Source organism: Tenacibaculum aquaeponti, assembly GCF_057221555.1.
This window is the reverse complement of sequence record NZ_CM170147.1, coordinates 2,093,599-2,151,269: the sequence shown is the minus strand read 5'-3', so window position 1 is coordinate 2,151,269 and position 57,671 is coordinate 2,093,599. Positions and strand designations below refer to the sequence as shown.

Sequence of the window (57,671 nt, the reverse complement as noted above, 5' to 3'; positions counted from 1 at the left end):
AAATACAGAAGAATAAAAATAAAAAAAAACAAATTATGAATATGTTTAGAGAAAACCCACAAATAGGAAAGGAAATACTTAATGTTCCTATGGGTGATATGATAGAAGGTATGGCAACTTCTATAGCAGAAGCTCAATTAAAATTAGATGCAAATTCGATTGAAGTCGCTGAGATGATGGGTGGTTTAAAAGCTATTACTAAAACTATTAAAGACGAAAATGGAAAAGAAAAAGAAATCATGACTTTCGAAGATAGTCGTGTATTTTTTGGAAGTGAAAAAATGAAAGTATCAGACGCTGTAATAGTGTATAATAATACGACAGATGAAGCAACCAAACATCAAATTTTTAATGAAGCAGGAGATGGAAAAAACAAAAATGTATTTGAAAAAGATCCTAACGACACAACTAAAATTAGATTAAAATCAGGAATCAATGAAACTGCTGAAGTTAGAGTGCCATCTCGAAAATCGATGTTAGAATTAGGTTTTTCACCAACATTCTATCAATTTGTAGATACATTAATGAGAGCTCAGGTTGCAATTTCTTTTACAAGAGAAGGGTCTTCAACAAGTGAGTATTCTAGAAAGAGTGAGCAAAAGGGAGGAAGTTTTGGTTTTGGATTTAGAAGAGGTTTCAGATCAAATAAAACGGTTACTACAACTCAGGTTAATGCGAGTTATTCTCAAAAATTTAGTTATTCTGCAGAAGCTTCAAGTTTATTACAAACGAAGTTAGTCCCAATTCCACCTCCAGCAATTTTAGAAGAACGTATTAGAAAATTAATGGAATTAAATGAATAATTCCAATGGGTAGGATCACTAGAGAAATACAAAACGCCCCTTTACCAGAAATGGTAAAAAGCTTAGGTCTTGGTATTGCAGAAGCACAGAGAGCTTTAGATAAAGTTTCTATGGATTTAGCAAAAGAGCTAGTAGATACCAAAATCGAAATGGGAGGACAAGAGTATAGCTTATTAGCATTAGGTTTTACTCCAACCTTTTATCAGTATGTAGATACGTTTTTCGAGTGTAAAATGTCTGTTTCTATGATGGAATCTAGAGAATTTGGAGCATCAGTTTCAGTTAGTGCTGGTTTTAATGTTGGATTTGTAGCTGTTACAGCTTCGGTTTCAGCAAGCTACTCCCAAAAATATCAATATTCAGCAGAAGCTAGTTCTTTAATAAGAACAAAATTGGTTACAGTTCCAAATCCTCCAGTATTTGAACAAAGATTACAAAGTTTAATTGCTACCGAATTGGAAGCAGAAAGGGATGCATTAAATACTAATAATACTAGTTTGTAATGGCTAAACATTGGAAAAACTTTGTAAAAAAAGAAAAAGCTTCAGAAGAAAAAGAAGAGTTTGATTTTAAAACTCTTCTTTCCTCTGGAGAGAATTCTGAAACAGGAAAATCGTTAGAAGATGTTGTCGAATTTAATTCGAGTTTAAAATCGTTACTAAATGAGCAAAAAGAGTTAGAAGCTCAAATGGCCGAATTAACAGGTAAAAAGGAAGAAGGAGATAGTAATAAGAAGTTTGATTATGAGATAAAAACAATTGATGAAAAAAGGAGGGAAGAAAAAAATGCTGAAAAGAAAAAGAGAAAAAGAAAAAAGGAAGATGATAAATGGAGAGTAGATGTTTCTAATAAGCTTAAAAATAAAGAAGTAATTGCTGGAAAACCTAGGTTAAAAAAGCAGCAACAAAAGAAAATAGAATCGTTGTCTTTACCTAAGTTAAAAAATGAATTAAAAAAAGGAATTAAAGAGGTTAAAAAAAATAAGGATCATTTTAATGGTTTTAAGAAGATTGAAAAAGAATCTTTTTCTGATGTATCTACTCAAAAACTTTCAAACTCATTTACAAAACTAGAGAAAGAAGAATTAAAAATATTACAAAGAAAAATTCAAGGTGTTTCAGAAAAAACGAACAAGGTAAATTCCTTGTTAAACAAGGCAAAAGAGGGTAGGGAAAAGTTATCTGATTTTTTAGATAAATCCTCAAAAAAGGGATCATCAGATTATCAAGATAAAACATCAGAAAATAAAGAAAACAACACTGTTAAAAGTATAGGGAAAACTGTGAATAAAGCTGTGCAGATAGTAAAAACAGCAAGTAAAATATCAGAAGTACATACTGGAATTCAAAAAACATCAGAGAAATTAAAGCCTACCGCTTCTAAATCTGTAGAAAAAAACTTTTCTAAAGGTTTAGAAATTATAGATAGAACAACAAAACAAATTAATAAAGTAGATCAACTTTTTAATACAGTAAATACATACTTAGATAAAACGGATAAAGTTTCTGATGTGCTTAATAAAAAGTTAGAATCGATAAGTTTTACTAGAAAAAAAGAAAAGAAAACGGATAACGATTTTAATCTAGATTTTTTAGAGAAATTAAGAACGAAGAATAAGGAAAATCAAGATTTTAAAGTAGAGGATAAAAAATTAGTTATCGATACAAATACTATAAAAAAGGTAAAATCAGGAATAGATACATTCAAAAAATTAAAAGATAAAAAAGATAGTTTTTCATTTTAAAAACATACCACAATGAGTTCAGTTAACAATGCATTAACTTTAAAACAGATATTATTAGGGATTTCCGATAGTTTGAATGAGGCACAAAATCATTTAAGAAATGTAAAGCCTTATGATGAATTTGGAAGACCAAATACATTATACACATTACCTTATTTAGATTTCAATCTTCAGGTAGAAGCAGAATTTGAAAAAGAAACAAGTTCAGAAACGCAACAATCTGAAGCTATAAGTCCTGTTTCTTATCCTTATGAAACACAGTATAAGAAAGGATATGCTAAATCAATAGCTTTTAAACCTGTGGTAAATACAACAAATACAAAAGAAACAAATAAAGTAACTAGCACTATTTCTGGGCGATTTGTAGCTGTTGTACCTAATGAAGGATTACCACAACTTATTATTAATGCCACACCAAAGAAAACAGGAGTTCATGTTTTTACTATTAATGTAGAAGTGATAAATGCAGCAGGAGAACAAATTTCCGATGCTTTAGTAGAATTTAATTATAATAAACAAAAAACAGACTTATTAAATTCGAACGAAACATTAAATCATACAACTTCATTTTTAAATACTAGCGAAGTAAGAACAGATATAAATGGAAAAGCAGCAGTACAAGTGCAAGTAGATGCTGTAGATTTTGCTAATGGGCATATTTTAATATTAGAAGTAAATGTGGGAAATGTAATTACTAAAATTTCAATACAAAAATAAGTTATGGATATAGAATTAGATTTTATACAGTTTCAAGGTCAATTATTTGATTCGAAAAATACACCAGTTTCTGAGTTTAAAATAGCTATTCAATTTTATAATGCTAACATTTATGATTGGATCACATTAACCACATCTGTAATTCAAGAAGGGAAGTTTAATCATAAAATAGAAATTCCTGATAGAATTTCTACAACAAATCAAACGATAAGAATTGTTAGAGAAGTTTTACAAGAAGGAGGAGTGCCGTCTTTTAGAATTATTAAAATAGATGAAGAACAAGAATTAACAGAAGTAATTGCTTCTAGTTTCAATATTGTTATTCAAAAGGAAAAAGCATTTATTTTAATTGATTTTGGTATAAATTGGTTGTTAGATGAAGTTTTAAAAACCAATGTGAAAACACATATAATTTCAGGAACACCTTTACCTATTTTTAATCTTATTTCTAAAATTTCTAACCTAGAGATTCATAATAAAACTCTTGGCAGAGAAATTATCGCTTTGCAAAAGAATGTTGATAATTACGAAGTTATACAAGAAGAATTTATAACTGAAATTACTGAGTTGAAAAAGCAAATAGAAGAAAAAGAAATTTTATTAAGAGAGTTAAATGTTAGCGTTAACGAATTGAATTCTAAATTACAAGAAGAAATTGAAAATAAGAAAACATTAATTGATGCAATTACAGCTTCGGAAGGACAAAATTTAGAATTTCAAAATAGAATTAAAGAGTTAGAATTGAAATCTGAAGAAAGCGAAATATTACAAAAAAAAATAGAAGAGTTAGAAAGTCAATTACAAATTCAACAAAAAGAAAATGAAGAATTAATAGCAGAGAGAGAAGCTTTTTTATTAAGTGTAAGTAAGCTTCATACTGATATTAGAGATTATAAGAATTTGTTAGTTGCTAAAGATACCGATATAGAAAGAAAACAAATTGTAATAACTAATTTAGAGGAAGAAATACAAAAGTTATCTAAAGAATTAGAAGAATTAAAGGCTTTTCATCAAACAGATCAACCTAATAAATTGTCGGCAAGTAAAGTTTATGGAAGTATTGTAAATGATGTAATTAAAGCAGATGAAGAGTTGATAAATTCAAAATTTAAATTGGCAAATGTGTCATTAAATTTAAAAACTACCGTAGAGAAAGGACCAGAAGGAACCGTGTTAGGGCTTTTAGATTTTGAAACGGCAAAAGTAATAAATGGTGCAGCTATTAGTGATATTAGTATAGATATAGTTCCTAATCAAAATTTAACAACAACTATAGGTGAAAAAATGCCAAATATTTTAGGGCTAACAGAAACAGCTACAAGAAAAAAATTATTAGAATATGGACTTAAACTAGATGTTATTTATCACCCAACTAACGATGAAAATTTAATAGAAGGTCAATCGTTTAAGCAATCACCTGCTCCTAATACAACTATTGTAGAGGGGCAAGAAGTAGTAGTCATTTTCGCAAAATCATTAAACTAATTAAATTATGTCGAATAATTCATACGATTATGTAAAAGATGCATTTGCAGCGCCTTTAGGAGATTTTATCGCTTCTATAGGAGAAGGTGTTGGAGAAGCACAAGCAGCTTTAGATGAAGGTTCATTACGTCAAACATTAGAGATTTATAATAACAATCCTGATGAATCTCATGAAACATTAAAAATGTTAAGAGAAATAGGATATCAACCGACATTTTATACGATACCTAAAACTACAGCTAAAGCAAAAATATCATTATCTATTTCGCAACAAAGTACAGGTATTATAGGTCAAAATCAACGTGCTTTCCGACCAAAAATGTATGCAACTCCAGTGAATGCATCGAATACAAATAAATATAATATGGGGTTAAATGCAACAGCTGAAATTCAATTTGATATTGTTCCAGTTCCGCCATCAGATGCACAAATAATTCGTTTTTTACCCAATGTAATTGAAAAAGAAACAAAAAGCGATGATAATGAGATTATTACTAAAAAAAGAACTTTTAGAGAAATAAAAGAATTATTATTAAACTATGGTTTGTCATATGTAATTCAAGGAGAGACAGAAATGAATCCTGTAAATAATGAAACTGTTTTTACAGCACAAATACCAGCATATGATAAGGATAAAAAGAAACTGCTAAAGGTTGATGATACAATTACTTTGGTTTTGTAATTATAGAAAATATAATGAAATTATAAAGGCAGATTATTTCTGTCTTTATAATTTTTAAAATTAGTTATTATTAAAAATAAGATGAAAATTTTAAAGATTACTATAATCAAATACTTTACGAATTATTAAAAAAAATATAATTTAATAGACCTTAGATGTGAAGAAAAGTAAAAGAGATTTAATAGAAATACTAAAAAACTAAACACGTTTAATCACATTCGTTACTATTCCCCAAATCACAAAGTTGTTTTCTTCGGTAATTTTAATAATTGGATAATCTGGATTTTCAGGCTGTAGCCAAACTTCATTTCCATCTACACGAAGTCTTTTCACAGTAAATTCGCCGTCTAAAAAACAAACAGCAATTTTATTATTTGTTGGAGGAATACTTCGATCGATAACTAATAAATCGTTATCATCTAAACCAGCACCAATCATAGATTGTCCGCTAACACGAGCAAAAAAAGTAGCTTCTTTATTACGAATTAATTCTTCATCTAAAGAAATTCGCGATTCCTTAAAGTCATCAGCAGGAGAAGGAAATCCAGCAGAAATTCCAGTATCAAAGAAAATAGCACCTTCACTATCTGTGCTTTTCGGACTAAAGAATGTTAATGTTACACTCATTTTACAACTATTATATCGTTAATGTTTGTTGTGTATTTAGGAGTTAATCTTTCTTGACGCATTTTCCAAGTTCTTTGCAGATCTTGGCTAGCTAATTTAACACTATTTGACTTATATTTTCGATTAATAAGATCAATAGCATTCATAAGAGGTTTGTGTTTAGGGTCTTCTTTGGTAAATAAGTCGAGTTGAAAGTTATCTTCTGGAACCAAACCTGTAACAATTACACCAGCTCGTTTATACTTTATGCCTGGTTTAAAAATGGTTTTAACAGCTTCAACAGCACATTTACTAATAATTAACGATGAGTTTGTTGGATTTGGGAGAATTACCGTTTTACTTACTCGATGTTGTTCTAAATGTTCTTTATGACGATCACTACGAAGTAAAACAATAATCATATGACAACTGTGTTTTTGCTTTCTTAATTTTTCTGCACAATTAGTCGCAAATGTAGAAACACGTTCTTTAATGTTTTCAATGTCAGAATATGTATATTCGAAACTACGTGTTGTTGCAATTGCTTTTTTATCCTTTTCTTCGTCTAATTGAATGGTTGATTTTCCCAGTAAGTCTTGTTGTAATCTCCAAACGACAATAGAATATTTTTTGCGAACCGTTTCACTATCCAATTGTGTAAAGTCATAAGCTTTTACACAACCAGCGGTTTTTAGTTTTTTCTGAAGTCCACGACCAATTCCCCAAACTTTTTCAATAGGCATCCATTTTAAAGCTTTAATTCTTTTTTCTTCAGAATCAATAACATAAACGCCTCCAGTTTCTTTAAGGAATTTTCGAGCAATTTTATTAGCTAATTTACTTAATGCTTTCGTTGGAGCTATACCAACACAAGTAGGAATTCCGGTCCACTGTAAAATGCGATTTCGAATTTGATTTCCGTAGTCATCTAAATCATAGTTTTCGAAACCTTTAAATTGAAGAAAAGCTTCATCAATAGAATAAATTTCAACATCGGGAGTAAATTGAGCTAGAATTTTCATCACTCGATCACTCATATCTCCGTACAGTGGATAATTAGAAGAAATTACTTTAATGTTGTGTTGTTTACAGTAGTTTTCCCATTTAAAAATTGGAGCTCCCATTGGTAAACCGATTGCTTTAGCTTCATCACTTCTAGAAATTACACACCCATCGTTATTGCTTAAAATAGCTACAGGTTTGTTTTGCAAGTTCGGATTAAAAACTCGCTCGCAAGAAGCATAAAAATTATTACAATCAACTAAAGCAAACATTGTTGCAAATTTAATCATTATATAATAGTTTTTTAAATTATACTATGATATTCATATGCTTTAAACTTTTCCTTATTTTTGTTTTTATGTCGAAAAAATTAAAAATTGATGGTATTGATAAAATTATCATCAAAAGGTTAGTAAAAGACGCAAGAACTCCTATTTTAAGTATAGCAAGAGAAGTTGGAATTTCCGGAGCTGCTATCCATCAAAGATTACGCAAATTAGACGAGTCTAATCTAATAGATGGATACAAAATGGTTTTAAACCCCGAAGCTTTAGGATATACAACAACAGCCTTTGTTGGAATTTTTTTGGAGTCTGCGAGTTTGTATTCCTCAGCAATTAAAAGATTGAAAGATATTCCTGAAGTTGTTGAGAGTCATTATACAACAGGGAATTATGCAGTGTTTATTAAAATTATGTGTAAAAATAATCAAGATTTAATGCATTTGTTAAATAAAGATATCCAGTCTATAAAAGGAGTCTCAAGAACAGAAACATTCATATCTTTGGATCAACAAATAGATCGACAAATAAAAATTTAAATCCCTATAATGAACGAATTTATCGAATACTTTAAACTAGGATTATTTCATGTTTTAGATATCAAAGCATATGACCATATTCTTTTTTTAATTGTTCTAGCAGTTGTTTATCAGTTTAAACAATGGAAAAAAGTATTATGGTTAATTACATTGTTTACCATTGGTCATTCTATAACTCTTGCTTTATCTGCTTTCGGGAAAATTAATGTAAGAGCAGATTTAGTTGAGTTTTTAATTCCGTTAACAATTTTCATTACAGGATTAATGAATGTGTTAACAGCTAGAAAAGCTTCAGTTGGAAAAGAAAATCAAAATTTATTTTTTGCTTTATTCTTTGGTTTAATTCACGGTTTAGGTTTTTCTAATTACTTTAAAATGATGGTGAGTAGAGGTGAGGATAAATTAGTTCCGTTACTAGAATTTGCATTAGGAGTAGAAGCTGCTCAAGTAATTATTGTGGCTTTAATTTTATTATTTGGAGCATTAATACAATCTATTTTTGGAGTAAATAGAAGAGACTGGATTTTAGTTGCATCATCAATAGTAATTGGTTTTGCTTTACAAATGATGGTAGATCGTGCTTTTTGGTAAAAATTAACGTAAAGAACTTAATTTTCTCCGTATTTTAGCTTTCCTATGTCTCTAACAAAAAAAGAATTAAAATACGCCAAAGCTTATTTAAAAATGGCTCATGAATGGGCTAAACTTTCGCACTGTGAAAGGAAGCAAGTAGGCGCTATTATCGTAAAAGATAGGATGATTATTTCTGACGGTTACAATGGTACTCCGACAGGATTTGAAAATATATGCGAAGACGAGGAAGGTTACACAAAATGGTATGTATTGCATGCAGAAGCTAATGCAATTTTAAAAGTAGCAGGTTCCACACAATCTTGTAAAGACGCTACTTTATATATTACATTATCACCTTGTCAACAATGCAGTAAATTAATTCATCAATCAGGAATTAAAAGAGTTATTTATTCTAATAGATATAAAGATATGTCAGGATTAGAATTTTTAGAGAAAGCAGGAGTAGAATTGATTTATTTACCTAATGAATAAAAATTACTTACCAATATATTTCGCAATAGCAGTAACCTTTGGAATTTTAATTGGTTACTTTTTTAATGGTAATTCTTCACGTTTCAGTAAAACATCCGCAAACGAACAAAAGGTAAAACGATTAATTAACTTTATTCAACAAGATTATGTTGATGATGTTGATACAGATCAGTTATTAGATGGAGCTATTGCTGAAATGCTAACAAAATTAGATCCACATTCTGTTTATATTCCTAAAGAAAACTTACAAGCAGTTACCGAAAGTATGCAAGGTAATTTTGTAGGAATAGGAGTTCAATTTCGTTTGATTAATGATTCTATTACTGTAATTCACCCTATGGAAGGTGGGCCAAGTATTAAAAAAGGAATTTTAGCAGGAGATAGAATCTTAATGGCAGACAAAGATACTTTGTATGGAAAACGATTAAGAAATAGGGAGATTTTAAAAAGATTGAAAGGCGCTCCAAATTCAGAAGTAAATTTACAAGTATATCGAAAATCAAACGATAGTTTATTTAATATTACTATTGGAAGAAGTAAAATAAATATTAAAAGTGTAGATGTAGCTTACATGCTAAACGATAGTATCGGTTACATTAAATTAGATCGTTTTGCACAAAATACTTACCGAGAGTTTAAAACCTCATTAGATGATTTATTAGCCAAAGGAATGACCGATTTGGTTTTAGATTTACGAGGAAATGGAGGAGGATTTATTCATATTGCAAATAAAATAGTGGATGAATTTTTAGAAGACGATAAACTAATTGTTTTTACTAAAAATAATGGAGGTGAAGTTGTAGAATCTTTCGCTACTGAAAAAGGGGACTTTGAAAAAGGAGGTTTATACGTTTTAATTGATGAAAACTCAGCTTCAGCTTCTGAAATTGTAGCCGGAGCATTACAAGATAATGACAAAGGAACCATTATTGGAAGAAGATCTTTCGGAAAAGGATTAGTACAAGAAGAAATGGATTTAGGTGATGGTTCTGCGGTACGATTAACTACTGCACGTTATTATACACCTACAGGAAGATCGATACAAAAGCCATATAATAAGAATGGATTAGAGTTAAAAGATCCAAATGCTTTACAGAACAGTGTCAATTATGGAGATGAAGTAGAAAGCCGTTATAGAAACGGAGAATTATTTAGTAAAGACAGTATCAAATTAATAGATAGTTTACAATACAAAACTCCTAAAGGGAAAATTGTTTACGGAGGTGGAGGTATTGTTCCAGATATTTTTGTAGCAATCGATACTACAGCATATTTACCAGCAATTTTCTTTACACCAATGAACGATTTTGCGTTTAATTATGTAGATAATCATAGAGATGAATTAAATAAACTATCTTTTGAGGAGTTTGTTAATGAATTTGATAAAGACAGAAAAATATCAGATCGCTTTTTCGACGAAGTAAAAGATATTAGAACATCTATGCAAACGAAAGAGAAATTAAGAAAACTATTAAAAATTAATATAGCCAGAGAATTATTTAATGATGAAGGTTGGTATCGACTCAATCATTTAGATGATAAAATGATAAAACAAGTTTTAGAACTTGAGAAAAAATAGTAGAACTCGCCTCAGGGCGAGTTTTTTTATGAAAAAAATGAAACTAAAATGTAACCTTTAAAAAAAGTATAGGTATTAATAATAGAAACTAATCAAAACTACCACAAAGTTGAAACATTTAACTGATGAGAAAATAATGATGGCTGTAGCCAATGGAGAGCTAAATAAGCTGTCTATATTATTCGACAGATACCATGTTCGAATTTATAATTTCTTTCAGAAAATGACACACAATAAAATGGTAAGCGAAGATTTAACTCAAGAAGTTTTTATTAAAATTCTAAAATACAGAACATCGTATAATAATGGAAACTTTGCATCTTGGTTATATACAGTAGCAAGAAATATATTTTCGAGTTATTATCAAAAACAAAAAAAAGAGCGAAGTAATATTATAGAAGATGATTTTTTAAACTCAGAAGAAAAACTTTTTATAGACTCAAATAAAGAAGACTTAGAGCACTTACAACGTTCGTTATTAAAGTTAAATGAGAAAGACAGAGAGTTAATAGTAATGCATAAACTTCAAGAAATACAATATGAACAAATTGCGCAAATTGTAGGAAGTTCAGAAAATGCAGTCAAAGTGAAAACGCATAGAGCGTTAAAAAAATTAAAGGAAATTTATTTTCAATCAATAAATACAGTAAGTAACAAAAATTAAAGTATGATGGAATGTAAAGATGTACAAGAACAATTAATGACGTATGTAATGAATGAAGTTGCTGAATCGGAAAGAATAGCGATTGAGAATCATATTCAAACTTGTGATGCTTGTAAAACAGAGTTAGCAAATGTTCAATCTTTTTTAGATGTTATGAATGCTGTTGAAGAAGAACAACCAAGTAATAATTTAAAGCAACGTTTTGAAACTGCTTTACAAGAAGATATCAATAAAGAAGAAACGAAAGTTGTTGCATTAACACCTCAAAAAGAATGGAAAAGTTATTTGCGAGTAGCAGCAAGTATAGTAATATTAATTAGTGGCTATTTCTTAGGAAAATTATCTAATAATGAATCTACGATAAAAACAAATAAAGAACAACAAGCTATATTTTCATTATTAGAAAATCAATCGGCAAGCAAACGAATTTTAGCGATTTCAAAAACGACAACGTATTCAGTAGAAGATACACGTATTATAGATGCTTTAATTAATAAAATGTTTGTAGATAAAAATACCAATGTACGTTTAGCAGCTGTAGAAGCTTTAGCCAAGTTTTCAAGTTTAGAGAAAGTTCGAAATGCTTTATTAAAAGCGTTAGAAACAGATAAAGAACCTTCGGTTCAAATAGAGTTAATCCAAGTTTTAGCAGAAATTCAGGAAAAAAGAGCGCTCGTTCCTATGAAAAAACTGTTAGATCATGAAGAAACTCCAGATTATGTCAAACAAGAGTTAGCGTATAATATACCAACTTTAATTTAATAAAATTATGAGAAAATTAATAACAATAGCAACATTGCTTTTAATGTCTGTAACATATGGACAAAAGAAAAGTTTTACTTACAAATTACAAGGAATTAAAACAGTAAAAATAGATACTGATACAAAAGTTAAAATTACAGCATCAAAAAATAATGAGTTAACTATAAAGGAAAAAAATAATGATCATGATAATCATTGCGGAGATTGCGAACATGACAATCATGATCATCATAAATCTTTAAAAGAAAAAACGAAAGGTTTAAAAGCGATTTATCCAGGAGGAGAAGATAATGCAGACGGTATGGGATTTTCTATTGAAAAATCTGGAGATGTTTTGAATGTAGTAGATTTATTATCTCATGTAAAACGTAATAATTTATTCATAACATTACCTAAAAACATAAATATCATTTTTGATACGCCAAACTTAGGAGCTGTAGAAGTAATAGGTTTTACATCTGAAGTTGAAGCAAAAACGAATGTAGGAGCTATTGTAATGAAAGATGTTACTGGCCCAATTACAGTGAATGCTAATGCAGCAAATGTGAACATAGAATTTTCTAAAGTAAATCAGAGTTCTCCAATTACAATCTTTTCTAATGTAGGTGAGATAGATGTAACAATACCAGAAAATACTAAAGCAAATTTAGACTTGAGAACTCGTGGAACTTTTTATACAAATTTTGATATTGAAATGCCTAAGAAAGACGGATTGAAAGCTGTTAGAGGAAGTCAGAAAATCTCAAGTGCTCTTAATAATGGAGGTGTTCAGATTAAATTAAAATCTACACTAGGGAATATTTATCTCCGTAAAAAATAATACTACCTTATTTAGCTTAGAAAGCTAATCCAAAAAACAATTAATTTTTTAAACTACTAAAAATGAAAAGAATACTTTTTTTCATAGGAATACTATTGACTTTTAGTAACCTATCAGCTCAGAAAAAAACAGAAATTAAAAACGCAACTTCAGGAATAGAAACTGTAGAAGTTAATGTGAAATTTGCTCAGAATATTCAGATTAAAAACTGGAATAAAAATGAAATTTTAGTAACAGCTTCAGCAAACTTAAACGATAATAAAGACAATAAATACTTTTCGCTAAAAGGTGAAAAATTAGGAGATGTTTATTTAATAAAATCAGATTATGGAAGCTTTTTTAAAAAGCATCAAGTAAATATAACAATGAAAGACAATGCTGGTTGTAATAGTTATAAATATTGTAACGCTCATAATAAAGTAATTGTAGATTACACGATTTATTTACCTAAGCATGTAGATTTAAAAGTGAAAAGTATTTCTGGCAATGTAACAGAAGTCACTTATAAAGGCAAACTAACGTTAGATTTAATTAGTGGGGATATTACTGTGAAAGAACATTCGAAAAACATGAAATTAAAAACAATTAGTGGGGATATTGACGTTTATGTTGCTGATGCGGAATTTAAGGCACAAACTTTAACAGGAACAGTGTACTCAGATTTAAAAATCGATTTTGATAAAAAAAGAAGACGTGATGCGCACCAAAAAATCTATGGAAAAGTAAAAAACGGAACAGCTTCTTTAGAGTTAAAAACTATTAGCGGAAATATTTTCTTAAGAAAAATCTAAAAAGGAAAATAATTAAAGATTTAACTTACTTTTAAGAATTTAAATAATCATTAATCTTGAGTTTTTTTAAATTGCATAACCAAATGAAACTAAAACAAATTTATATGAAAAAATTGCTCTTCGGATTAGTGAGTATTACTGTTATTTCTTGTGCTAAAGAAGCCAAAACATATAAAGGCCTACCAGTTTTAAAAACAAACAAAAAAACTGTAGATGTTCAGTTTAATAACAATTGGTACAAAAGTGCCTGGGGAATTAAAACTAACGAACAAAAAGATAGCTTACGAATAAGCTGTATTAATGCTAGTGAGCCTGTAGCTTTTGCATCAGAAATAGATAGTATTTCATTTTCAGTAGAAGGAAATAAAAATTATGAGTTTTACGCACAATATAAAGATTCTTTATATGCTCATATGCTAATTATCGGAGAAGCTTTCCCTAAAGAAACCATAACTTTTAATACTTCTGATACAGATAATTCTTTACAAATTAAATATTCAGAAAGTGAAGGTGTTCCTTATTTAAAAGATTTGAAAGAAAAATATCCGATACATGATGTGGTTGCTAATAAAACCTCTGATGTTGATAAAATTTTAAGCGTATTAAATTGGACAAACAGTAGATGGAAGCATAATGGAAACGTATCACCAAGTAAACCAGATGCAATTACTATTTTAAATGAAGCGAAAGAAGGAAAAAACTTTCCATGTTTTGCTTATGCTGTAGTGTTAAAATCTCAATTAGAAAATGCTGGTTTTAAATCACGTACGATTTACTTAAAAACAAAAGATGTTGAAACGAGAAAAGGATCGCCAGGTCATGTGGCAACAGAAGTATATTCTCCAGAATTAAACAAATGGATTTTTATTGATGGACAGTTCAATATTATGCCAGTTTTAAATGGAAATCCGTTAAATGCAGTTGAACTTCAAGATGCAATAACGAATAATTATGAAACTCTAATAATGAAAAGTCTTGCTGAAGTTTCTAAACGAGAATATGTAGAGTTTGTTTACGATTATTTATATCATTTCGATGTAAGTTTAGATCAACGTTATTTAGAAAACACAACTTTAAAAGCTCATAAAGTTTCAGGAAAAAGCAATTTAATGTTAGTGCCAACAGGAAGTAAAAACCCCACCAAGATAGACTTTTGGAAAATGACTTTAGATGATTATTTATACACCAATTCATTACAAGATTTTTATGCAAAACCAGTGTAAACAATTCAAATAAGCAAAAAAACAAACCACCGAAATTAAATACAATTTCGGTGGTTTGTTTTTTTGAAATATTTACTCCACTAAAAAGCCTTCTAAAACATCGGCTATTTTACGATTATCAGAAAGTTGAGGGATTTTATTTTGTCCACCGAATTTCCCAATGGATTTCATGTATTCATGAAAACCGCCTTTTTTAACTTTTCTAATCAGTAATGGACGTAATACTTTTCCTTCAATTAAATCTTGATAATAAATATTTTGTTGCTGCATAGAAGTATCAATTTTTGCAGCCATTTCATCTAAATTTTCAGGTTCATTTTCAAACTCAATAAACCACTCGTGATATGGTAATCCAGATTCTGGATTTACCTGTGGAGCTACAGTAAATTCACTTACATTTACATTGGTTCCAACAATGGCATCATTTAACGCCTTTTCTACTTCTTTACCAATAACATGTTCACCAAAAGCAGAAATAAAATGCTTAATTCTTCCAGTAACTTTTATTCGATACGGAGCTAGAGAAGTAAACTCAACAGTATCTCCAATATTGTATCCCCAAAGTCCGGCAGTAGTATTTAAGATGATAACGTAGTTTACACCCAATTGTACGTCTTTTAAGGAAATACGCGTTGGATTTTCATCAAAGAATTCAGTTGCAGGAATAAACTCATAAAAAATACCAGAATCAAGCTGTAATAGCATTCCTTTTTCTTTTTGAGAATCCTGAAATGCAATAAAACCTTCAGAAGCTGGATATAGTTCGATATAATCGATTTTTTTACCAATTAAAGCTTCAAATTTATTCTTGTAAGGTTCAAAGTTTACACCGCCGTAAATGAAGAAATTGAAGTTAGGGAAAATTTCAGAAATTGTTTTTCCTGTTTTGTCAATCAACTTTTCAAAATACATTTGAACCCAAGAAGGAATTCCACTAATTACACTCATGTTTTCAGGTAATGTTTCCTCAACTACCTTGTCTACTTTTGTGTCCCAATCTTCAATACAATTTGTTTCCCAACTTGGTAACCTATTTTTCAATAAATAATTAGGTACATAATGCGCTACAATTCCGCTTAAACGGCCTAATTTAATTCCATTCATATCATCTAAAACTGGACTTCCTTGTAAAAAGATCATTTTTCCATTTACAAAAGAAGCATCTTTAGTTTCATTAATGTAAAATAACAAAGCATTTCGTGCCGATTTAATATGTGTTGGCATCGATTCTTTAGTTATTGGAATATATTTTGCACCAGATGTTGTTCCAGATGTTTTAGCAAAATAGATTGGTTTTCCTTTCCATAAAATATTTTCTTCACCAGCTACCATTCTATCTACATAAGGGCGTAAACCTTCATAGTCGTTAACAGGAACACGTTTTTTAAAATCTTCATAAGAATTAATCGAAACAAAGTCATGATCTTTTCCAAAGGCAGTTTTACATCCTTCAGAAATTAAATATTGAAAAACTTTATCTTGAGTTTTAATTGGTTTAGAAGCCCATTTTCTTACTTGTTTTACCGCTCGTTTTGCGAAAGGAATAGCTAATAAAGATTTTAATGACATAGAGTTTTATTTTGCTTGAAGCTTGAAGATTTTACTGCTAATTATTACTGAAAGTTAATGTAGCTAGTTGGATTTACAGGATAACCATTGTTCCATAACTCAAAATGAAGATGAGGTCCGGTTGTTAATTCACCTGTAGAACCTACACTAGCAATAACTTCTCCAGATTTTACAAAGTCACCTTGTTGTTTTAGAAGTTGTCCGTTATGTTTATATACAGAAATATAATTATTGGTGTGTTGTATAGTAATAATATAACCAGTTTCTGCTGTCCATCCAGAAAGAATAACAGTTCCGTCTGCAATTGATTTTACAGGAGTTCCTGTTTCAGCCACAATATCTATAGCGAAGTGTTTATTGGCAGCATTAAAAGATTGTGTTACGTTTCCAGTTACAGGAGCAAAGAATACAATTTTAGCTTTGTTTGCTGTTCCAGCAGATAAAGCATAACGATCTTTACGTTCTATTTCTTCTCTAAACTGTAAATCTTGTTCTGTAGCTTCTAGTTTTTTGTAATCGATGGCAGCTTTGTCTGCTTCATTTCTAATAGAATCTATAGCTTCTGGTTCTATATCACCAGTTAAAACCGGACGAATAGCTTGGGTGAATTTTTCTAAAACAGCTAAACGAATGCGTAATGAATCTGCCTTATAGGTTAATCTACTGGCATCTTTTTTAAGTTTTGTCGAAGAATATCCAGGAATATATTCTTTTAAAGAAGTAAAAGCAATTAAAAACGTAGTAAGCGTGATTAATAGAATAGAAAAAATACCACCAAATACAAAAACATTTAAACGTGACAATTTTAATGAAAAACGTTCCTGAAATGTATCTTCATTTAAAACTACCAATCTGTATTTATCGGTGAGTTTTTGTTTTAATTTACTCGATTTTTTCTTGTTTTTAGCCACGAATACTAGGTTTGGAATCTCAAATATACAACGAAAAAATAGGACAACTATTTTTTATAAAAGTTCATCTCATCAATGTATTGCCAAACTTCAGCAGTTAGTAATGGTTTAATATTTTTATTTTCCTTTATGGCATTACGAATCATTGTAGAAGAAATCTCAACAATTGGAGCGTTCACGCGATGAATTTTCGGGTGATTATCAAATTGAGTTTCTACTTTTCCTTCAGAAATTCTCGGATATACATATACTTGATGTTCTTGCAAAATTACCTCGTAATTTTTCCATTTATGAAGACTTTTTAAATTGTCTTCACCCATAATTAAACTGAAGTTGTAATCAGGATATTTATCAGAAATATGAGCTAAAGTATGAACTGTGTAATTTGGTTGTGTTAATTTAAATTCTATATCTGAAGGGGAAATTTTATCGTAATCTTCAGTAGCTTTAAATACCATTTCTAAACGATGGTGATTATCAAGAAGAGAACTTTTTTTCTTGAAAGGATTGTGTGGTGTAACTACCATCCAAATTTCATCTAAATCAGAGTTTTCTACCATATGATTGGCAATAATTAAATGCCCAATATGAATAGGATTAAATGTTCCGAAGTATAATCCGATGTTTTTCATGAACTCTTTTGACTTCTAATTTTTATCTAAACCAATAAAGTCTGAAACTAGATCTTCTGCTTCTTGTAAAGCTGTACTTAAATCATAGTTTTTAATAATAGTATCAAACTGAGGCGCAGTAGCTAGTTCAACAGAAGCTTTTGCTATTCTCATGTTGATTTTATCTTCGCTTTCTGTTTTTCTTTCCTTTAAACGTCTTTTTAATTCATCAACACTTGGTGGTTTAACAAAAACAGCTAATGTTTCTTCTGGAAATTTCTTTTTAATTCGTAATCCTCCAGCAACATCGATATCAAAAATCACGTGTTTTCCTTCAGACCAAATACGTTCTACTTCCGTTTTTAAAGTTCCGTAGAAGTTTTCAGTATATACTTCTTCCCACTCTAAGAATTCTTCAGATTTTATTTTCTGAATAAATTCATCTCTTGAGATAAAGTAATAATCAATTCCGTCTTTTTCTTCTCCACGTGGAGCTCTAGAAGTAGCAGAAATTGAAAACTCTAAATTAAAGCGTTCTTGTGCTAATAAATGACGAACAATTGTTGTTTTACCAGATCCAGATGGTGCCGAAAACACAAATAATTTTCCTTGAAACTCTTTCGCCATTATAATACGTTTAATATTTGTTCTTTAATTTTTTCTAACTCGTCTTTCATTTGAATCACTACTTTTTGTAACGGAGCATAGTTTGCTTTCGATCCAGTAGTATTAATTTCTCTTCCAATTTCTTGAACGATAAATCCTAATTTTTTTCCGTTAGAATCACTAGTGTCTAAAGTTTGTAAGAAGTAATCTAAGTGATTCGCTAAACGAACTTTTTCTTCGTTAATATCTAACTTTTCTAAATAGTAAATTAATTCTTGCTCAAATCGGTTTTCATCAACTTCAACTTTTAATTCATCTAAGGCTTTCCTTAAACGTTGTTTTACGTTTTCAATTCTTTCACCGTCCATTTCATGAACTTGAGCCAGACAACTTTTAATATTGGTAATACGTTGTATAAAGTCAATCTCTAATGAAGCAGCTTCATCAGTTCTATATTGAACAATATCTTTTAAAGCAGTATCGATGTGACTTTCAATTTCACTCCATTCATTTTCATCTAATTCTTCACGCTCAGTTTTTAAAGCATCTGGCATACGAACTGCCATTTCTAATAACTTTACATCGTCTGAAGTATCTATAACTACAATATCTCTAAGTTGATCGATATATTTATTTACAACAGCCTTATTTATAGAAGAAGAAGTTTCATCAGCAGTGATTTCAACATAAATAGAAAAATCAACTTTACCTCTTACTAATGCTGAAGCTAGTTTTTTTCTGATGCTTAATTCTTTCTCTTTATAGTATGAAGGAATACGGGTATTGATATCTAAATTTTTGCTATTAAGCGATTTAATCTCAATAGTTACTTTTTTAGTAGGAAGTTGTAATACGGATTTACCGTATCCTGTCATTGATTGAATCATAGGTTGTTTTTAATTGGCTGTAAAGATACATTATTTGCTTTTACTCTCGGTAGTTTGTTTAGAAACCAAGTATACACCAATAAATATTAAAATACTTGCTAAGATTTTAATCGTATTTAATTGATCACTTCCTACCAATAATGCATAAATACTAGCGACAACAGGCTGTAAATAAATGAAAACACTTACTGTTGTTGGTTTTAGTTTTGATAATGCAAATAGATTGAAAAGATAAGTGATACAAGAAGCAAATATGACAACGAATCCTATTCTTAAATAACCTGATGTTGGAATAATCGTCCATTGTACTTCTGAGAATTCAGCTATTCCAAAAGGGAAAACGAAAATACATCCGAAGAAATATAGCCATCTGATAAACGTAACCGGTTTATATTTGGCAACTACTTTTTTAACAATAACCAAGTACATTCCATAAGATGCCGCATTTATAAACACTAAAAAGTTTCCTAACATCATGTTTTTAGCATCTGCACCTGGTTCTGTTCCGTAAACAATAAGAACGACTGCACCGATTAATCCGATAATAACACCGATGATTTTGGTTAATGTTGGACGTTCTTTAATTAAAATACTTGAAAAAATAAGTACTAAAATCGGCGAAGTAACCATCATTACAGATGCACTAATTGGTGTTGTATAATTTAAACCTTTAAAAAAGGTAAGCATGTTTAATGCAATACCGAAGAAGGCTGATAAGGCAATGGTTTTATAATCACCTTTTTCAATTTTATCGTTTTTAATAAATAAACTTAAAAACCAAAATACAGCAGCAGCACCAAATACTCTAAGAAAGATAAAACCAAAAGGTTTTACATAATGAGGCATTACTTCTTTGGCTACGGTAAAAGTAACTCCGTAAATAATAGTAACAATAGAAACTGCTAATAACGCTATAACTCTAGTGTTCATTTTACTCGTTTATTTGAATTAAGCGGCAAAGGTCGAACAATTTTTTAATTAGCGAGTTGAAATGTTTGAATATTAACTAGAAGATGTTTTTTGATAATATCTTATTCAAGAAATTAATTTGAATTAAAATTCTGTAATAGAAAATTTAATAATTCCGATTGATATTTTTCTCCTCCTTTTTCAAATAAATCTAGATGTCCACCATCTTTAACTGGAATAAACTTTTTATCGTTTGATTTAAGGTTTTCGAATAACTCTTTACCAAAATTAAAAGGAATATTTTGATCTGCATCTCCGTGAGCAATTAAAACTGGTTGCGTAATATTTGTAACTGATTGGATAGGTTTTACTTTATTTGGATTAAAATTAGCAATTTGTCCTGCTCTTTTTAAACTGAAATCGGATAAGAATTTTATTCCAAAACCTTTGAGTAAGTTCTTTTTGTATTGAAAAACAATTTCGTCTAATGTTGTAAATGTACTTTCTATAATACCAAATTGAATACGTTTATCTTTTTCTAAAGCTTGAATAGCAATGGCGCCACCTAAAGAATTTCCCCATATTCCAACTTTAAGGTTATGGTTTTTTTGTTTGATGAAATCTACAATTTTAGACACATCATGTTTTTCATAAAAACCATAAGTACAGTATTTACCTTCACTTTTACCATGAGCTCTTCCATCAAATAAAATCGATTCAATTCCGAATTCAGCTAATTTTTTTGATAGTTCTAAAAAATGTTCTTTACAACCTCCAATGCCATGAATAAAAATCAAAATTCCTTTAGAAGTTTCTTTATTAGATTTAATCCAATGTCCTTTTAAAGTTAAACTGTCTTTAGTGAGAATATCTATTTCTTCACTTTTTAATTTTAAATCTTTAGGTTGTTTATTTATACTAATTCTTTGCGGTTGTATAATAGCGTATGGAGCTATAGAATGAAAAATAAAATATATTCCTAAGCTTATAAAAACCAAGAATAGAATTAAAAATTTATATCTCTTTTTCACAATTTTGTGTTGTTTTATTCTTTAGGTTTTCTCAAAATTTTCTCCATTTTACGTCCCTTAGCTAATTCATCAATAAGTTTATCTAAATAACGTGTTTGTTGAGTTAGTTTGTTAGTAATCTCTTCAACTCGATATCCGCAGATTACACCTTTAATTAAATCAGCATTCGGATTTAGATTTGCTCTTTCAAAGAAAGTTTTAAACGTTACTTTTTCATCAATCAAATTTTGTATCTGTTCAGAGGTAAAGCCTGTCAACCAGGTGATTACTTCGTGTAGTTCATCTACTGTTCTGTCTTTCTTTTCAACTTTAGTAACATAATGCGGATAAACAGAAGCGAATATCATATTAGCAATTCTTTCGTCGTGATGTGCTGTCGATTTCATAAGTTAAGTTTTTTAAAAAAGAATATGTATTGTAGGATTAAAAATTTACTTCAATCCCTTTTGTTCTCAATTGTCTCTTAATAATATAGATATCTGCCTCCTCTAGTACATCGTACAGCGCTAGATTTCGTTTTGTAAGTTGATTATCGTCATCTACATAGCTTAAAGTAATTAAGTTTTGTATTAACGTACTTTCAGCTTGTATTGATTTCATGTTATTATATGGAACAGTAATAGTATCATTTTTGCCTTTAAGAAAATCAACGGTGTCAAACATATTTTCGAATCTGCGAAATCTTTTCTTAGCTTCAATAATAATAAAAGTGGCACTATGTTCTTCTAAGTTAACAACTAGGATTTTTGTTTTATGAATTTTATAGATACTGTAGGAAGAGATTACAGCTGTCATAATTCCTATTTCATCCAAAGGAATTGATCGAATTACCTTAAAAACATAACTATCTAGAAGGTTAGAAATGAAAACCGAAGCTATTGCCGCAAATAGGATATAATATACATAAGCTAAAGTGTTAACTTTTTTATTATGGTAAAATTTCTTTTTATTTGAATTGTATGTTGTAGAAATCAATACTTATTTTTTTTCTATAAATGTAGATTAATTCTGTTGAACTTACCAAAAATGTTTTTTCTTTTTAAGGTTTAATTTAAACGAATGTTTTTACTTTTTTAGCATTGTTAAAAAGGCATTTACATACTCTTTTTCATGATTGTAAATTCCTCTAATATGCTTACCGTTAATATTCCAAAAAAGACTGTTGTTTTTTGGAGCATTATTATAAAGTTTCTTTCCTAGTTCATACCTAACTTGTTTGTCAGTTTTACTATGTGCAATTACAATTGGTATTTGTAATTCTTTAATTTCTTCTTCTGCAGGAAAATCATTGTTCATAACAATAGGAACTAACCATTTGAAATTTTCTAAATGTAAAGCTCTCGCATATTCTTTACCAATATCAGGAAAAGAACTAAACGTTCCCTCTAAGAATAAACCTTTAATTTTATCTTGTCTTTTATTAGCTGTCATAGTCGCAAATGCACCACCGAGTGATTGTCCCCAAATTACAATAGGTTTCTCTTTTACATTTGGTAAAGCAGCGATCTTATCAAACATAGTTAAAGCATCTTCTTGTATAATAGTAGAGTTTTTTGCTTCACCTGTAGATTTTCCAAAATCTCTACGTTCGTAGCAAAAGATTTGAAATCCTTTATTTAACAAAGGTTGATATGATTTTTGAACAGACATTAAATGCATTCCTTTTCCTGAAAAATGAAATATTGTTCCAATTGTAGGAATAGAATCTGGTTTAAAAAGAGCTGCGTGAATTTTGGTGTTTTCAGCTATATCAAAATAAAATTCTTCATGATTAAAATTAGACTTGAATTCGCTGTATTGATTTCCATTAACTTGATAAATCATAGTATCTGAGAATCGTGAAAATCTTAAATATAAAAGGCCAACAATAATAATGGTAACTACAATAATTAGTATCCATTTTAAAAATTTAAAAAGTTTAGTCATTGAAAGTTTTTTTAGTAAGACGGATGAATTTAAAAGTAGGTTACAAAAAATTACGCTTTTACTACTTTTGTTTTAGAAAAAGTATCGTGCCAACCAGAATCATCATCTCCTAAAAAAGAAAAACCTTCAAAAGGTATTAGTCTGCACAAAGAACGTATTAAAATTACATTAAAATCGGGTTTTTCACCATCTAGAGTAACTACTTTTGTTTTCGTAATATATTTACCTATAGTTCTTCCTGAACTTGCTTCAAAAGAAACATAGTAAATCATATTTATAAAAGCACCTAAAAGATATTCAAAGAGTAAAATCTTACCTGTATTAGTAGAATAAATTAAATCAGGAGCAAAATTGACTAATAAAGGTCCAATCATTAAACCAATTAAATAACCTAGTATATAAATAAATATAAGATCAAGTAGGTAATTTGCTAATCTGGTTCCTTTACCAACAGTTTCATGAATATTTTCAAACTCTTGAAAAAGTGCTTCATTTTTTAAGGTTATGTCTTCAGAAAAAGAATCGCATGAGTTTTCGAATTCTGCAGGAGCATTAGTTAGTCCGCAAACAATTCCTTGTTTAAAATCTAATTTTTGGTTTTTACAAATTTTACAGAAGCTTAAACGTTCTTCTCTAGTCATAGTTTTTCAATTTTTGTTAGTTTAATAGCAAGGGCAAAAGTAATAAAATATTGGTGCTAGAATTTTATTTGGATATAAATTTTGAATATGCTTCAATTTTTTCTAGTAATCTGTTATTCAGATATTCATTTTTATCATTCAATTCATTTGAAATTAACTGAGCTTCTTTTAAATAATTTTCAATTTTATCTTGACTCCAATGTTTAGGTGGTTCTTGTAAATTTGTAATTCGATCAGCTATTTTAACAATACCAATTTCTTTAGACAGTTTATTGATTCTTTTTAAACTATCACGCATGCGTTCCTCCTTAGTGTTTAAATTTTCATTTTTGGTTAGTGCTAAAACACCTTCAGCTACAGTTGCTCCAAAATTTGATAAAATTTCTTCAAAACTAGTATCAGTATCTTCAATAGTATCGTGAAGAATAGCAGTTTGTACAGCCAAATTTATATCAAAAGATTTTGTGTAATTGTAGGCAATAATAACTTCCATAACTACATTAGAAACATGTAATAAATAATTTGCTTTGGTTCCTGGAACTTTTTGATTACAGTGTTTTTCTCCTGCAAACTTCATTGCTTGTTGATATAGTTCTTGTATCATTTATTATTAATAATGAAGATTTTTTAATTTAATTTTTTGAGTATTGATTGACGTTCTTCTTGTTTGAACTCCATATTTTCTTTATTCATTGTAATCAAGAGCTTTTTAGCATTAGTTTCATCTTCTTTTATTAAAGATAGAATTGTTAAATACCAAAACGTTTCATCTTTAAATTCAAAAGAAATTTGAGTTAAGTTTTGTAAAATATTTTCTGCTTTATGATATTGCTTATCATTTAATAATGCCATTGCTTTATAGAATTGAATTTCAGGAGATTTCTCTTCGCTTAAAATAGCATCAAACTTTACAATAGCATTTTTATAAGACTTACTTTCATAAGCATTAAAAGCCTCGTCTAGTTTACTTTTAGAATTTCCTCTTGTAATAGGATGATGAACATTAGGATATTCTTCTAAATAATATTCGTAATTTTCACTAGATAAAAAGAGAAAATAATAACCAGTAATAAATACAGCTAAAGCTGCTGCGATTTTAAGAAAAACAGATTTTGGTTTCTTTTTGCCTTCAATATCTTTAATAAGATTACTAATTTCTTTGTCTTCATTAACCTGAAAAGCGATCATAAGATCTTCGTGAGCTTTTAAAGCTACTAGAAATTCTTCGTTAGTTTCTTTTAATGAGTTAAATAGTTTTTGTTCTTCACTATTTAATTCATTCTTAAAGTGTTTTTGTATAATTTCTTCGTAATTATTCATTTTTCACTAACTCTTTAAGTTTTTTCATACATCTAGATTTATGACTACTCACTGTATTTGCATCTTTGTAATCGGTAAGATTTACAATTTCTTCAATATCTAAGTTTCGAAAATAGAACAGCTTTAAAAGAGTTCTACAAGATTCCGATATCTTTTGTAAAGCTTTACTTAATGCAATTTGCTCAATTGTTGGAGTTACAGCATCAATTTCAATACTTTCATAGGCTTCATCTTCTCTGTCTTTTATTAAATGTATTTTTTTATTCTTTTTAAAGTGATTATAAATCTTGTTTTTTCCAATACCAAATAAGTAGGTTTTTATAGAGCTTTTGGTAATGTTTATTTTATTCTGTGTGAAACTTTTATTGAATGCAATAATAGCATCATGATAAATGTCTAAAGCATCTTCTTCACTTAACTTGTAAGTAAAAGCATACTTTAAAAAGTCAGCTCTATAATTCACGTATACCGTTCGTAAAGAATCTCTATTACCTTCTCTTAATTCTTGTTGAAGTAATATATCGTTAATGTTTCTATTCATTAGTTGCTGAGATACAGGTAATATTAACAGAATTTTTTTCTGAAAAATGTTAAGATTCGAAATAATTATAAAACTAATATATGAATATAAAAACGAAACAATTGAATAACAATTAAAAGCAATTCATATGAAATATAGATTACTACTTTTTTTTATGACATTATCTGTAGGACTTTTTGCTCAGCAAACCTTTGTGCCAGATGATGCTTTTGAACAGTTTCTTATCAATAAAGGTTACGATACTGTTTTAGATGATTATGTACTTACAGATAATATTAAAAATGTTACTTTCTTATCAATGAATTCCATAGGAATTCAAGATTTAACAGGATTAGAAGATTTTGCTGGATTAAAAGAACTAAGGATTTCAGGAAATCAATTAGAAACACTAGATGTAAGTGGAAATACAGAGCTACAGTTTTTAACTGCAGGGAATCAAACATTAACTTCAATAGATGTTTTTGGTTTAACTAAATTGAAACGAATTTTTTTAGATGGATCTTCGATTACTTCATTAAACGTTTCTTCTAATACGGATTTAGAATTATTAAGTCTAAAAAATAATGCGTTATTGGTTGATTTAAATACTACGGGGGCAATTAGTTTAGATCATATTAATCTTAACAATAATGATGCTCTAGAAATTGTAGATATATCAAGTAATACCAATTTAAGTCAGTTTTTTGTTTACTTCTGTGATAAAATTGATAATCTTGATTTTGCAAATAATACACGTATTACAGATATTATTTTGAATGAGTTAAGTAGTATTTCTAGGGTTTCCATTAAAAATGGATTAAACAATTTTTACTTAGAGAGCTTATCTAATCCTAACTTAAGATGTATTGAAGTTTCTGATGCAGATTATGTAAATGCAAATTGGTCGAGAACAAAAACAACAGGAGTTTTAAGATTTGATGAATACTTGATCTTCAGTAACGATTGTGGCGGATCTTCAACTCTAGAAACTACTGAAATTCCTGATAGTAATTTTGAAACTTATTTAGAATCTATAGGTGCTGGTAATGGAGTTACAGGAGATAATAAGGTATCAACTTCGGCTATTCAAGCATTAACTACTTTAGATGTTAGCGGGCAAAGTATTACTAATCTTTCTGGGATCGAGGAGTTTACTGCTTTAACGAATTTAAATTGTAGTACAAATGAACTTACAAGTTTAGATGTTAGCACATTAGTGAATTTAACAGACTTAGACTGTTCTTATAATGATATTGGTGAGTTATCGGTTATTAAAAATTTAGAGTTGGTAAACTTAAACTGTAGTGCAAATCAAATTACTGAATTAAACACTTTATCAAACTCAAAGTTAGAAAATTTGAACTGTGAAGTTAATGCTATTGAGTATTTAGATTTAGTAAACAATTCTCGATTAACTAAGTTAAGTTGTAATGATAATGCTTTGGTTGGATTGAACATAAAAAATGGAAATAATTCACGAATTTCTAATGAAAACTTCTCTGTTTTTGCAAATTTTAATTTAACCTGTATTCAGGTAGATGATGTAAATTATAGTAACTCTACTTGGGCTCAAATAGATATGCAAACAAATTTTAATGAAAACTGTACACCAGTAAATGACAATTGTTCTTTTACGATTCCAATTGTTTTAGGACAAGATACGCCAGGAAGCACAATTAGTGCATCTGGAGCAGCAACAAATCCGAATTGTGCTCAAAATGGAATAACAGTTTTTGATGTTTGGTATTCGTTTACAGCTCCAGAATCTGGAAGTATGAATATAACTATTTCTGCAGGCACATTAATTTCAAAAATTGCATTGTATGAAACTTGTACAGATGCAACTCCATTAAATTGTGATGAAGGAAATTTATCAGTAGATAATTTAAATCCTGGTCAAGAATACTATTTACAAGTTTGGTTAGAACTATCTAGTAGATTTCAATCTAAATCAGAATCTGGAGGTTTTGTTTTAAAGGCCGAAGATACTTCAAGTGTATTATCTACTGAAGATGTAGTTTCTGATATAAATTTCTCCATATATCCAAATCCAACTTGGGAATTGATAAAGATTAAAAATTCAAACTCAATTCAATCTATAGTTGTATTCAATAGTAATGGGAAAGTTTGTTTGAAAGAGAAAAATATAGAAAACACGCAAACAGAAGTTTCATTAAGAAATCTTCCTGCAGGTTTATATTTTATTCGTGTCGAAGATGAATTCAAAAATGTTATTCATAGAAAAATTATAAAGCACTAAATATGAAAAAAGTAGTTAGTCTATTACTGTTTTTTCTATTCGTCCAAACAGTTGTTAGTCAAAAAGTAGGTTATAGTGGTGAAGCTTTTGGAACTTGTGAAGCTGTAGAAGCAAGTTTGAGTAAAAACAAGTTTTCAGTGTATATCTCACAACATGAATTAAGAGAAGGTTATGGAGGGAAATTTGAGTTGTCTGGAGGAAGATTAAATGTAGATAACAACAAAGTTCCAAATAATTTAGAATTGCTTATAGAGGTAGAATTTATAAACGGTTTAAAGTTCCCTATTACTCCTAAAGACAGTGTGTATATCAATTTAAGTGCATTAAATAAAGGTTATCGTGATGATATGAGTATGATGAGTCAAATTAATAGTAAAGACCACACTCGTATTGAAAAAGAAAGGAAAGATTTTCAAAGGAAAAAGAACGGAATGCAAGAGAAAATGAAATCGCTTACCAAGAAATTTCAAGAAGGTAAAATTTCTGCTGATGAATTTGGTAAGAAATTAAAAGTTTTAAGTGATCCTTTATTAAAAGAAGCTCAATCTAGTTATACGAATAGTATACGTTTTACTGAAGCTGAAGATGCTACGACATATAGTATCAATTTTATAAATACGCATAAATTAATAGAAAGTAGAGCTTTTTCTGGTACGCTTTACATAGAACGTTTTAATGAGAAAGAATTTGTAGCAAGTTTCAATGGAATTCAAATGGTAGACTGTTTAGAGAAAAGAGCTGCAAGTTCTAAAGAAGAAGAAAAAAAGTGTAAATCACATCGTTCAAAATACATGAAAGAGTTTTTTGTTTTTAGAGAAGGAGAAGTAAAAGGAATGATCAATGTGAAGTTGAAAAAGTTCGAGGATTTTAGATAATAACAAAAAAAGAAGAAATTATGAAATTATTAAAAACAGTAATATTTATCATGACTTTAGCAGTACTAAGCTCATGTTTTGGAGATAAAAAATCAATTGTTGAATCTGATTTGGGATATACATCTTTTGTGAATAAAAACTTTCAAGGAAATACTATTGAATTTAATGCAGTAACAGATGTATGCAGTTTAATAAATAAGGAAAAATTAGCTGGTTTATATAACGTAACAGCAGATGCGATCGTGACTGTAGGACAAGGGAAATTTGTGCAAAACGGAAATACAAAAACCTGTATGGTAAGAGTAAAACTTGGTGGTTCCGACTGGAACTTTTTAACAGGTATGATTTCTCTTTACAAAGAAGTAAGTTCTAGTCAAGATGCAGGAGGAATTTCTGAAGCAATTGGGCAAGGTGAAAATTGGGAAGAAGCTTGGTCGTTAAAAAAATCAATGTCTAAATCGGCAAAATGGATTCCAAAAGTTGGAAAAGCGGCTTTATATACAGGTGCAAAAAGAAAATTAGAAGTAAAGTTAGAAGGTTATACTTTAGAAATAGTGGCGCCTGGAGCTCCTTTCAATAAAGAAGAACAATCAAAGGATAGAGATTTTGAGAAGATTTCGATACAAATGGCGAAGGATTTAGGCTTCATAAAATAAAAGTAAAAAGCATAATTAGCATTCATTATTAATAATTAACTTGCAAGCGTTATTTGCTATGCGATAACTAAACTATTCAAAAACTAAATTGCTAAAAATTATGCAAAACATTCAATTTCCAGTGAACTTTAAGTTCAATATTTCAACATTAGCAAACGACTTTTCTGCAACAGATAGTAGTGGTAAAATGATTGCTTATGTACGTCAGAAAATGTTTAAACTAAAAGAAGATATTTCTGTTTACAGTGACGAATCTAAATCTCATGTAAATTATAGGATTAAAGCTGATAAATGGTTAGATTTTTCTACTGCGTACAGCTTCTTAGATGTAGACGGAAAAGAATTCGGAAAGGTAGTTCGTAAAGGATGGCGTTCTGTTTGGAAAGCACATTATGAAATTATCGATCAAAATGAAAAACAACAATATGTTATAAATGAGGAAAATCCTTGGGTGAAAGTATTTGATTCTCTATTAGGAGAAATCCCAATTTTAAGCATTTTTACAGGATATTTATTTAATCCTTCATATGTAGTAAAAGACAAACAAGGTAAAGTCATTGTTAGGCTTAAAAAGTTAAAATCTTTCTTTGGAAGAAATTTTGAAGTTTCAAAAGTAGGCCAATTAGATAACGATGATGATGATAGAATTATGTTGGCTTTAATGATGCTTGTATTATTAGAAAGAAGAAGAGGATAATACAAGAGAATAAAAACGACGAATTTAAAAAAGCAACTTATGAGTAAGTTGCTTTTTATATGTTAATAGGATAAGTTTTTTATGCTATAATTCTTTTCTGTTTTCTAGATTACAAGTTGTTTTGTTTTTTATATCACGAATATTTACAGTTACATCAGATTTATAAATATATCTATTATCTGTAAATTCAAATATAAAACTACAAGTACCATTAGAACGTGAAATCGAGCTTAAAAAACACCAGGTTTTTGAATTTTTTCCTTTTATAGTAATATATTTATTTGTTGTATCTCCAAATAAAAAAACTTCGGCTCTTATTTTTACAGGACAGTCAGAGTTATTGATGAATTCGATAGCATGGTATCCATAATCATCTTTAATTAATCGATATTCTACGTTGCTGTTTGAAGTTTTTTTCCATTCATAACTTGTAAAATTATCATTGTTTTTTGGGGATTTTTCATTTGAGAAGAATGAAGAAAATAGAATGGAAAAATTTAAAATTGATACTAAGAAGTAGTTTTTCATAATAGGTGGTTTTTTAAAAAAAAACTACAAAAATCATACCGTAATTTAATGGGGCTCAGTTAATCATTTAATTGATTTACTAATTGACGAGCATTAACGGTGTCATAAATAATCTTTAGTTTTAAGATTTTATGGTTGGAATCAAAATCAATAATATCAACGACATCAAAAGTTACCACTTCTTTGTTTTTTAAAGTCCAATGATATGTGAAATACAATGCTATTGTTTTAGAATCATTTTCTTCAAAAATACCTCTCAAAGTTAATTTTGAATTTGAAGTGTCGTTGTTTAATTCTTTATAAAATACATTAGCTTTTTTAATTCCATAAATAGGGGAGTCTACAATTCCTTCAGAGTGGAATAAATCAATAATATTCTCAACTTCTCCGTTTTCTAAATGTTTTAAATATTGGATTGCAATTTCCTTTTTCATTGTTATTATATCGCAGGTTATTTTATATTTTCAATATAGAAAAAAGCTTCATTAGAATTATCAACTATTAATGTGTTGTTTTTGATGTTGTTTAACATAGTTAAAAAAATAATTACTGAGTTTTATTTAATTTAACTTCAGGTAATGTTTTGCTTAAATGTGCATATTTTTTTATCTTTTTTAAGCTATCGCATACTTCTTTTAATTCTTTAATTACTTCGATGTTAACTTTGTACTCTGAGTTGTATTTTTCACGATTAAAATATGAGGTGCTCTCTGGTGTTTTAACTTCTAATTTTGATTTATTTGCTAGAATAATTAGCTCTTTTAAAATTTCGAAAAGTTCTTTAGTTTCATTCGAGTTAATATCAAAATAATTGAGTTGATTTAAAATGTCTTTGGGAAACGCATAAGGCCAATTTATAAAAGGATTTCTTTCGTTGTAATATCTATATTTATTGTAATATTTATAGTTATGAATACTTATTTTTTCTAACAGTATAGTTTTTAGATTGACAGATTCTTTTTTGTTGAAATCTTGTTGAAGCGAACGAACTTGTTCTGTAGCGGAATTAGTATTCCATTGTTTTAATATTTCTATGGTATTTTCTGAAAATTCAATCCTATAATTTTTCTTTGCTTTTTGTGTTTCTTTTTCTATGTATTCGTATGCGTTTTTATTGTTTTTAAAGTATATAGAATTTATCTCATTTTGATTTACAGTAGTTGTGTAATAAAGTATGAATGTTAGAATAGCTGAAATGCAAAGAGAATAGAAAATCCATAAACCAGATTTGTAAATAAGTCTTACAGAAAACCAATTTTGTAAAAATATAACTAACGGTGTTAAAACAAACAATAGCCAATGATCTTGATATAAATCTATTGGTAAATCGAAACTAGAAACACCTGCAAGCGCTACAAATAATAACAAGTAACTTAATTGAGCAGTTAAAAATAAAATAGTCCAAAAGAAAAATAAAGCTTGTGTTTTTGCTTGTTCTTTGTAGCGTTTATATTTTTTTCTTTGATAAATTTTACTTCTCATCCAAACCCAAATGGTTATTGAAAAACCAAGACTAGAAGCTAATGCAGCAAAAAAGTAGTTAAAGAAAAGAAATTCATCTTCTTTCAAAATTACAAGATCCACAGAAACTCCTGAAATAAACCGAATGGTTTCCCGCATTCGATTAAAGATTAATGAAAGAGTAAAAGCAGATATTAAACCAGCAATTACTCCAAACCAAAATCGTTGTTTCCCAATATTCTGGATTGAAATTTTATCTTTTTTAAAATATGGTTTGTTCATTGTTTTTTAGAGAAGCTGTAGTTTATGAATCAAATAAGTTTATATGTGATTTTCTTCTTTCCAATAATTATTTACAATATAAAATAATTCTTTTCGGGTTATGTTTTCTGTAATTTTAAATTTATTCCAGGCTTTTGTTGCTTTAAAAAGAAGTTGATATTCCGAAACAAATATTTTGAAGTCAGATTCAGATATATTTTCAAAATCAGAGACACAATCTGGAAATGCACGATTTTCAAGTATCGATAGATAGTTTTTTGGTGTTTTTTGATGATTTTCCCACCAATCATCACCATATTTTTCCCAAACTCCAATTAAACCTAAAATAACTAAAGGTGAACTACCAATAAATTTGTGAGTATTATTAATTGCCCAATATTCGCCAAAATAATTTTCTCTTTGATCTGGAATGATAAAAACTTTAAAACCTTTGTCAATAATAGTGGTTAAAGCATAGTTGTATGTGTTTCCAGCTTCAGCCATTGTAAATGAATTCATTTTTTTAACTTTTTAAAATTCTTCTATTGAAATAAATACTTCTTTCTAACTTTGAAAACTCAATAAATTCACTGTTCAGTTCTATATATTTTGCTTTTTATTTATAGTTTTTAATATCATTAGACAATCTACGAATCCAGAAATCTTTATCGTTTAAATAGATTTCTGTTTTAGTAAAAGCTTTTGTTTCTTTTTTTATTTTATTGTCTGTGAAATGAACTACACAGTATCTCCCATCTTCTAGTTTAATTAATATTTCGTTATTATTTTGGTGGATAGCTTCAACATAAAAAACGTTATTTTTATATAAGAAGTGATTTTTTTTATTTGTCTCCTTAATTCTTTTTTCAAGAGTTTCACCAGCATCCTCTAATTCATGAAACCCAATCCATGGATCAAGATATTCAAGACTGAAAACAGAAGGGTTTAAAACTTCTTCAAGGGGTCCTTGTTCTAGTAAATGAGAAATAGTTTGTTCAATACATTCTCTACTTAATTCTTTAACAAAAAGATCAGGAGCAACTTGGTATAATCCCTTTAAATTCAAGTCATGTTTTTCGTCTTGTTTAACTGCCGAATTAAGAAATTTATAAGTCCAAGTATTAATTCCATATAATCTTCCATCTAGAGTGTTGACAATTATATTGGCAAAATCATTTTCAATATCACTCCATGGTTCAGTTTCCTCAAACTCAAGCCATAGTTTGAATGGAACTTTACCTGTTTTAACAATTCGTTCTTTCAAAGAATTGATTTTAGTATTTAGCTTTTTAATGTTTATAATTTTTATTGATTTAAAACTTTTTCAATTTCTTCTTGAATTCCTTTTTCCGTAACAATAATATCTTGTATCATAAACTTAGCTTTTAATTTTGCATTTTTAGTAGTGTCATTCATGCCTGAAGAACTTAAAAAATCTATTAAGTTTTTAAGTTTTAAGTCTAAGAGTTTTTTTCCTTCTTCAATAGTAGATAATGTGGCTAACTGTTCGTATTCTAACAATTCAATTTTGGAATTAGAAATAGCCTTCCAATAATTAATTCTAATCGTAGGAGCTTTAATTCCATCTGCCTTAATAATTGTATTTAATAAAGTCACCTTATTATCTTTCATGTAAGAGTTTAAAGAATCGATGACTGATCGTTGATGAGGAATTTTATCTTTTATTTCTTTATTGGTTTGATTGAGTTCTTTTTTTAGAGAAACATAGAACTTTTTAATGTAGTTTCTATCTTTTCTATTTTCATTCCAATTATTAATAAATAATGCTATTAAAATTCCAAATATTACAGGAATAATATCCTTTACAAATTGTTTTATGTAGTTTGATGATTTAGAGTTCTTCATGTTTTTGTTTAAAGAGATAATTGCCAATAAATTTGGTTGCTAATCCAAGTTTTTTCGATAAACAACCAAACTATTTACACTATAATTTTCTTAATTCTACTCTTCTGTTTTGTGCTTTACCTTCTTCGGTTTCGTTACTACCAATAGGTTTTGTCTGTCCAAACCCTTCACTTTTTAATCTTGATTTATCAATACCTTCATCAATAATAGCCATAAGAACAGCTTTGGCTCTATTTTTAGATAATTCCATATTTGAAGATTCATCACCAACATTATCTGTATGTCCTTCAATACTAATTTTTAATTCAGGATTCGATTTCAACATTTTTGAAATTTCATTAACTATTCCATAAGAATCTGCTTTAATTTTAGACTTTCCTGTGTCAAAATTAATATGTAAAGTAGCAAAACCTTTATCGTTAATTGCTTTGAAAATGTCGTCTGCTGTGATTTTTTCAATTGTTTGGTTAAAATCTTTTTGCTCAACAATACCAATATTTCCTGTAGCAGTATTTGAATATACTTGAAAGCCAATTTTTTTATTAGGTGTTCTTAATAGATACATTTTAACTTTATCGTTAATAACATCACCAACATAAAAATTATGCATATGAGCATATTTTTCATTAGGTGTTTCTCCCCAAGAATTTATTATTTCTTCAGATATTTTTTTATCCGAGATTAACACAGCTCCAATTGATTTCAAATATTCATCTACACTTTCATCAAATAAAAATTGATTCCAATTTTCTTTATACGAATCCATTTGAATTCCCATCATTTCTACTCGTCCTTTAATATTAATTATAGTATTTCCATCAAACATTTCTAATTTATGAAACTCATAAGATTTTGTATCACTTGTATTTTTATCTATTTTCATTCCTTTCGGAGGAGTAATGTAAGGATAAACTCCTATATCAATAGTTGATTCTGGTATGTCGTTCCAAGAAAAATCTTTTATTTTTGGGCTGACAGTTTCTTTTGCTTGTTCTTTTTTATCTGAAACAGAAGTTTCTTTATTTGGAGATTGTGTATCATTTGTTTTTTTATCTTGTTTGCAAGAAATAAAAGCTATAGTTATGAATAGACTTCCGATTATTAATTTATTTTTCATTATAATTTATTTGATTGATTTTTCTTATTAAGATAATTAATTAAAACTGATTTTTTTATTTTTATTATATAACTAATTAATTCATTTAGTAAGACCATGCTTATTGATAGAACTGATAGAATTATAGCAGTAAGAGTCCAATTTCTTGTTTTTAAATTTCCCGTATGATCTTTTAAAAACGCAACAAATGAAATTATTCCAGCAATTAATATTAAAATTCTAAATAAGATATTTAAATATTTTGATATACTATGATCCATTTTTATTTCAGATTTAAAAGAAATGATATTTAGTAATGAAATAAATAGAATGTATATGTGATTTGCTCTTATTTGCATTCTTGCGACATAATTATCAACGTTATTGGGTTTAAAATATTCTGCCATATAATAACCCGTAGCTAAAAAGCCAACAAAGAATAATAATCCAAAGTATAAATTCAATTTTTTCATTTTATCTTTTTATTCCAAAACTCTCACCAAAAACTAATTCATCATTAGAGTTCCATGAATAAGTGAAAAAATATTTTGGTATCTCATTTGAGTTTAAATGATAAATATCAATCATTACAGCATCAACTGTTTCTTCAGATTCAAAGCTTTTAACTTTTATATCTGATGTAATTCCAAAGGCTTTAATTTTTTTATTGTTAAGCTCATTATGCAAGTTATTGGATAAAAAGTCAATGATAATTTGACTATCAGGAAATTCATTTCCTTCTTCGTAATAACTAATAGGAACGAGTTCGTTTTTATTATTAATTGTTGCAGCAAATGGATAGTATTCTTTACCATCTAACAACATGGTTTCAGCAAAATGAATTGAATAATCTATTATTTTTTGAATGTCTTTTTTAAATTCCATAGTTTATTAATAATCGAATTCGCCACAAATTTTACTAAAAGGTATTTCTTTAATAGCATCTAAAATATGCTCTTCTATAGGAAAAGCATAATCCTCTTGATACCAGATAATACAAAGACTAGAAAACATTTTGTTTTTATCTCTAAATACATCGTTATACCACAACTCAGCTACACAAGTTATTTTCGGTAGAGAAGCTGGAGTTCCGAAAAAATAATTTTTAACATGATCAATGGGTTTTTGTTCTGGATCGATTAAAAATATTTGATGTACACCAGTAATTTTTTTTGCTTCTCTTTTTGTGTGTTCAATAGTTCTTTTATTTGATCTTTTAGTTGGTACACCTTCAAGTAAGCCACCGTAAGTTTCCCATTGTTTTATACTTTTGATAGTTACTTTTTTATCAAATTCAATTATAAGTTCACTATTCATTTTTGAGCAAATTTTCTTTTTCAGAAACAGAATTTAACATTCTTTATCTTAACTTATTTTTCTATTTTCAATTCTAGCCATCGTTCTAAAGCTGAACATAATCTTTGATATTCATTTTTACTCATGTTTTTTATACGAGCATTTCCATGATGTTTGTCTTTCATCACAAACCATTCAGCATCAATTTTATCATTTTCAGGAACAGCACAAGAAGTCCAAGTATCATTTTCTCCATAAATAAAGATGAAATTATTGCCATCGTTTTCAATCCAATGATGAAGTTTTTTTAGTAAAGTCCCATCGAAATCGACTTTCATTTTGTTCGGAACAAAAGTTGCGTGCGGATTTTTATCTGTCGGTAAGGAAACCAATAAATCTTTAAAATCTTTAATTTCATATCCGTAATATCCCATTTCTGTAGCAGCTTGATAGTAATGAGAACCATATTTCTTTATAGATTTATCATTGAATAGAGAAATAGGATCCATAGTAAAATAATGTATAACATCTTTTTGGAAAGTATCTTTTTCCGATGGAATTTCCTCACAGTTATTTCCCCATTGCCAAAAAGCAAAAGGGTATTCTAAAACTGAATACTCGAAAGCTTCTTCAATAGATAAATATGTAAACTTCCAGTCTGCTTGAGAAGCATAAGATTTTAGAATAGGAATAATTTGCGCTTTATTTTTAAGTAAACGAGTTTGATAGTTTTTGATTTTCTCTCGACATTCTTTAGTGCCAATAGAATTTAAAAAATCATAAATTCTTTTGTCTTCAAATGAATTGGTTAAAGGAGCTACATAAGATATACTAGCATCTACATCGTTAGGATAAAAATACTTGTAAAATATAGTTGTAGATCCGCCTTTACTAATTCCTGTACTAATCCATTTTTTAGTATATATTTTATCAAATAATGTTCTAATATGATGTAAGTCAGCTGTAGCTTGTTTTAGATTTAAAAATGAATAATCTAAAGAATCTGGTTTACTTTCTCCAAAAAATCGATGTTCTACATTAATTTGATTTGCATTTAGAAGTTTAGTAACTTCTTGTTCTCGGTTTTTCCTTAATTGATATCCTTGAGTTACAATTACCGTTGGATGCGTAAAGTCTGTATGAGTTAAATAAACTTTTTGATGAAGAAAACCTTTTTCTGGATTTGAATGATCTAAAGGTTGTTTGATTTTTAATTCATAAGTAGATTTTGAAGATTTAACTTTTTTGAATGTTATATCTGATAAGTTTTTTAATTGATCTTCAATAGTTAGAGTTTGCGCATTTACTTCACAAGTTGTCCATAGAATTAAAATTAAGGCGATAAATTTCTTACACATAACAAGTTTTTTAATATTAGTTTCGGGTTTAAATTTATATTTTTTATTTGAAACTAAGTTAAGTAATTGTAAGATAGAAGAGAGGTAAGAGAATTATTCTTTAAATTTTGCCTAAAATTATTAAGTTGGCTATGAATGTATATTTATACGAGAGTTTAAGTTTGTTGTTTTATTTTTTCTGAACTCCAAATTTATTGTTTATTAGATCGATAACAATTATGTCATCTATAAAGAAATCATTGCCAACTAAACCTTTTACACCAACTTGATTAAGAGTTTTTATAATTTTTTCTTCTTCTGTGTAAAAAATACTTTTGCCTTCTATTTTTAAATTTACATTTCCTATTTGTACAGGTATTTTTATTTCCGATTTCAAAAATGTAGCTAATTTCCCCCAGCTATTTAATTTGACAGTGTCTAATTTTGCTGTTTTTTTTGTAGCTATAGAAAAAAAAGCTTTATCTATAGTTGTAATTGGAGTTATAGAAGCTCCAGTATCGTATATATATTTATAAGTTTTCCCATTAATAGATAAAGGGATGAAAATTTTACCAAATTTATATTCTAGTTGTACAAAATTAAATTTGTTTTTGTCAATTTGTGAGCTGTTGTTGAGTATTTTAAGAGATGTGTTTTTAAAATCGATGATTAATATTTTCTTTTCAAGTTCATTTGCTCCTATTGATCCTATAACAGATAATTCATCATATTCTTTTTTATCTCCATATCCTTTAAATATAAAAAGACTATCTACTGATGAAATGTAATTTTGAATTTTAGTTTTTGTTTTTAGTACTTGATAATCTTTTCCAAATTCTATTTTATTTTTTAAATAAGGGTTTTTAGTTATTATAGTATTGAGAGGGTTTTCGTAAATGCCACTAACGTTTAACCCTAAATCAAATTGCATTTTAAAGGTTTTGTCTATACTGTCTAGATAAACAGGTAAAAACATGGCTCCATGTTTATATTTTCTACCTTCAAGTTCAAAACTCTGCCATTCAAATTTGATTTCATTTTTACATTGTTTAGAATAACAAGAGTATAAAATTGAAGTAACAACTAGAAAGAGTATAAAGTAGTATTTCATTATTTAATATTTAACTATAGAAGATTGTTAAACAATAATGTTACAAATATTTGTAGTTTTTTTATGTAGAGGAAATAAAGGGGGTAAAAGTATGATTAATTAACTTTAGCGATTTTAAGTTAATTTTCTTTTTTTAATAATACTTTTAAATATTTACGAGTAAAATATATAACTCCTTCGGTATTTAAATGATGACTATCATAATAGTATTTTGGTTTAAGAACTGTTTCTGAACCATCAAAAAAAGATACGTTGGAATACATGTTCTCCATTTTCTTAGCAAAGTTACTCGTTTCTTGATGCCCTCTCCATTTTCCAAAAAGAGCAGGAGGGATAAGTAAAATTATTTGATCTCCTTTCTCTTTTGCTAACTTGATTGTCATTTCTACATGTTTCACTGATTGTTGAAACTGTATTGTGTCTAGTTTCAAACCACTATAAGCTAAATCTTGTCCAGATATCACGTTTTTTAAATTTAAAGAATCTAAAGCAAAAGATTTAGAATCTGCCCTGTATTCTGGTTTTTTTAATATCCATTTGAAACTAAGTTTACTTTGTAAATAAGATATAATTCTTTCTTCTTTATTCTTACTGTTAAATTTTAAATAATCACTTAGGAAATAAAAATCAAAAGCTTCATTGTCAAATGTGTTAGATGCTACAGGAAGGGTTGATGAATAAAGCATTGGAGGTGATAGTATATAAATAATTTTAGATGTTTTATTTCCTAGTTTATAAAAATAATTAAGGTAAAAAAGTTGCTCGTTAACTCCACAAATTCCCCCTCCTTGACCGATGTTTACAATATTAGAATTTAATATATTTTCAACCCTTAAATGATTTTTATGCCTTGAAAAGTTTCGAGCATGAGAGATCCCCATAAATAAGATATCATATTCGCGATTTTTTTTTAAAAATAAAGTATTACTTTCTGTATTGTAATTATTAAACTCCCTTTGTTTAACAAAATATGAGGTGAGATGAAAAATAACAATCATAATGACAGTAAATACTAAAAATGCTGCTAAAGAATTAATTATGAATTTTTTCATTCTCTATTTATTTAAAAAGTAAAATATATAAATTCGGTTTTACTAAAATTACCTAAAGCAAAAATTAAAATAACAATGATTAAGTATAATATCCATCGATAAAATTTTGATTTAATGATTGTAATTTTTTGTAATGCATATTTTCCATCTCGGCCAAACCATTCAATAAGTATAAAAATTATTATTATAAAAATATGTTGAAGAACTATAAGTTTTGAAAAACCAAAATTATTAGGAGATTCGAAAAGTGACCAGGAGATAAGTTTATTAATATAACTTAAAGCATTACTTACATTTTCAGCTCTAAAAAACACCCAAGTTAAAACTGTTAGTCCAAATGTACTTATTATTTGAAGCGTTTCTTTTAAAGTAGGTAGTAATTTATCCTCAGTAACACTATTTATTTTTTTGTTCTTATTTAAGAATATGATGGGTATAAAATAACAAGCATTAAGAAATCCCCAAACAATAAACGTCCAATTTGCCCCATGCCAAAATCCGCTAATAATAAATACTATGAATATATTTCTTATTTTCTTCCATTTTCCACCTTTATTACCTCCAAGTGGAATATATAAATAATCTTTGAACCAGGTATTCAATGATATATGCCAGCGTCTCCAAAATTCTGAAATATTTCTAGAAAAATATGGAAAGTTAAAGTTTTGCTTTAAATTAAATCCAAACAAACGTGATGTTCCTATTGCAATATCAGAATAACCAGAAAAGTCACAATATATTTGGAAAGTAAAAAAAACAGCTCCCAATATTAATGTACTTCCATTATAATCTCCATAATTCGCAAATATTTGATTTGAAAATTGTGCGCAATTATCTGCAATTACAATTTTTTTGAATAAACCCCAAAGAATTTGACGCATTCCGTCTACTGCTAAATCATATTTGAATATTCTTTTTTTGTAAAATTGAGGCAAAAGATTTGTCGCTTTTTCTATTGGGCCTGCTACTAATTGAGGGAAAAAACTTACGAAAGCAAAAAATGATATAATGTCTTTTGTTGGTTTTAGTTTTTTTCTATATATATCAATGGAATAGCTAAGTGTTTGAAAAGTATAAAAACTTATACCTACAGGTAAAATGATATTCAATCTATTTACTTCTATTGGTTTTCCTAACATTGTAAATGTTTCTGCGAAACTTTCAATAAAGAAATTAAAGTATTTAAAGAACCCTAAAAAGCCAAGATTAATAAAGATGCTTATCCATAGAAGGAATTTTCTCTTTCTTTTGTTTTTCGTATTGGAGAATCCAATTCCAATAAAATAATCTACACAAGAACTAAAAAAAATTAAAGAAAGAAATCTCCAATCCCACCATCCATAAAAAACATAACTAGCTATAACAAGTAAGCTATTTTGGAGTTTTAAATTTCTATTTATTACAAACCAATATAAGATGAAAACTATAGGTAAGTAAATAGCAAATTCAATAGAGTTAAATAACATTTACTACTTTATTTATAACATTAATATTTTTTGAATGAAGCAAAAGCTTTGTTTGTTGTTATTTAGATACGAAGTTAATTAAAATCTAAAAAATGATGTTTAAAGGGCAAACTTACAGATGATTAATTAAATATTTTATTGTGTAATATTTTTAATCTGATTGTTATAGTGTTTTACAAATGTTTTCCGAGTTAATATCAGTGATAATTCTTTTTATATTGTTATTTTTTAATTGATAGGGGATAGAATAATTAATATCGAAATTTAGATATAAATTAAACTCTTTGACTTTTTCTTCTTTTTCTAAATGAGTTATAAACTTAGAGAATAATTTTGTTTTTTGATGTTCGTTTTTAAAACCACTAGGTATTTTTAAAAAGAAGTATAAAGTATGATATAAATTTTCTTCTCTTTTTAAACAATTAATAGAGTTCTTTTCAATTAAATTATTTTTTGGATTAATATTATACATTGTGACATAGAATTGTGATACTCCATATTTTGAGTAATCAATTCTTGTGTATTGAATTTTAGCATCGTTAAACATGAAGCTTTTAACCTCTTTTTTTTGAGCAAAAGAAATAAATGTCAAGAAGAATAATAAATTTATCAAAAGTATTTTCATAAATGTTATGCAACGTTTTGTGTAAGATTAGTTATGTGTTTTAAGCAATTAATTTTAGAGGGTGTTGTAAGTAGTTTTTTTATTCCACCATACAAATCCAATTAGTCCAATTCCAATAAATATCATTCCTGCTATTCCAACTTTCAATCCTAACATAGAATTATCAAATAATTTGTCGTTAAACAGGCCAAAAATTAAAGAAATTAATCTTGTCGGCAAAAATGTTAAACTCATTAGAATTGCTAAATATTTTGGATTCGCATATTTTGTTAAAACCGAATGAATTACTGGGGCAATGTGAATTTCTGAAATTCCGAGAAAAATCAATGATGTTAAATATATAATTGTGTGATTTTCTGTTGGGATTTCCGGAATTAGAAATAAAATACTAAGTGATATTGCTCCAAAAATAAAACCAAACACTAATTTAAGAAATTGAGAACTGTAGAAAAAACTCCAAAAAACAATTGCAACTAAAGAAATAGGAAAGGTGAAAATAGAACTAATGGTTTGCCATAAACTTTTAGAGATATTCCAGGCTGAAATTTCACTGAATTGCTTTTGTAAATCAAAAAAACGAATATTTGATATTTCGTAAATATTCCAAAATAACCCAACAGCAATAAAAGTAATTAGGATATTTAAAATTCTCTTTTTAATTGATATCTTATTTTTTTTAAATTCTTCTAAATTAATTTCTTTTGAAAAAATGATTGGAATAATTGACAATAACATAAGTATACCAGATATTATAAATCCAATATTGAAACCAAATTTTTTTCCAGAATAGCCAATTAATAAAATTCCAAGAAATGAACCTATATTGACTACGAGATAGAAGATTGTAAATCCTGAATCCAACAATTTTGTTTTGTTTAAATAAGATTTTCCAAAACTTGAAAGGATATTTGGAGTAAAAAAACCACTACCTAAAACAACAAAAAACATTCCTAAATACGTGCTAGTTGTAGAAGGTATACACAAACTAAAAGCTCCAATTGCTTGAGTAATTCCACCAATTATTACGGCTTTTTTATTTCCAATAAGTAAATCTCCAAAAAGTCCTCCTATAATTTGAGAAAAAACTATCGAACCTGTAAACCACCCATAGATACTTAACGCTTCATTTTTTTCGATTTTCAGTGTTTCTTCAATCAAATAAAGGATTACAATAGCACGAAAACCATAATAAGAAGCTCTTTCTAACATTCGAGAAAGAGAAAAAAAGAGAGTTTCTGTTGAGTGTTTTTGTTTTTTAATTTTTTCCATTCGTTTTTATGTGGTGGTAAATTACCTTTAACGTTTTTTGTATGTTAGATTATAGTTGTTATATGTTTGGTTTAAAAATTAACGATAGTAATTGAGTGGATTAGACTACGTCCGAATTCGCCGTATTTGAGGTTATACATTTTAACCATCTTTTTTTATTTTTTTGTCATTCGAATTAGAATAAGTCCAAAAGTAATTTGGTATTCAGTCAATTTTTAATTGTAATGTATCTGAACTTAATATCATATTCAAAAACCATGTCTTATTCCAATATTCACAGTTTTTTACGAACTTTATAAGCTTGGTCTTTCGTGCATTTTTTCTGTCAAGGAATTCGAATACACTTAATTTTCCGTCTAGTTTAAATTCAATTTTAGTTTATCGCAATATGAGACATGTTCAAATGGTAGAGTTTATTATATAGCATTTTTTGTTAATTAGACTCTCTGATTTTTTTGTATTTGTTGTTTTTACAAAATCAGATTATTTCTTCTCTAATTCAAAGTTAAAAAAATAATTAAGATTAATGCGTAATGTATTTCATATACATTGTTGTGCATTCTTCTTTTGTTTTACAAATTTCGATTGATGAATTCTAAGTTAAGTCCTTTTACTATTAACCAAATTGCCAATGTAATCTCTTGAAAAATAATAGGTATGGTTAAAATTCCATATGCTATTGAGATGACATCAATTAACTGAAATAGTAATAGAAAACTTCCTAACATAAGTAGTATGTTTCCAACCATTCCCCATAATGATAACCAAACAGGAATATATTTCCCTTTGTAAAAGATAAAGTATAGAATTAGGTTCCCTAAACCAGTAGCTAACATTACTCCCAAATGATTAGTTAGATCTCGAAACGATTTTAATAGTTGACCTATTAAATCAAAGAATAATAAGTTTGGATTTGGTTCACTTAAATATTTCTGACTAAGAATAATAAATAATGGTAATAGGATCATTCCTATTAATTGAAACACTCCTGCGATAATTCTAAATCCTACAAACCCGATAGAAAGTGACTTATTGTAATCTTTCAAAAATGGGTAGAGTAGAAGTGAAAATCCAATATATATTGGTACTAAGAAAAATTGAAATGCTGCACCAATTAAGACTTGATTTCTATTTGGAAAAACATCGCCAAGATAATTTTGGCCTTCTACAGAAGGAACAACGCTTAATACACCGATAATAATTCCAAGTATAATTAATACGCCTGCTATTCTTGAAATCTTTTTACTTGAATACATAATGTTTTTTTCATTCTAATAAAGAGTAACGTCTTTAGTTATGAGTAGTTGAGTGAATTAGCAAGAACAAGTAATTACTTATAACTATTATTAATATTAGTTATTTGGTCAATTTTTTTTAGCATTTTTTCAGCATTTTTATTGCGCGGATCTAACTCTAAAGATTTTTTGTAATTCACTCTAGATGAATCATATTGCTCATTATTAAAGTACGCTTCTCCAAGACTATCAAATGCATTAGAAGAATTTGAATACTCTTGTGTATATAATTTAAAGATAGCAATTGATTTATTGATTTGACTATTTGACAAGTAATAGTAACCAACATTATTTAATCCTCGTTCAAAATTTATATCTTTATTATTCTGTTTTATTTGATTGTATTTTTTAACAGCTTTATTGTAATCATTTAAAATAAAAGCTAGTCGTATATCTTCATTAAGCATTCTGTCTTTTCTGACTAAACTATTGTCAATTAACCCCGAAATATATGTGATGGCAGTAGCAATAACAGGTCTGTTTTTAAAACCATTTGATAAAATAATAATAGTTAAATCTTTATCAATAAATTTCATAAATGCATTTACACCTCCACCAGCAAAACCATAATATTGTTTCCCTTTTGGTCCATAAATTCCCCAAGTATAACTAAAAGGAAAGCTGTTATTTTCATATTCAAACGGTGACATCATCAAACGTTTAGTTTCTGGTTTTAGTAATTGGTCGTTATCTAACTTTTTATTCCAATCTAATAAAGTATTTAGATTTGTATTTAACCCATTACCAGCAAGAGAACGATTACCAGCTTCGTAGGTGGTTTTTTCGTAAGCATTATATTTTTTGTTATACTGATATTTAGAAACCCTATTAGGATAATCTACCAAACTGTTTGAAGCAAAAAGCACATTGTTTTTTTTATTGTTGAATTGGTTTTCTTTGACAAATTTTTCAAAACGTTGATTTGTTACTTTTTCAATAATTAATTTAAGAAACCAATAGTTTGTTTGATTATACTCATATTTATAACCTTTTTCAAAATGTAATGATTGTTTGATAAGTTCATTCATTAAATTTTTATCAGTAAGTTTTTTGTCGAAATCTTTGTACTCAGGTAAGCCCGAAGAACAGGTTAACAAATGTTTTATTCTTATGTTTTTCCACGAGTCGGGAAGATTGTCTATATATTTAGAAATAGGAGTATCTAATGAGAGTTTCCCATCTTCTATTAATTGAAAACTAGCGACTGCTGTAATTAATTTAGTAGTTGAATATAATCTAAATAAAGTACTATCAGATACAGGAACTTTATGTGCTATGTTGGCAAGGCCGTAATTTTTTTTGTGAATTACTTTCCCATCTTTAACGATAGCAAGTGCCATACCAGGAATTTCATCGGCTTTAATAAGGGAAGATATATAATCATGAACTTTCTTATTAACCTGTTCTGATTTTATGGGAGATTTAGATTCACCTTTGGAACAAGAAATGATCAATAATAGATTTATAATAAGTAGTGAAAAAATAGAAGCTTTGTTTTTCATTTTAAGTTTTGTCGATTGAAGAAGAATTAGTTAATCATATAGACCTAAAATTTTGTGCTTTGTTACATGTTTTTTTAAAATAAAGCTAAAAGATAATGGTTTATGTGTTTTCTATTTGCGATTTTTTGTTTGTAAAGTTAATTAAACAAGTTTAGACTTTTTCAGACTCTGTTGGATTTCCAGGAACTTTTATATTTTTCATACTTTCTTCAACGTAAGAATATATTCTTTCAATTTTTTTATCAATAGATTTCATCCAATTATGATATTTCATAATTATGTTCGTTCCGATTTTTCATATTCGTTGTTTTTGACATATTTTATATTAATTTTTTAAATTGCTTAAGAGTTTTTTCCAGTCATACTTTTCTTTGTTTGCATTATTCCATTTCTCAACATCTAAAAGCATTGAGTCTATTTTACTTCTGTTAATCCATTTACCGTTTACAAAAACATCTGAAATTTTTTGTGTGTTGCTGATATCTTCTAGGGGATTTTCGTTTAACAAAATTAAATCTGCGAATTTCCCTGTTTCTATTGTTCCTATTTTATCATCAATTTCAAACCATTCAGCTCCTAATCTTGTTGCAGAAGCCAATGCTTCTTCATTAGTTAAGCCAGCCTCAACCAATAATTTCAGTTCGTCGTGAAGTGAAAACCCCCATATTATACCAGATATTCCTGCATCTGTTCCTGAAACCATAGGTACACCAAATTCCTTAAAAGCTTTTATAATTAAGATATGAAAGTCGTGTTGTTTGTTATAATATTCAATTAATTTTTCAGACGCTCCATAGTATCCGTTTGAAGTTAGCCACTTACTTTGTATAAGAGGATGAACATATTTAAATCCTTGTAAATTTTCGATGTTCTTTAATGATTTAGCCTGTTTGCTAATAGAAATCATATTTGTTAAATTAGGAATTAACCAAGTGCCATTCTCTTTTGCTAAACGTGCAAATTCTTGTGCTTTTTCATAGCTGTAATCATTTGTTTGTTTCGATAATTCTTCGGCGTGAGCAATTAAACTAAAATGAGGGATAAAAAAATTCTTTGACGGTTTCCCTTCGAAAGCTACTGGAATATGGCCTACTACTTTCATATTTTGTTTTTCAGCTTCATTTATAACAGCTTTAAAGGTTTCTTCGTTTAGCCAAGTGTACACCTTGATAAATTCATAACCTTCCTCTTTGGCAAAACGTACAGCATTTCTTCCATCGGATGGAGTTTGGGCAATTGTATTCGATTTTTTACCACCAATTACTTTAGCCAATGCCATTCGTGGACCAATTACATCGCCTCTTATAATTTCGTTACGTTGCCCAAAATGTTCTGTTCTTGCTGTTAAATCGAAAACAGTTGTAACACCATTGGCTATATATGGTGTCATATTATACTGTGTTTTATAGCTTACTAATGGCCCTTTAGTTGGATAAATTACAAAAGGACTTCCATCTGCAAGTGTATGAACATGCATATCAATTAAACCTGGAATGAGCCATTTATTTGTTCCATCAATGATTACGGCGTTTTTAGGTATTGAATCATTAATAGAGAAGATTTTGTTTTCCTTTAATACTACTGTAGCATTTTCTATAACCTTATTTTCTTTGGTTAGAGGTATTACATTTACATTCGTTATAGCATAAATAATGTTTTCTTCTTGGTTGTTTTTTAAATTTGAATTGTTTTGTGCGTTTAAATTGAAACTTATAACTACAAGCAATATTAGAAATTTTAAGAAATTCATTTTGATAGTTTGACTGATGATTTCTTCAAAAGACAGAATGATTTATTTTTTGTTACAGTTTTTAGTTGAAATTTTACTTAACGTATTTTTATAGTATATGAAAAGTACTTTGACAACAAAAAAATATTTGAAATTAATAAGATTAATAAAAATAGTTTTCCGTTCATAATTTCTATTTTTTATTAACTGAGTAATTACATTCAACGTTTCTATTAAGCCACATTTTAATTCAGTTTAGGCTGTGTTGTGTATAGTATTTAGTTTAATCATCTTTCGTAAATTCCATTATCCAATTTGTTTCCCATTCATTCTTTGATTCATCAAAGTAGGCTTGTTCCCATTGCGCAGTATTTAGAGATTCCTTTTTCCAAGTAAACCTTAATTGATATTCTTTTCCTAGATATAATTCTTTGCCATAAAACTCTCCAATTCCATTTTTAAACTCTCCAGTCACTTGTTCTTTTAAATAGTTTTCTGGACTAGAAGTGTCAGCCCAGTAGATTGTCCAAATATTTGTTTTAGGATTGATCATTCTAATACTAAACCCGATAAAATCATCTCCATAATGAGATGATTTCATTTCGTCCATTAAGCCTAATCCATTAAGAAATGGTTTAGTCTCCATTTTGGCGGAAAATTCAATCCATTCGTCACAGTTTTTCAGCCTTTCTTTAAGCTTTTTGTTTAGTACATTCCATTTTCCTATTAAAAAGTCAAAGTTTTGAATTTTAATAAGAGTATTGTTTGTCTTTGTATTTATGTCCATTTTGAATTTATTAAAGATTTTAGAACTAGGCGAGAATAAGCAATTACTTATAGTCATTGTTGTACCCAGTTTCTTATTTCCAAATTACCTACCATTTTTCGGATTCACTATTGTTATATTTATCAGAATAACCATTATAATTCAAAACTATCTTGGCGTGGTGATTACCAAGTCATATTTATGGTTAACAAATTTTTCAATCCGCTTATTTATTCTTGGGCGATTAAACTTTAATCTTTTCTACTATAAATGCCAAATTTTATATTTAGTAGACTCAGTTAATGTTCACAGATCTTTCGGTTTAAGCCATAAATGCGTTATGTTTTTTTATACATTGTTAGGAAACGTTATTTATCCCATTCTTTTAATAATTCATCCACTAATACTCTGACATTTTCTTCATCACTATTTTTATAAGATTCAATGTATTTTTTTGCCTTATTTCCTTTTATTTTTGATAAAACTATTAAATACGTTTGAGCATTATAATCGCTATTGATTCTTTCTTTTTCACAAACGTCAATGATTTTATCTATGGAAGATTTATCTTTTAGATTCGCTAACCCCATAGCAGCATCCCTTTTAACTGCAAAATCTGTTTTTTCGTTTAGTAACAGTTTCAAGAATATTTCTTTATGTTCTTCTCTTGGAAAATTTGATAAATACTCAATAGAGCTTCTTTTCCAATCTAGACTTTTTTCGGTTTTATTTATTTCATTATATATCGTTTGAAGTGTGTCTATTTTGTTTTCAATAAGTATTTCAGTTATAGAAACCACTCTTTGTTCTGGTTTTACTAACATACTTATTAGTTTATCCAAAATTACTTTTGTGTTATTTCCCTTTAAGGCATCTACAGTCCAATATCTAACGGATGAATCAAAATTATCTAAATAAGTAGTGAGAATTTCTTCGGATATTTTGTCATTTCTACCCGCTAGAACTTTAATTAAATATTTTTGAATTTCAATATTTTCTGTTTCTAATAAAGCTTTTTGAACATCTTTAAGTAGCTCATCTGAAAATAAAAGTGGCTGCTTATTAATGTTAAAATAATAATTTTTTGGAATTTTATTTAAAGTAACTAATTTTAGCCAATATTTTACATTTGCTATATTTTTTGATTCAAAAAAAGCATCTAAAAAATCTTCAGATACTGAGTTTTCATTTTGTGATATTTCTTTTAAATAATCAATATCTTCAATTGTTGGACTATTTGCTAATGCTTGAATTGCAATCCTTCTAGTTTGAGTGCTATCTAATAGAGGAATAAATGTTTCTTTTAGATTTCCTATTTGGAGCTCTTTTATAGAATATATAGCGTAGCCTTTAATATTGTAATTCCAATTTTTTACTGCATCAAGAAGTAATTCTTCTGTTTTTTGGTTCTTTCCAGTTATTGATAGTATTTGTGCCGATAAAATTTTTGATTTTAAATCCTCACTATTGATTTTTGCATAAGCTGTCTTTCTTAAAGAATCCTTATCTAGTTTAAAGTATAATGGAATCATATGAGTGTCTCTAAAATTTTCATTTTCAATAAGAAAATCGAAAAGTTCGGTAGTATGCGTTGTTTTTAAATGCATTAGTGTCATTCCAGACCAAATTAGATTGCCTTTTTCTTTCTCCGTTTTTATTTTTTCTAAAAGACTTTTCTCATAATTTATATCTCCTGCACTTGCAATTACTAAATATGAAAGTAATCTTTGATTTGGATTTTCAGAATTAAACAACGCCTGAATATTGTTTTTATAAATATCCGTTTCCTTAAACTCCGTAAGAGGATAATGTAATATACTTTGGTTTTTTAAACTTGTAGTTAGTTGAGTAATATCACTGTGAGGTGTTAGTAAAGTCGAGTACTTTCTAAACATATCATTCAATTCAGTTTTACTAAATTCAGTTTTACTTGCGTTCTTGAAATCTTTTTTGAAATCTTCAATATTTTGACCAAATAATATTACTGATGTAAAAAAAGTGATTAATATTATTATGTGTTTTTTCATTTCGTTTTAATGTGTCCTAACGTTTTGGCTAAACTGCGTTTTAATGTAGGTAGGGTGTTGTTGTAATGCGTTTTTAGTTATTCCATTCGCTTTTTAAAATAGAGTAAAAATCAACGTTTATTTTTTCTCCATTTTTAATTTCACATTCTCTCATGGTTCCTTCGTACTTAAAATTAATTTTCTCTAATGCCCTTTTACACTTGGCGTTTTCACTTACTACATAGCCCTCTATCCGATTTAAATTTAGTTCATTAAAACCTTGTTCAAAAAGCTTAGGCATTACTTCCTTTAATATACCTTTTCCCCAATGCTCTTTCAGTAGCCATAGACCAATTTCAGCTTTTCTATGTTGTTTGTCCAAGCTGTTAAATCCTCCAGCGCCACAAAATAAGTTATCCTGTTTATCATAAATACCCCACCAAATTCCTGTACCATCTTTTTTTAGATTTCTGTACCACTCCATTTGCTCTTCTGTTTCTTCTAGTGTCGAGAAATGTACATCATAATATTTTGTTATTTCTGGGTTAGATAGTCCTTTATGAATGTTATTTATGTCAGAGGGTTTTATTTCCTTTAGTTTGTAGTTTTTCGTTTCCACTTTTTGAAGTTTATTTTGATTAAATGCTTTATGTGTATGTTTTTTTTGCGCTTTTTTGTTGTAAAGTTAATTAAAAGTGATAAACTTTTGGTTTTGCGAGATTTAGTCCAAAGGATTAAATCCGCAAGCAATTAATAATACATTTTGTTACCACATGTTTTTATCTTTCAATTAGTTTGATACTCCGGATATTACTTTCTCCTACTTCATGTATTTTCCAATCACGCTCCAAGTTTACTTTATGAGTTTTTGGTATAGAATCTAATTCAATTTCATAATATTTATTTTCATTGATCTTGAAAATTACTCCAGAAAGTTTTATAGGTGGTTCATCAGTCCATATAATTTCAGTTATTTCTTTTTCAAAATCTTTATAAAACAATATTAATTCAGAATTTTGATATTTAGAAAATTTAGCTTTTTTAGAGTCCTCAGTTATTTCTTTTGAATAACCAAATGTTTTAATTCCTAAATAAGTAATTCCGATAATTATGATTCCAATTATTATTAAAATTCCCTTTTTAATTGGCTCGATCAAATGTGTGGTAACAAAATGTATTGTTATTTGCGATTTTTTGATTGTAAAATTAATTAAAAGAGATGAACTTTTGGTATTGCGAGATTTGTCCGAAGGATAAATCCGTAAGCAATTAATAATACATTTTGTTGTAACACGTTTCTTACTTTATGTATAAGTCATTAAAATAGTAAAGTATAGAAAAGGAATCATTCCTATAATAATCCAAATTAAATGTTTTTTCGATTCCATTTTGTAGTCTGACCAAACTAATAAAGGGTGTAGGAAAGACCAAAAAGATGATCCCAAAACCATTACTATATTTAAAAGACTACCATATTGATAAATCCAGCGGTGTTCAGAAATTCGAAATCTTTGAACATAATTTCCAATTAATATTCCACTCAAACAAATTCCAACAATTAGAATTGCAGTCCGTTTAGGATTGTATCTTGGTTTGCTTATCTTCAATTAATTATACAAGGTGTTGTAACTAGTTTTTAATTCAATTTCTAATTCACAAACTTTTCCGTTTTCGGTTGAGAAGTGAATTTTAGTTTTTCTTTTTTTATAATGATGAACTTTTGCATTAACGACATTGTCCCAAATCCAAGTTATTGAATCATTACTTATTTTATTCGGTCTTCCAATTAGTTTTTCCACGTAAACTTTGTCAAATCCATTCAGCTTTGTAATTCCGTTTTCCTTAACGCGTATCATTTTTACAATCCCATTTTTCAACACGTACTGAATTCCGTTATTTGTCAAAATCCAACCATTCTTAATGTCTGTATTTTGATTTTTATCCTCTTTGTCATAAAATTCAGAAATCAGTTCTGTTGGTAATTCAGTCAAATTTTGTCCGATTTCAATTCCGTTAAATTTCAGTAAATCAGAATTGAAATCAGATTCAAAAATTATTTCTGGATTATGTGTAAACTCGGTTTTTCTCAAATTGGTTACAAGGGTTTGGTTAAACTGCGTTTTAATGCAGTTTAGGTTTTGTTGGCTTTTAGTGCTTTATAATCTTATAATATTTAGACTTGTCATTAATGTTAATTTTTAATAAGTAAATCCCTTTAGTAAGGAGTGTCGTTGTAATCACGTCACTATCTATATGAATAGGCATTTCTTTTCCATTTATATCAAACATTTTTACTTTGTATGCCTTGCCGCCTGTGTTAATTCTGATTTTATCAATAAATGGATTAGGATATAGTGTTATTTGAGACATTTCTTGGTCTTCAATGCTTAATGTTTCGTCTTCAATAAAATATTTTGATAAGGTCAATTTATATTTTGTTTGATTACAGTGAGTAAAGGATTTAGCTCCAACAACAATAATGTTATTATCATTAATTTCTGATGATTTACAATAAACTATTGAACTTACATTTTCAGTTAATACATATCCATTTGTGCCAAAATCTGAATCAGAAGTGCCGTTTCCATTAAATTTTGCAATATACATTCTAAACCAACCTGTTCCTAATACATATAAATTTCCATCATTTGTTATATGTAGTTTTGATGGTGTAGATTCACTACTTATAGGTTTATGTAAATACCCTGAACTATTGAAAGTATTGTCTAAAATCCCATTGGTATTAATTTTTAATAGAATCAATCCTAAATTACCTAAATAATTCCCATCACCAGCTACTATTAGCTGGTTTTGTGAATCAAAATTTATTAGAAAGCCACGACTTATAACATAAGTATTTAACTTAAAAACACCATTTACTCCAAATGTATTGTATAAATCACCATTATTGGTGAGCTTAGCTACTATTAATTTAGGAGCAGTAGATGAAGTATTATCTTGACCTGTAACATAAATATTGTCATTAGAGTCTAATAATAGTGTGTTTAATCTGTAAGCAAAATCAAATTGATAAAAACCGTTGTTTCCAAAAGTTAAGTCTATATTACCGACAGAGGTAATTTTTTTCAAATAATGTGTGGTGCTACTTGAGCTAAATTTCGATAAAACAATAAAGTTACCCTGTGAATCTATTTTAAAAGCTTTATTAAATTGAGTTAAATTTACGACCCCATTATTACCAAAAGAATTATCTAAATTACCTTGAGGATCTACTTTTAATATTTTAGTATAGCTTAATATATAAAATGAATCATCTGCTACTGGGATTATTTGCCTAAAATTTTCAGTAGAAGTTAATTTAAATCCTGTCTGATTAAAAGATGTATCAAAAGTACCATCACTATTGAATCTAGCCATTATACCAGAATAGCTAGAGTTACTAGAGCATCCACTACTAGCAACTCCAACAATTAATATTTTACCATTTGGTAGTGTGTAACTATCGTTGGCAATGATTCCATATAGAGTAGTTCCTACTGTAACAGTATATTCATATTGGCCATTAATTCCAAAGGAATTGTCTAAAGTCCCAGGGATTTGTGCATTAGAATTGATTGTGATAAGTAATGTTATTAATAATAGTTTATATTTCATAGTCTTCTTTTTTAGCATTAAAGCCAACGTTTTGTATAAATGGTCGTTTTAATGCAGTTTAGGTTTTGTTGTGTGTAGGCTTTTATTCCATTTCTTAAGTTCGAGGGTATATAACCAATACTTTACTCCAAGCCGAGGTTCTATTTCTTTCAATATTTCAAAACCCATTTTTTCGTAAATGTGTCTTGCGCTTCCCATTATTTCTGAAGTATGTAAAGCCATAGTTTTTTCCTTCTTTTCGATAGCAGATTCAATACATAATTCAGTTAATTTTTTTCCAATACCATTACCTCGATAATTTGGGTCGACTGAAACAAATCTCAAATGACACCACTTTTCATCATAAATTTCAGTCGGATTCCCGTTTGGCACTAAAAAAGCCATTCCAACTATTTCTTTAGTCTCATTTTCGCATACTATACATTCGGAAGTTTTTAAAAGATTGGAATATGATTTATGACTGCCTATTGTTTCAGATAAACTATTCCAATTATCATCTGTCAATTCATTTTTAAATTGAGTCCAAGATTTTAATCCTAATTCTCTTAGTTGTTCTAAATCACTATTATTCCCTTTTCTATAATTCATTCTTAAGTTTTGTTCAGCTTGCACATAACGGCTCTGTATAAAGTTTGTTGCGTCTGGTTTAGCGTAAAGTTAGAAAATTATTACTGATTAGAAAGTTCGCGAGAACTTTCGCAAGTGAGCAATTAGTTAGCAATAAAATTTATACTTTGTTACCTGCAGGCTTTATTTCTTCAGTTAGAAAGGTAAATCATCTGGTTCTTCATTTATTTTTTTAGGTTTTGGAAATTTAGTCTTAAAATATGAATTTAAAAAAAGGCCAACTGTAGTAACTGAATTGACAATGAAATATGTATAAACTGTATCATTTAATAAGTAGTCATCAGCTGTTTTTCCGTGAAAATCTGTTTTTTCACTTCTTAATTTCTCTATTGATTGACTTATCGCTAAGAGTGAACTTCCGATTGTTTTTATTTCAACAGGATGATTCTTATCTATAATATTAAACTCTTTCAAAATTATAGTCGTTAGTTTATATAAGGTTTCAGTTCCTTTAACTTTACTATTAATTCTCTCGTCTTTTAAAATTTCTTTTATTATACTTTCTAATGCAGAATTCACTAAACCTACAGCAAGACTTGGGTCTGTTTCTATTAGCTTAAAAGCTTTAGTAAATGTATCATAAGCTGTTTTAAATTCAGATTTTAATTCATTTTTAAATGTTGGAATAGAAGGAATAAAATCAGGTGTGTCAACACCCATATCAATAGCTACTTTCAACAAGTCATTTCCTGACATAGAATGTAAGGTTCTTAATAAGTCAATGTCTCCACTTTTTTTTTGGTATTATATAAAAATTTTCCCAATGATTATTCCATTCATCACATTCGTGCCATTTGTCTATGTATAAACTAACTTCTTTATATGTTTTATATTCTTGCCAGATTGCATCGTGAACAGATTTCACGAGTTTCATTTGGTATTTTGGCGATATTAATTCATTCATTAATCTCTTATCTTTTCGAGTGGTGTTATTCTTACTTCGTATTTTCCAATATCTGAATTTTTAGTATGAATGTCAGAGATTAATAAATGGTCAGTTTTTTGCTCCATTTTATTCCATTTTGCCTCAAAAACAGTTGGAAATAGATATGGATCTAAATCGCCAGTCAAAAATTTTACTTCTCCATAACTGTTATAATTATCAAAACTAATCATTACTTCAATTCTTTCATTTGTGACAGAGTTTTTCGCTGCATTTATGCTAACTAAAGCATTGAAATGAATAATAGAATGTCTATTCCTCAATTTGTGTAATTCAACAAAATCCCTTAATTCATTACAATTTATATGTTTTTGTTCCATAGGTTTCTTCAGTTTGCAGGTGACGTGTTTGTATATGGTTTGTTGCGTGTTTTAAGACCTAATTTAGCAAATACATACCGAATAGAAAATCCGCGAGGATTTTCGTAAGTAAGCTAAAACTAGCAATAAATTATATACGGTGTTAGCTGCTGGCTTTTTTACCATTTTATTAAATCATCTTCTTCAATTGGCTTTACAATCGCAATTTTTTTAAGTTCTAAATTCGAGTTAATTTGAATCAAGTCAATCGGTGCTGATAGATAATTGGCGACAACTGTTTTTAGACCCAATTCAGTCGCTCCATATATGTTATAAGTTGCGATATCCTTTATTATATCAATGCCGTTAAAAAGTAATTTTATTTATTAGTTGATATTCAGTTTCAATATCAAAATGATTGGAAATTTTCTTACTGTTTGCTAAGACATCTATATCAATTATTTCATCTTTTTCACTCGGTATATAAATTAAATTATAGTCGGTAGAAATCAATAGGTTTTTAATAAATTCAAATGACTTTTTGAATGAAGGATTACTTCTCAAAGACAATATTTCTTCAAAAAAATGTGTTTTGGTTTTGTGCTTTCTAAATTCAGCTTGTGGATTGAAGTATATTTCAAATAGAATGCCATTTAGCAAGTGATTTTCTCCGTCAGGTTCAGAATATTTTTTTAAGTTGCTGTCCAAATCTTGCATAAATTCTATAGCGTTAAACGCAGCGCCACTTGATTGTAATAAATTTCTACCTAAAATGAACATCTGGTTTTTATCCAACGAATTTTTAGGGATTTTCAATATGTTATAAATTGCAGGATTTTGAATATTCCAATCGTAAGATTTGATTTTTTTAATTAGCATTCCAAATTCGTCATTTTTAACGTAATTGACATCTTTTACAACATCTTCTGAATATGGAATAGAAACTGAATGAACCATTTGCCCATTATTAAAATAGAAATCTCCAATTAAAGAGGTATGTTCCCACGTGGTCTGCTTACCACTACTAAGATTAAATACAGTTTTTCTGACTTTCTTAAAAAGTTCCTCTACGGAAAGTCTTTCTCGTCCAATGTACTTTAATAACGAACCTGTAAAAATACTATTCCCTTCGTAACCTACATCACTCGCACCATCATTTGGCGAAGTCGAAAAGGCAATTAAAGTTCCTTTTGGTGCCTGAATTGGACTTGTTGCTATAATTCCACCACGCTCGAAACTTCTTCTACAAGCGTCAATAATTACAATGTTTATTTTATTCGAGTTATTCTTATAAATGGAAAGTAAGTCGGTTAGCTGAATGCAGGTTTGTTTACAATGA

General features: G+C 28.3%; 68 protein-coding genes (2 of these 68 only partly in view). 20 read left to right on the top strand and 48 right to left on the bottom strand.

The annotated features are described in order from the left end of the window. The 7 genes in view from AC2TEO_RS09655 to AC2TEO_RS09625 are tightly spaced (at most 19 nt apart) and all read left to right on the top strand, a layout consistent with a single transcriptional unit that may run on beyond the window. A protein-coding gene (locus AC2TEO_RS09655) for a hypothetical protein (RefSeq protein ID WP_442264617.1) crosses the window boundary here: on the top strand, positions 1–16 show its 3' end. 494 nt of this gene lie to the left of the window's left edge; only the last 16 of its 510 coding nucleotides appear in the window; the start codon falls outside the window, past its left edge; the stop codon is at positions 14–16. 19 nt (positions 17–35) lie between these two features. Continuing rightward, positions 36–803 (top strand): hypothetical protein, encoded by a 768-nt coding sequence (locus AC2TEO_RS09650; RefSeq protein ID WP_442264616.1) that lies wholly within the window; start codon positions 36–38, stop codon positions 801–803. A 5-nt stretch (positions 804–808) separates the two neighbouring features. Next, entirely contained in the window at positions 809–1,306 is a 498-nt protein-coding gene (locus tag AC2TEO_RS09645) for a hypothetical protein (RefSeq protein WP_442264615.1), read from the top strand. Further along, complete coding sequence (locus AC2TEO_RS09640) at positions 1,306–2,547, top strand: hypothetical protein (protein ID WP_442264614.1); 1,242 nt, start codon at positions 1,306–1,308, stop codon at positions 2,545–2,547. The genes AC2TEO_RS09645 and AC2TEO_RS09640 overlap by 1 nt, the downstream gene beginning before the upstream one ends. A 12-nt stretch (positions 2,548–2,559) precedes the next feature. Beyond that, positions 2,560–3,264, top strand: coding sequence for a hypothetical protein (locus AC2TEO_RS09635; protein ID WP_442264613.1), 705 nt, complete (start codon positions 2,560–2,562; stop codon positions 3,262–3,264). 3 nt (positions 3,265–3,267) lie between these two features. After that, positions 3,268–4,749 (top strand): PASTA domain-containing protein, encoded by a 1,482-nt coding sequence (locus tag AC2TEO_RS09630; RefSeq protein ID WP_442264612.1) that lies wholly within the window; start codon positions 3,268–3,270, stop codon positions 4,747–4,749. A 7-nt stretch (positions 4,750–4,756) separates the two neighbouring features. Next, positions 4,757–5,431 carry a hypothetical protein gene (locus tag AC2TEO_RS09625; RefSeq protein WP_442264611.1) on the top strand — a complete coding sequence of 225 codons (675 nt, stop codon included), beginning with the start codon at positions 4,757–4,759 and terminating at the stop codon, positions 5,429–5,431. A gap of 198 nt (positions 5,432–5,629) precedes the next feature. Here the strand turns inward: AC2TEO_RS09625 and AC2TEO_RS09620 are convergent, their stop codons facing one another. Together AC2TEO_RS09620 and AC2TEO_RS09615 are read right to left on the bottom strand one after the other, a co-directional pair. After that, positions 5,630–6,058: a LexA family protein gene (locus tag AC2TEO_RS09620; protein WP_299626468.1), complete on the bottom strand. Its 429-nt coding sequence runs from the start codon at positions 6,056–6,058 to the stop codon at positions 5,630–5,632. Continuing rightward, positions 6,055–7,311 (bottom strand): Y-family DNA polymerase, encoded by a 1,257-nt coding sequence (locus AC2TEO_RS09615; protein ID WP_442267756.1) that lies wholly within the window; start codon positions 7,309–7,311, stop codon positions 6,055–6,057. The genes AC2TEO_RS09620 and AC2TEO_RS09615 overlap by 4 nt, the downstream gene beginning before the upstream one ends. An 86-nt stretch (positions 7,312–7,397) precedes the next feature. Between AC2TEO_RS09615 and AC2TEO_RS09610 the strand changes: the two genes are divergently transcribed. From AC2TEO_RS09610 to AC2TEO_RS09570, 9 genes are all read left to right on the top strand, one after another. Next, complete coding sequence (locus AC2TEO_RS09610) at positions 7,398–7,859, top strand: Lrp/AsnC ligand binding domain-containing protein (protein ID WP_095068982.1); 462 nt, start codon at positions 7,398–7,400, stop codon at positions 7,857–7,859. A 9-nt stretch (positions 7,860–7,868) separates the two neighbouring features. Continuing rightward, positions 7,869–8,450: a HupE/UreJ family protein gene (locus AC2TEO_RS09605; RefSeq protein WP_442264610.1), complete on the top strand. Its 582-nt coding sequence runs from the start codon at positions 7,869–7,871 to the stop codon at positions 8,448–8,450. Between the two features lie 45 nt (positions 8,451–8,495). Then, entirely contained in the window at positions 8,496–8,924 is a 429-nt protein-coding gene (locus tag AC2TEO_RS09600; RefSeq protein ID WP_442264609.1) for a deoxycytidylate deaminase, read from the top strand. Continuing rightward, positions 8,917–10,503, top strand: coding sequence for a S41 family peptidase (locus tag AC2TEO_RS09595; RefSeq protein WP_442264608.1), 1,587 nt, complete (start codon positions 8,917–8,919; stop codon positions 10,501–10,503). Before AC2TEO_RS09600 ends, AC2TEO_RS09595 begins: the two co-directional genes overlap by 8 nt. Before the next feature lie 109 nt (positions 10,504–10,612). Then, entirely contained in the window at positions 10,613–11,167 is a 555-nt protein-coding gene (locus AC2TEO_RS09590) for an RNA polymerase sigma factor (protein ID WP_442264607.1), read from the top strand. A 3-nt stretch (positions 11,168–11,170) separates the two neighbouring features. Next, positions 11,171–11,929 carry a HEAT repeat domain-containing protein gene (locus tag AC2TEO_RS09585; protein WP_442264606.1) on the top strand — a complete coding sequence of 253 codons (759 nt, stop codon included), beginning with the start codon at positions 11,171–11,173 and terminating at the stop codon, positions 11,927–11,929. Between the two features lie 7 nt (positions 11,930–11,936). Then, the gene (locus AC2TEO_RS09580) at positions 11,937–12,749 is read left to right on the top strand and encodes a DUF4097 family beta strand repeat-containing protein (RefSeq protein WP_442264605.1); all 813 of its coding nucleotides are present in this window, start codon (positions 11,937–11,939) and stop codon (positions 12,747–12,749) included. 62 nt (positions 12,750–12,811) lie between these two features. Beyond that, positions 12,812–13,540, top strand: coding sequence for a DUF4097 family beta strand repeat-containing protein (locus AC2TEO_RS09575; protein ID WP_442264604.1), 729 nt, complete (start codon positions 12,812–12,814; stop codon positions 13,538–13,540). A gap of 104 nt (positions 13,541–13,644) precedes the next feature. Further along, positions 13,645–14,763 carry a transglutaminase domain-containing protein gene (locus tag AC2TEO_RS09570; RefSeq protein WP_442264603.1) on the top strand — a complete coding sequence of 373 codons (1,119 nt, stop codon included), beginning with the start codon at positions 13,645–13,647 and terminating at the stop codon, positions 14,761–14,763. A gap of 72 nt (positions 14,764–14,835) precedes the next feature. On the opposite strand, the gene AC2TEO_RS09565 is transcribed toward AC2TEO_RS09570, so the two are convergent. The 14 genes from AC2TEO_RS09565 to AC2TEO_RS09500 all read right to left on the bottom strand — a co-directional run bounded on the left by AC2TEO_RS09565 (position 14,836) and on the right by AC2TEO_RS09500 (position 25,715). Further along, positions 14,836–16,332, bottom strand: coding sequence for a GH3 auxin-responsive promoter family protein (locus tag AC2TEO_RS09565; RefSeq protein WP_442264602.1), 1,497 nt, complete (start codon positions 16,330–16,332; stop codon positions 14,836–14,838). Positions 16,333–16,376: 44 nt separating this feature from the next. Further along, complete coding sequence (locus tag AC2TEO_RS09560; RefSeq protein WP_442264601.1) at positions 16,377–17,243, bottom strand: M23 family metallopeptidase; 867 nt, start codon at positions 17,241–17,243, stop codon at positions 16,377–16,379. A 47-nt stretch (positions 17,244–17,290) separates the two neighbouring features. Next, positions 17,291–17,875, bottom strand: coding sequence for a nicotinate (nicotinamide) nucleotide adenylyltransferase (gene nadD / locus AC2TEO_RS09555; RefSeq protein WP_442264600.1), 585 nt, complete (start codon positions 17,873–17,875; stop codon positions 17,291–17,293). Between the two features lie 15 nt (positions 17,876–17,890). Continuing rightward, positions 17,891–18,481, bottom strand: coding sequence for a guanylate kinase (gene gmk / locus AC2TEO_RS09550; RefSeq protein ID WP_095068994.1), 591 nt, complete (start codon positions 18,479–18,481; stop codon positions 17,891–17,893). Further along, a complete protein-coding gene (locus tag AC2TEO_RS09545) occupies positions 18,481–19,347 on the bottom strand; it encodes a YicC/YloC family endoribonuclease (protein ID WP_442264599.1) in 867 nt (288 codons plus the stop codon). The genes gmk and AC2TEO_RS09545 overlap by 1 nt, the downstream gene beginning before the upstream one ends. Positions 19,348–19,377: 30 nt before the next feature. Then, complete coding sequence (locus tag AC2TEO_RS09540; protein WP_442264598.1) at positions 19,378–20,277, bottom strand: DMT family transporter; 900 nt, start codon at positions 20,275–20,277, stop codon at positions 19,378–19,380. A 113-nt stretch (positions 20,278–20,390) separates the two neighbouring features. After that, positions 20,391–21,287, bottom strand: a complete 897-nt coding sequence (locus AC2TEO_RS09535; RefSeq protein WP_442264597.1) for an alpha/beta hydrolase — start codon at positions 21,285–21,287, stop codon at positions 20,391–20,393. Between the two features lie 14 nt (positions 21,288–21,301). Continuing rightward, entirely contained in the window at positions 21,302–21,673 is a 372-nt protein-coding gene (locus AC2TEO_RS09530) for a DUF2200 domain-containing protein (RefSeq protein ID WP_442264596.1), read from the bottom strand. A gap of 37 nt (positions 21,674–21,710) precedes the next feature. Next, positions 21,711–22,262 carry a hypothetical protein gene (locus tag AC2TEO_RS09525; protein WP_442264595.1) on the bottom strand — a complete coding sequence of 184 codons (552 nt, stop codon included), beginning with the start codon at positions 22,260–22,262 and terminating at the stop codon, positions 21,711–21,713. 90 nt (positions 22,263–22,352) lie between these two features. Then, positions 22,353–23,213, bottom strand: coding sequence for an alpha/beta hydrolase (locus AC2TEO_RS09520; RefSeq protein WP_442264594.1), 861 nt, complete (start codon positions 23,211–23,213; stop codon positions 22,353–22,355). 50 nt (positions 23,214–23,263) lie between these two features. Continuing rightward, positions 23,264–23,854, bottom strand: a complete 591-nt coding sequence (locus tag AC2TEO_RS09515) for an RDD family protein (protein WP_442264593.1) — start codon at positions 23,852–23,854, stop codon at positions 23,264–23,266. Between the two features lie 64 nt (positions 23,855–23,918). After that, positions 23,919–24,458: an HD domain-containing protein gene (locus tag AC2TEO_RS09510; RefSeq protein ID WP_442264592.1), complete on the bottom strand. Its 540-nt coding sequence runs from the start codon at positions 24,456–24,458 to the stop codon at positions 23,919–23,921. 23 nt (positions 24,459–24,481) lie between these two features. Next, positions 24,482–25,174: an outer membrane protein assembly factor BamD gene (locus AC2TEO_RS09505; protein ID WP_442264591.1), complete on the bottom strand. Its 693-nt coding sequence runs from the start codon at positions 25,172–25,174 to the stop codon at positions 24,482–24,484. Continuing rightward, positions 25,167–25,715 (bottom strand): RNA polymerase sigma factor, encoded by a 549-nt coding sequence (locus tag AC2TEO_RS09500; protein ID WP_442264590.1) that lies wholly within the window; start codon positions 25,713–25,715, stop codon positions 25,167–25,169. The genes AC2TEO_RS09505 and AC2TEO_RS09500 overlap by 8 nt, the downstream gene beginning before the upstream one ends. A 127-nt stretch (positions 25,716–25,842) precedes the next feature. Between AC2TEO_RS09500 and AC2TEO_RS09495 the strand changes: the two genes are divergently transcribed. From AC2TEO_RS09495 to AC2TEO_RS09480, 4 genes are all read left to right on the top strand, one after another. After that, positions 25,843–27,954: a T9SS type A sorting domain-containing protein gene (locus tag AC2TEO_RS09495; RefSeq protein WP_442264589.1), complete on the top strand. Its 2,112-nt coding sequence runs from the start codon at positions 25,843–25,845 to the stop codon at positions 27,952–27,954. A 2-nt stretch (positions 27,955–27,956) separates the two neighbouring features. Beyond that, positions 27,957–28,829: a hypothetical protein gene (locus tag AC2TEO_RS09490; protein WP_442264588.1), complete on the top strand. Its 873-nt coding sequence runs from the start codon at positions 27,957–27,959 to the stop codon at positions 28,827–28,829. Positions 28,830–28,849: 20 nt separating this feature from the next. Further along, positions 28,850–29,485, top strand: a complete 636-nt coding sequence (locus tag AC2TEO_RS09485; RefSeq protein WP_442264587.1) for a hypothetical protein — start codon at positions 28,850–28,852, stop codon at positions 29,483–29,485. Between the two features lie 100 nt (positions 29,486–29,585). After that, positions 29,586–30,182, top strand: a complete 597-nt coding sequence (locus AC2TEO_RS09480) for an LURP-one-related family protein (RefSeq protein ID WP_442264586.1) — start codon at positions 29,586–29,588, stop codon at positions 30,180–30,182. A gap of 84 nt (positions 30,183–30,266) precedes the next feature. Here AC2TEO_RS09480 and AC2TEO_RS09475 read toward each other — a convergent pair whose 3' ends face one another. The 32 genes from AC2TEO_RS09475 to AC2TEO_RS09320 all read right to left on the bottom strand — a co-directional run. Then, positions 30,267–30,710: a hypothetical protein gene (locus AC2TEO_RS09475; RefSeq protein WP_442264585.1), complete on the bottom strand. Its 444-nt coding sequence runs from the start codon at positions 30,708–30,710 to the stop codon at positions 30,267–30,269. Positions 30,711–30,769: 59 nt separating this feature from the next. Next, positions 30,770–31,144, bottom strand: coding sequence for a nuclear transport factor 2 family protein (locus tag AC2TEO_RS09470; RefSeq protein WP_442264584.1), 375 nt, complete (start codon positions 31,142–31,144; stop codon positions 30,770–30,772). A gap of 112 nt (positions 31,145–31,256) precedes the next feature. After that, a complete protein-coding gene (locus AC2TEO_RS09465) occupies positions 31,257–32,453 on the bottom strand; it encodes a voltage-gated chloride channel family protein (RefSeq protein WP_442264583.1) in 1,197 nt (398 codons plus the stop codon). Between the two features lie 39 nt (positions 32,454–32,492). After that, on the bottom strand, positions 32,493–32,951 hold the full coding sequence (locus AC2TEO_RS09460) for a hypothetical protein (RefSeq protein ID WP_442264582.1): 459 nt from the start codon (positions 32,949–32,951) through the stop codon (positions 32,493–32,495). 97 nt (positions 32,952–33,048) lie between these two features. Next, positions 33,049–33,696, bottom strand: a complete 648-nt coding sequence (locus AC2TEO_RS09455; protein ID WP_442264581.1) for a hypothetical protein — start codon at positions 33,694–33,696, stop codon at positions 33,049–33,051. Positions 33,697–33,737: 41 nt separating this feature from the next. Further along, positions 33,738–34,298: a hypothetical protein gene (locus tag AC2TEO_RS09450; protein ID WP_442264580.1), complete on the bottom strand. Its 561-nt coding sequence runs from the start codon at positions 34,296–34,298 to the stop codon at positions 33,738–33,740. Between the two features lie 79 nt (positions 34,299–34,377). Next, positions 34,378–35,415, bottom strand: coding sequence for an OmpA family protein (locus tag AC2TEO_RS09445; RefSeq protein WP_442264579.1), 1,038 nt, complete (start codon positions 35,413–35,415; stop codon positions 34,378–34,380). Beyond that, entirely contained in the window at positions 35,415–35,867 is a 453-nt protein-coding gene (locus AC2TEO_RS09440; protein ID WP_484730855.1) for a hypothetical protein, read from the bottom strand. Before AC2TEO_RS09440 ends, AC2TEO_RS09445 begins: the two co-directional genes overlap by 1 nt. Before the next feature lies 1 nt (position 35,868). Continuing rightward, the gene (locus tag AC2TEO_RS09435) at positions 35,869–36,279 is read right to left on the bottom strand and encodes a hypothetical protein (protein WP_442264577.1); all 411 of its coding nucleotides are present in this window, start codon (positions 36,277–36,279) and stop codon (positions 35,869–35,871) included. 6 nt (positions 36,280–36,285) lie between these two features. Then, positions 36,286–36,711 carry a hypothetical protein gene (locus AC2TEO_RS09430; protein WP_442264576.1) on the bottom strand — a complete coding sequence of 142 codons (426 nt, stop codon included), beginning with the start codon at positions 36,709–36,711 and terminating at the stop codon, positions 36,286–36,288. A gap of 53 nt (positions 36,712–36,764) precedes the next feature. Continuing rightward, positions 36,765–38,048 (bottom strand): S28 family serine protease, encoded by a 1,284-nt coding sequence (locus tag AC2TEO_RS09425; RefSeq protein WP_442264575.1) that lies wholly within the window; start codon positions 38,046–38,048, stop codon positions 36,765–36,767. A 169-nt stretch (positions 38,049–38,217) separates the two neighbouring features. Beyond that, a complete protein-coding gene (locus AC2TEO_RS09420) occupies positions 38,218–39,138 on the bottom strand; it encodes a hypothetical protein (protein WP_442264574.1) in 921 nt (306 codons plus the stop codon). A gap of 119 nt (positions 39,139–39,257) precedes the next feature. Next, a complete protein-coding gene (locus tag AC2TEO_RS09415) occupies positions 39,258–40,190 on the bottom strand; it encodes a hypothetical protein (RefSeq protein WP_442264573.1) in 933 nt (310 codons plus the stop codon). Between the two features lie 11 nt (positions 40,191–40,201). Then, the gene (locus AC2TEO_RS09410) at positions 40,202–41,656 is read right to left on the bottom strand and encodes an MBOAT family O-acyltransferase (protein WP_442264572.1); all 1,455 of its coding nucleotides are present in this window, start codon (positions 41,654–41,656) and stop codon (positions 40,202–40,204) included. Between the two features lie 163 nt (positions 41,657–41,819). Continuing rightward, the gene (locus AC2TEO_RS09405; RefSeq protein WP_442264571.1) at positions 41,820–42,281 is read right to left on the bottom strand and encodes a hypothetical protein; all 462 of its coding nucleotides are present in this window, start codon (positions 42,279–42,281) and stop codon (positions 41,820–41,822) included. Positions 42,282–42,335: 54 nt separating this feature from the next. After that, positions 42,336–43,550: an MFS transporter gene (locus AC2TEO_RS09400; RefSeq protein WP_442264570.1), complete on the bottom strand. Its 1,215-nt coding sequence runs from the start codon at positions 43,548–43,550 to the stop codon at positions 42,336–42,338. Positions 43,551–44,122: 572 nt separating this feature from the next. Further along, entirely contained in the window at positions 44,123–44,806 is a 684-nt protein-coding gene (locus tag AC2TEO_RS09395; RefSeq protein ID WP_442264569.1) for a DUF4386 domain-containing protein, read from the bottom strand. A 74-nt stretch (positions 44,807–44,880) separates the two neighbouring features. Further along, entirely contained in the window at positions 44,881–46,347 is a 1,467-nt protein-coding gene (locus AC2TEO_RS09390; protein ID WP_442264568.1) for a serine hydrolase, read from the bottom strand. 151 nt (positions 46,348–46,498) lie between these two features. Then, the gene (locus AC2TEO_RS09385; protein ID WP_442264567.1) at positions 46,499–46,621 is read right to left on the bottom strand and encodes a hypothetical protein; all 123 of its coding nucleotides are present in this window, start codon (positions 46,619–46,621) and stop codon (positions 46,499–46,501) included. A 51-nt stretch (positions 46,622–46,672) separates the two neighbouring features. Then, positions 46,673–48,097 carry an amidohydrolase family protein gene (locus tag AC2TEO_RS09380; RefSeq protein WP_484730854.1) on the bottom strand — a complete coding sequence of 475 codons (1,425 nt, stop codon included), beginning with the start codon at positions 48,095–48,097 and terminating at the stop codon, positions 46,673–46,675. Between the two features lie 262 nt (positions 48,098–48,359). Next, positions 48,360–48,722: a hypothetical protein gene (locus tag AC2TEO_RS09375; RefSeq protein ID WP_442264565.1), complete on the bottom strand. Its 363-nt coding sequence runs from the start codon at positions 48,720–48,722 to the stop codon at positions 48,360–48,362. 488 nt (positions 48,723–49,210) lie between these two features. Then, positions 49,211–50,869, bottom strand: coding sequence for a HEAT repeat domain-containing protein (locus AC2TEO_RS09370; RefSeq protein WP_442264564.1), 1,659 nt, complete (start codon positions 50,867–50,869; stop codon positions 49,211–49,213). A gap of 73 nt (positions 50,870–50,942) precedes the next feature. Continuing rightward, a complete protein-coding gene (locus AC2TEO_RS09365) occupies positions 50,943–51,467 on the bottom strand; it encodes a GNAT family N-acetyltransferase (protein ID WP_442264563.1) in 525 nt (174 codons plus the stop codon). Between the two features lie 160 nt (positions 51,468–51,627). Then, on the bottom strand, positions 51,628–52,005 hold the full coding sequence (locus AC2TEO_RS09360) for a hypothetical protein (protein WP_442264562.1): 378 nt from the start codon (positions 52,003–52,005) through the stop codon (positions 51,628–51,630). A 147-nt stretch (positions 52,006–52,152) separates the two neighbouring features. Then, on the bottom strand, positions 52,153–52,455 hold the full coding sequence (locus tag AC2TEO_RS09355) for a hypothetical protein (RefSeq protein WP_442264561.1): 303 nt from the start codon (positions 52,453–52,455) through the stop codon (positions 52,153–52,155). Next, entirely contained in the window at positions 52,456–52,938 is a 483-nt protein-coding gene (locus tag AC2TEO_RS09350) for a hypothetical protein (RefSeq protein ID WP_442264560.1), read from the bottom strand. Between the two features lie 58 nt (positions 52,939–52,996). Further along, positions 52,997–54,463 (bottom strand): delta-60 repeat-containing protein, encoded by a 1,467-nt coding sequence (locus tag AC2TEO_RS09345; RefSeq protein WP_442264559.1) that lies wholly within the window; start codon positions 54,461–54,463, stop codon positions 52,997–52,999. A 48-nt stretch (positions 54,464–54,511) separates the two neighbouring features. Next, positions 54,512–55,051 carry a GNAT family N-acetyltransferase gene (locus AC2TEO_RS09340; protein ID WP_442264558.1) on the bottom strand — a complete coding sequence of 180 codons (540 nt, stop codon included), beginning with the start codon at positions 55,049–55,051 and terminating at the stop codon, positions 54,512–54,514. A 174-nt stretch (positions 55,052–55,225) separates the two neighbouring features. Next, entirely contained in the window at positions 55,226–55,786 is a 561-nt protein-coding gene (locus AC2TEO_RS09335) for an abortive infection family protein (protein WP_442264557.1), read from the bottom strand. 22 nt (positions 55,787–55,808) lie between these two features. Beyond that, positions 55,809–55,994, bottom strand: a complete 186-nt coding sequence (locus AC2TEO_RS09330; RefSeq protein ID WP_442264556.1) for a hypothetical protein — start codon at positions 55,992–55,994, stop codon at positions 55,809–55,811. Continuing rightward, on the bottom strand, positions 55,994–56,296 hold the full coding sequence (locus AC2TEO_RS09325; RefSeq protein ID WP_442264555.1) for a hypothetical protein: 303 nt from the start codon (positions 56,294–56,296) through the stop codon (positions 55,994–55,996). Before AC2TEO_RS09325 ends, AC2TEO_RS09330 begins: the two co-directional genes overlap by 1 nt. 402 nt (positions 56,297–56,698) lie before the next feature. Then, positions 56,699–57,671 carry the 3' portion of a caspase family protein gene (locus tag AC2TEO_RS09320; RefSeq protein WP_442264554.1) on the bottom strand. Its footprint extends 293 nt past the window's final position, so only the last 973 of its 1,266 coding nucleotides appear in the window; its start codon lies off the right edge, out of view; the stop codon is at positions 56,699–56,701.

Excerpts from the sequence above, each read along its gene's own strand:
- AC2TEO_RS09645 (WP_442264615.1), top strand. The coding sequence starts at position 809 with ATGGGTAGGATCACTAGAGAAATACAAAACGCCCCTTTACCAGAAATG.
- AC2TEO_RS09650 (WP_442264616.1), top strand. The coding sequence starts at position 36 with ATGAATATGTTTAGAGAAAACCCACAAATAGGAAAGGAAATACTTAAT.
- AC2TEO_RS09505 (WP_442264591.1), bottom strand. The coding sequence starts at position 25,174 with ATGAATAATTACGAAGAAATTATACAAAAACACTTTAAGAATGAATTA.
- AC2TEO_RS09425 (WP_442264575.1), bottom strand. The coding sequence starts at position 38,048 with ATGTGTAAGAAATTTATCGCCTTAATTTTAATTCTATGGACAACTTGT.
- AC2TEO_RS09400 (WP_442264570.1), bottom strand. The coding sequence starts at position 43,550 with ATGGAAAAAATTAAAAAACAAAAACACTCAACAGAAACTCTCTTTTTT.
- AC2TEO_RS09565 (WP_442264602.1), bottom strand. The coding sequence starts at position 16,332 with ATGTCATTAAAATCTTTATTAGCTATTCCTTTCGCAAAACGAGCGGTA.
- AC2TEO_RS09345 (WP_442264559.1), bottom strand. The coding sequence starts at position 54,463 with ATGAAATATAAACTATTATTAATAACATTACTTATCACAATCAATTCT.
- AC2TEO_RS09615 (WP_442267756.1), bottom strand. The coding sequence starts at position 7,311 with ATGTTTGCTTTAGTTGATTGTAATAATTTTTATGCTTCTTGCGAGCGA.
- gmk (WP_095068994.1), bottom strand. The coding sequence starts at position 18,481 with ATGGCGAAAGAGTTTCAAGGAAAATTATTTGTGTTTTCGGCACCATCT.
- AC2TEO_RS09450 (WP_442264580.1), bottom strand. The coding sequence starts at position 34,298 with ATGAAGAACTCTAAATCATCAAACTACATAAAACAATTTGTAAAGGAT.
- AC2TEO_RS09445 (WP_442264579.1), bottom strand. The coding sequence starts at position 35,415 with ATGAAAAATAAATTAATAATCGGAAGTCTATTCATAACTATAGCTTTT.
- AC2TEO_RS09390 (WP_442264568.1), bottom strand. The coding sequence starts at position 46,347 with ATGAAAAACAAAGCTTCTATTTTTTCACTACTTATTATAAATCTATTA.
- AC2TEO_RS09330 (WP_442264556.1), bottom strand. The coding sequence starts at position 55,994 with ATGAATGAATTAATATCGCCAAAATACCAAATGAAACTCGTGAAATCT.
- AC2TEO_RS09405 (WP_442264571.1), bottom strand. The coding sequence starts at position 42,281 with ATGAAAATACTTTTGATAAATTTATTATTCTTCTTGACATTTATTTCT.
- AC2TEO_RS09480 (WP_442264586.1), top strand. The coding sequence starts at position 29,586 with ATGCAAAACATTCAATTTCCAGTGAACTTTAAGTTCAATATTTCAACA.
- AC2TEO_RS09495 (WP_442264589.1), top strand. The coding sequence starts at position 25,843 with ATGAAATATAGATTACTACTTTTTTTTATGACATTATCTGTAGGACTT.
- AC2TEO_RS09475 (WP_442264585.1), bottom strand. The coding sequence starts at position 30,710 with ATGAAAAACTACTTCTTAGTATCAATTTTAAATTTTTCCATTCTATTT.
- AC2TEO_RS09435 (WP_442264577.1), bottom strand. The coding sequence starts at position 36,279 with ATGGAATTTAAAAAAGACATTCAAAAAATAATAGATTATTCAATTCAT.
- AC2TEO_RS09595 (WP_442264608.1), top strand. The coding sequence starts at position 8,917 with ATGAATAAAAATTACTTACCAATATATTTCGCAATAGCAGTAACCTTT.
- AC2TEO_RS09430 (WP_442264576.1), bottom strand. The coding sequence starts at position 36,711 with ATGAATAGTGAACTTATAATTGAATTTGATAAAAAAGTAACTATCAAA.
- AC2TEO_RS09500 (WP_442264590.1), bottom strand. The coding sequence starts at position 25,715 with ATGAATAGAAACATTAACGATATATTACTTCAACAAGAATTAAGAGAA.
- AC2TEO_RS09520 (WP_442264594.1), bottom strand. The coding sequence starts at position 23,213 with ATGACTAAACTTTTTAAATTTTTAAAATGGATACTAATTATTGTAGTT.
- AC2TEO_RS09570 (WP_442264603.1), top strand. The coding sequence starts at position 13,645 with ATGAAAAAATTGCTCTTCGGATTAGTGAGTATTACTGTTATTTCTTGT.
- AC2TEO_RS09605 (WP_442264610.1), top strand. The coding sequence starts at position 7,869 with ATGAACGAATTTATCGAATACTTTAAACTAGGATTATTTCATGTTTTA.
- AC2TEO_RS09490 (WP_442264588.1), top strand. The coding sequence starts at position 27,957 with ATGAAAAAAGTAGTTAGTCTATTACTGTTTTTTCTATTCGTCCAAACA.
- AC2TEO_RS09415 (WP_442264573.1), bottom strand. The coding sequence starts at position 40,190 with ATGAAAAAATTCATAATTAATTCTTTAGCAGCATTTTTAGTATTTACT.
- AC2TEO_RS09510 (WP_442264592.1), bottom strand. The coding sequence starts at position 24,458 with ATGATACAAGAACTATATCAACAAGCAATGAAGTTTGCAGGAGAAAAA.
- AC2TEO_RS09540 (WP_442264598.1), bottom strand. The coding sequence starts at position 20,277 with ATGAACACTAGAGTTATAGCGTTATTAGCAGTTTCTATTGTTACTATT.
- AC2TEO_RS09335 (WP_442264557.1), bottom strand. The coding sequence starts at position 55,786 with ATGTCAGGAAATGACTTGTTGAAAGTAGCTATTGATATGGGTGTTGAC.
- AC2TEO_RS09515 (WP_442264593.1), bottom strand. The coding sequence starts at position 23,854 with ATGACTAGAGAAGAACGTTTAAGCTTCTGTAAAATTTGTAAAAACCAA.
- AC2TEO_RS09485 (WP_442264587.1), top strand. The coding sequence starts at position 28,850 with ATGAAATTATTAAAAACAGTAATATTTATCATGACTTTAGCAGTACTA.
- AC2TEO_RS09385 (WP_442264567.1), bottom strand. The coding sequence starts at position 46,621 with ATGAAATATCATAATTGGATGAAATCTATTGATAAAAAAATTGAAAGA.
- AC2TEO_RS09380 (WP_484730854.1), bottom strand. The coding sequence starts at position 48,097 with ATGAATTTCTTAAAATTTCTAATATTGCTTGTAGTTATAAGTTTCAAT.
- nadD (WP_442264600.1), bottom strand. The coding sequence starts at position 17,875 with ATGAAAAACATCGGATTATACTTCGGAACATTTAATCCTATTCATATT.
- AC2TEO_RS09340 (WP_442264558.1), bottom strand. The coding sequence starts at position 55,051 with ATGAATTATAGAAAAGGGAATAATAGTGATTTAGAACAACTAAGAGAA.
- AC2TEO_RS09625 (WP_442264611.1), top strand. The coding sequence starts at position 4,757 with ATGTCGAATAATTCATACGATTATGTAAAAGATGCATTTGCAGCGCCT.
- AC2TEO_RS09420 (WP_442264574.1), bottom strand. The coding sequence starts at position 39,138 with ATGAAATACTACTTTATACTCTTTCTAGTTGTTACTTCAATTTTATAC.
- AC2TEO_RS09370 (WP_442264564.1), bottom strand. The coding sequence starts at position 50,869 with ATGAAAAAACACATAATAATATTAATCACTTTTTTTACATCAGTAATA.
- AC2TEO_RS09630 (WP_442264612.1), top strand. The coding sequence starts at position 3,268 with ATGGATATAGAATTAGATTTTATACAGTTTCAAGGTCAATTATTTGAT.
- AC2TEO_RS09620 (WP_299626468.1), bottom strand. The coding sequence starts at position 6,058 with ATGAGTGTAACATTAACATTCTTTAGTCCGAAAAGCACAGATAGTGAA.
- AC2TEO_RS09375 (WP_442264565.1), bottom strand. The coding sequence starts at position 48,722 with ATGGAGACTAAACCATTTCTTAATGGATTAGGCTTAATGGACGAAATG.
- AC2TEO_RS09530 (WP_442264596.1), bottom strand. The coding sequence starts at position 21,673 with ATGAAATCGACAGCACATCACGACGAAAGAATTGCTAATATGATATTC.
- AC2TEO_RS09580 (WP_442264605.1), top strand. The coding sequence starts at position 11,937 with ATGAGAAAATTAATAACAATAGCAACATTGCTTTTAATGTCTGTAACA.
- AC2TEO_RS09585 (WP_442264606.1), top strand. The coding sequence starts at position 11,171 with ATGATGGAATGTAAAGATGTACAAGAACAATTAATGACGTATGTAATG.
- AC2TEO_RS09460 (WP_442264582.1), bottom strand. The coding sequence starts at position 32,951 with ATGAATTCATTTACAATGGCTGAAGCTGGAAACACATACAACTATGCT.
- AC2TEO_RS09465 (WP_442264583.1), bottom strand. The coding sequence starts at position 32,453 with ATGAACAAACCATATTTTAAAAAAGATAAAATTTCAATCCAGAATATT.
- AC2TEO_RS09600 (WP_442264609.1), top strand. The coding sequence starts at position 8,496 with ATGTCTCTAACAAAAAAAGAATTAAAATACGCCAAAGCTTATTTAAAA.
- AC2TEO_RS09395 (WP_442264569.1), bottom strand. The coding sequence starts at position 44,806 with ATGTATTCAAGTAAAAAGATTTCAAGAATAGCAGGCGTATTAATTATA.
- AC2TEO_RS09640 (WP_442264614.1), top strand. The coding sequence starts at position 1,306 with ATGGCTAAACATTGGAAAAACTTTGTAAAAAAAGAAAAAGCTTCAGAA.
- AC2TEO_RS09575 (WP_442264604.1), top strand. The coding sequence starts at position 12,812 with ATGAAAAGAATACTTTTTTTCATAGGAATACTATTGACTTTTAGTAAC.
- AC2TEO_RS09410 (WP_442264572.1), bottom strand. The coding sequence starts at position 41,656 with ATGTTATTTAACTCTATTGAATTTGCTATTTACTTACCTATAGTTTTC.
- AC2TEO_RS09635 (WP_442264613.1), top strand. The coding sequence starts at position 2,560 with ATGAGTTCAGTTAACAATGCATTAACTTTAAAACAGATATTATTAGGG.
- AC2TEO_RS09610 (WP_095068982.1), top strand. The coding sequence starts at position 7,398 with ATGTCGAAAAAATTAAAAATTGATGGTATTGATAAAATTATCATCAAA.
- AC2TEO_RS09545 (WP_442264599.1), bottom strand. The coding sequence starts at position 19,347 with ATGATTCAATCAATGACAGGATACGGTAAATCCGTATTACAACTTCCT.
- AC2TEO_RS09440 (WP_484730855.1), bottom strand. The coding sequence starts at position 35,867 with ATGAAAAAATTGAATTTATACTTTGGATTATTATTCTTTGTTGGCTTT.
- AC2TEO_RS09470 (WP_442264584.1), bottom strand. The coding sequence starts at position 31,144 with ATGAAAAAGGAAATTGCAATCCAATATTTAAAACATTTAGAAAACGGA.